This window comes from Allomesorhizobium aridi (genome assembly GCF_043769475.1).
Lineage (GTDB): Bacteria > Pseudomonadota > Alphaproteobacteria > Rhizobiales > Rhizobiaceae > Allomesorhizobium.
On record NZ_CP171729.1, the window covers coordinates 2,501,310 to 2,557,562 of the forward strand.

48 protein-coding genes and 3 pseudogenes (1 of these 51 cut by a window edge) are annotated in these 56,253 nt (G+C 63.6%); 23 read left to right on the top strand and 28 right to left on the bottom strand.

Translation table 11 applies throughout. The features are described 5' to 3' along the window. The 9 genes from ACG873_RS14350 to ACG873_RS14390 form a co-directional block, all read left to right on the top strand. A protein-coding gene (locus ACG873_RS14350) for a formyl transferase (protein WP_394893509.1) crosses the window boundary here: on the top strand, nt 1-719 show its 3' portion. The gene continues 61 nt to the left of window position 1, outside the view; the window shows 719 of its 780 coding nt (coding positions 62-780); its start codon lies off the left edge, out of view; its stop codon occupies nt 717-719. Between the two features lie 60 nt (nt 720-779). Further along, a complete protein-coding gene (locus ACG873_RS14355) occupies nt 780-986 on the top strand; it encodes a DUF6290 family protein (protein ID WP_394892559.1) in 207 nt (68 codons plus the stop codon). 215 nt (nt 987-1,201) lie between these two features. After that, nucleotides 1,202-1,504 (top strand): virulence factor, encoded by a 303-nt coding sequence (locus ACG873_RS14360; protein WP_394892561.1) that lies wholly within the window; start codon nt 1,202-1,204, stop codon nt 1,502-1,504. Then, nucleotides 1,497-2,147, top strand: coding sequence for a methylenetetrahydrofolate reductase C-terminal domain-containing protein (locus ACG873_RS14365; protein WP_394892563.1), 651 nt, complete (start codon nt 1,497-1,499; stop codon nt 2,145-2,147). Before ACG873_RS14360 ends, ACG873_RS14365 begins: the two co-directional genes overlap by 8 nt. Then, nucleotides 2,144-3,235, top strand: a complete 1,092-nt coding sequence (locus tag ACG873_RS14370) for a methylenetetrahydrofolate reductase (protein ID WP_394892565.1) — start codon at nt 2,144-2,146, stop codon at nt 3,233-3,235. The genes ACG873_RS14365 and ACG873_RS14370 overlap by 4 nt, the downstream gene beginning before the upstream one ends. Before the next feature lie 78 nt (nt 3,236-3,313). Beyond that, nucleotides 3,314-4,288, top strand: a complete 975-nt coding sequence (locus ACG873_RS14375; RefSeq protein WP_394892566.1) for a methyltetrahydrofolate cobalamin methyltransferase — start codon at nt 3,314-3,316, stop codon at nt 4,286-4,288. A gap of 66 nt (nt 4,289-4,354) precedes the next feature. Further along, the gene (locus tag ACG873_RS14380) at nt 4,355-6,454 is read left to right on the top strand and encodes an ASKHA domain-containing protein (RefSeq protein ID WP_394892568.1); all 2,100 of its coding nucleotides are present in this window, start codon (nt 4,355-4,357) and stop codon (nt 6,452-6,454) included. A gap of 213 nt (nt 6,455-6,667) precedes the next feature. After that, on the top strand, nt 6,668-6,853 hold the full coding sequence (locus tag ACG873_RS14385) for a hypothetical protein (RefSeq protein WP_394892569.1): 186 nt from the start codon (nt 6,668-6,670) through the stop codon (nt 6,851-6,853). 175 nt (nt 6,854-7,028) lie between these two features. Continuing rightward, nucleotides 7,029-7,214 carry a hypothetical protein gene (locus ACG873_RS14390; protein ID WP_394892570.1) on the top strand — a complete coding sequence of 62 codons (186 nt, stop codon included), beginning with the start codon at nt 7,029-7,031 and terminating at the stop codon, nt 7,212-7,214. 46 nt (nt 7,215-7,260) lie between these two features. Here the strand turns inward: ACG873_RS14390 and ACG873_RS14395 are convergent, their stop codons facing one another. Beyond that, a complete protein-coding gene (locus ACG873_RS14395) occupies nt 7,261-8,160 on the bottom strand; it encodes a LysR substrate-binding domain-containing protein (RefSeq protein WP_394892572.1) in 900 nt (299 codons plus the stop codon). A gap of 136 nt (nt 8,161-8,296) precedes the next feature. On the opposite strand from ACG873_RS14395, the gene ACG873_RS14400 reads away from it, so the two are divergent. The 4 genes from ACG873_RS14400 to ACG873_RS14415 all read left to right on the top strand — a co-directional run bounded on the left by ACG873_RS14400 (nt 8,297) and on the right by ACG873_RS14415 (nt 11,608). Beyond that, entirely contained in the window at nt 8,297-8,482 is a 186-nt protein-coding gene (locus ACG873_RS14400; protein ID WP_394892573.1) for a hypothetical protein, read from the top strand. Nucleotides 8,483-8,831: 349 nt separating this feature from the next. Further along, entirely contained in the window at nt 8,832-8,969 is a 138-nt protein-coding gene (locus ACG873_RS14405) for a hypothetical protein (RefSeq protein WP_394892574.1), read from the top strand. 310 nt (nt 8,970-9,279) lie between these two features. Next, the gene (locus ACG873_RS14410; RefSeq protein WP_394893511.1) at nt 9,280-10,218 is read left to right on the top strand and encodes a GlxA family transcriptional regulator; all 939 of its coding nucleotides are present in this window, start codon (nt 9,280-9,282) and stop codon (nt 10,216-10,218) included. 460 nt (nt 10,219-10,678) lie between these two features. Continuing rightward, the gene (locus ACG873_RS14415; protein ID WP_394886544.1) at nt 10,679-11,608 is read left to right on the top strand and encodes an IS110 family transposase; all 930 of its coding nucleotides are present in this window, start codon (nt 10,679-10,681) and stop codon (nt 11,606-11,608) included. Nucleotides 11,609-11,742: 134 nt separating this feature from the next. Here ACG873_RS14415 and ACG873_RS14420 read toward each other — a convergent pair whose 3' ends face one another. From ACG873_RS14420 to ACG873_RS14440, 5 genes and pseudogenes are all read right to left on the bottom strand, one after another. Further along, nucleotides 11,743-12,528 carry an ABC transporter ATP-binding protein gene (locus tag ACG873_RS14420; protein ID WP_394892575.1) on the bottom strand — a complete coding sequence of 262 codons (786 nt, stop codon included), beginning with the start codon at nt 12,526-12,528 and terminating at the stop codon, nt 11,743-11,745. Beyond that, nucleotides 12,525-13,301: an ABC transporter permease gene (locus tag ACG873_RS14425; RefSeq protein ID WP_394892576.1), complete on the bottom strand. Its 777-nt coding sequence runs from the start codon at nt 13,299-13,301 to the stop codon at nt 12,525-12,527. Before ACG873_RS14425 ends, ACG873_RS14420 begins: the two co-directional genes overlap by 4 nt. Nucleotides 13,302-13,397: 96 nt before the next feature. Further along, nucleotides 13,398-14,350, bottom strand: a pseudogene (locus ACG873_RS14430) (ABC transporter substrate-binding protein). A 107-nt stretch (nt 14,351-14,457) separates the two neighbouring features. After that, complete coding sequence (locus tag ACG873_RS14435; protein WP_394892577.1) at nt 14,458-15,294, bottom strand: DUF1194 domain-containing protein; 837 nt, start codon at nt 15,292-15,294, stop codon at nt 14,458-14,460. Nucleotides 15,295-15,451: 157 nt separating this feature from the next. After that, complete coding sequence (locus ACG873_RS14440; RefSeq protein WP_394892579.1) at nt 15,452-18,013, bottom strand: GcvT family protein; 2,562 nt, start codon at nt 18,011-18,013, stop codon at nt 15,452-15,454. A gap of 208 nt (nt 18,014-18,221) precedes the next feature. Between ACG873_RS14440 and ACG873_RS14445 the strand changes: the two genes are divergently transcribed. Then, nucleotides 18,222-19,958, top strand: coding sequence for a hypothetical protein (locus ACG873_RS14445; RefSeq protein ID WP_394892581.1), 1,737 nt, complete (start codon nt 18,222-18,224; stop codon nt 19,956-19,958). A gap of 10 nt (nt 19,959-19,968) precedes the next feature. Here ACG873_RS14445 and ACG873_RS14450 read toward each other — a convergent pair whose 3' ends face one another. Continuing rightward, nucleotides 19,969-20,349, bottom strand: a complete 381-nt coding sequence (locus tag ACG873_RS14450; RefSeq protein ID WP_394892582.1) for a PIN domain-containing protein — start codon at nt 20,347-20,349, stop codon at nt 19,969-19,971. Between the two features lie 5 nt (nt 20,350-20,354). Next, complete coding sequence (locus tag ACG873_RS14455) at nt 20,355-20,558, bottom strand: type II toxin-antitoxin system VapB family antitoxin (RefSeq protein ID WP_394892585.1); 204 nt, start codon at nt 20,556-20,558, stop codon at nt 20,355-20,357. 91 nt (nt 20,559-20,649) lie between these two features. Between ACG873_RS14455 and ACG873_RS14460 the strand changes: the two genes are divergently transcribed. After that, the gene (locus ACG873_RS14460) at nt 20,650-21,474 is read left to right on the top strand and encodes an IS5 family transposase (RefSeq protein ID WP_394885740.1); all 825 of its coding nucleotides are present in this window, start codon (nt 20,650-20,652) and stop codon (nt 21,472-21,474) included. Nucleotides 21,475-21,657: 183 nt separating this feature from the next. On the opposite strand, the gene ACG873_RS14465 is transcribed toward ACG873_RS14460, so the two are convergent. The 7 genes and pseudogenes from ACG873_RS14465 to ACG873_RS14495 form a co-directional block, all read right to left on the bottom strand. Further along, nucleotides 21,658-23,130 carry an aspartate aminotransferase family protein gene (locus ACG873_RS14465; RefSeq protein WP_394892586.1) on the bottom strand — a complete coding sequence of 491 codons (1,473 nt, stop codon included), beginning with the start codon at nt 23,128-23,130 and terminating at the stop codon, nt 21,658-21,660. 9 nt (nt 23,131-23,139) lie between these two features. Next, nucleotides 23,140-24,147: an NAD-dependent epimerase/dehydratase family protein gene (locus tag ACG873_RS14470; protein ID WP_394892587.1), complete on the bottom strand. Its 1,008-nt coding sequence runs from the start codon at nt 24,145-24,147 to the stop codon at nt 23,140-23,142. Continuing rightward, nucleotides 24,144-24,578: a transporter gene (locus ACG873_RS14475; RefSeq protein ID WP_394892588.1), complete on the bottom strand. Its 435-nt coding sequence runs from the start codon at nt 24,576-24,578 to the stop codon at nt 24,144-24,146. Before ACG873_RS14475 ends, ACG873_RS14470 begins: the two co-directional genes overlap by 4 nt. 62 nt (nt 24,579-24,640) lie before the next feature. After that, nucleotides 24,641-25,995, bottom strand: a pseudogene (locus tag ACG873_RS14480) (FAD-binding oxidoreductase). Further along, nucleotides 25,992-27,428, bottom strand: a complete 1,437-nt coding sequence (locus tag ACG873_RS14485) for a UbiA family prenyltransferase (RefSeq protein ID WP_394892590.1) — start codon at nt 27,426-27,428, stop codon at nt 25,992-25,994. Before ACG873_RS14485 ends, ACG873_RS14480 begins: the two are co-directional and overlap by 4 nt. Before the next feature lie 206 nt (nt 27,429-27,634). Beyond that, a complete protein-coding gene (locus ACG873_RS14490; RefSeq protein WP_394893513.1) occupies nt 27,635-27,898 on the bottom strand; it encodes a hypothetical protein in 264 nt (87 codons plus the stop codon). A 231-nt stretch (nt 27,899-28,129) separates the two neighbouring features. Then, complete coding sequence (locus tag ACG873_RS14495; protein ID WP_394893515.1) at nt 28,130-30,565, bottom strand: mechanosensitive ion channel family protein; 2,436 nt, start codon at nt 30,563-30,565, stop codon at nt 28,130-28,132. Between the two features lie 261 nt (nt 30,566-30,826). Between ACG873_RS14495 and ACG873_RS14500 the strand changes: the two genes are divergently transcribed. Genes ACG873_RS14500 through soxG form a run of 4 tightly spaced genes read left to right on the top strand, consistent with a single transcriptional unit; the run spans nt 30,827 to nt 35,968 of the window. Further along, on the top strand, nt 30,827-32,086 hold the full coding sequence (locus ACG873_RS14500; protein ID WP_394892592.1) for a sarcosine oxidase subunit beta family protein: 1,260 nt from the start codon (nt 30,827-30,829) through the stop codon (nt 32,084-32,086). 12 nt (nt 32,087-32,098) lie between these two features. After that, a complete protein-coding gene (locus ACG873_RS14505) occupies nt 32,099-32,401 on the top strand; it encodes a sarcosine oxidase subunit delta (RefSeq protein WP_394892593.1) in 303 nt (100 codons plus the stop codon). Continuing rightward, the gene (locus ACG873_RS14510) at nt 32,398-35,388 is read left to right on the top strand and encodes a sarcosine oxidase subunit alpha family protein (protein WP_394892594.1); all 2,991 of its coding nucleotides are present in this window, start codon (nt 32,398-32,400) and stop codon (nt 35,386-35,388) included. The genes ACG873_RS14505 and ACG873_RS14510 overlap by 4 nt, the downstream gene beginning before the upstream one ends. Continuing rightward, on the top strand, nt 35,381-35,968 hold the full coding sequence (soxG, locus tag ACG873_RS14515; RefSeq protein ID WP_394892596.1) for a sarcosine oxidase subunit gamma family protein: 588 nt from the start codon (nt 35,381-35,383) through the stop codon (nt 35,966-35,968). The genes ACG873_RS14510 and soxG overlap by 8 nt, the downstream gene beginning before the upstream one ends. A 14-nt stretch (nt 35,969-35,982) precedes the next feature. Here soxG and ACG873_RS14520 read toward each other — a convergent pair whose 3' ends face one another. From ACG873_RS14520 to ACG873_RS14545, 6 genes are all read right to left on the bottom strand, one after another. Further along, nucleotides 35,983-37,041 (bottom strand): c-type cytochrome, encoded by a 1,059-nt coding sequence (locus ACG873_RS14520; RefSeq protein ID WP_394892598.1) that lies wholly within the window; start codon nt 37,039-37,041, stop codon nt 35,983-35,985. Beyond that, nucleotides 37,038-37,688, bottom strand: a complete 651-nt coding sequence (locus tag ACG873_RS14525) for a cytochrome c oxidase assembly protein (protein ID WP_394892600.1) — start codon at nt 37,686-37,688, stop codon at nt 37,038-37,040. The genes ACG873_RS14520 and ACG873_RS14525 overlap by 4 nt, the downstream gene beginning before the upstream one ends. Further along, nucleotides 37,685-38,065 (bottom strand): hypothetical protein, encoded by a 381-nt coding sequence (locus ACG873_RS14530; protein ID WP_394892601.1) that lies wholly within the window; start codon nt 38,063-38,065, stop codon nt 37,685-37,687. The genes ACG873_RS14525 and ACG873_RS14530 overlap by 4 nt, the downstream gene beginning before the upstream one ends. A gap of 7 nt (nt 38,066-38,072) precedes the next feature. After that, entirely contained in the window at nt 38,073-40,586 is a 2,514-nt protein-coding gene (gene ctaD / locus ACG873_RS14535; protein ID WP_394892603.1) for a cytochrome c oxidase subunit I, read from the bottom strand. Next, nucleotides 40,583-41,536: a cytochrome c oxidase subunit II gene (gene coxB, locus ACG873_RS14540; RefSeq protein WP_394892604.1), complete on the bottom strand. Its 954-nt coding sequence runs from the start codon at nt 41,534-41,536 to the stop codon at nt 40,583-40,585. Before coxB ends, ctaD begins: the two co-directional genes overlap by 4 nt. A gap of 306 nt (nt 41,537-41,842) precedes the next feature. Next, complete coding sequence (locus ACG873_RS14545; protein ID WP_394892605.1) at nt 41,843-42,550, bottom strand: nitroreductase; 708 nt, start codon at nt 42,548-42,550, stop codon at nt 41,843-41,845. A gap of 163 nt (nt 42,551-42,713) precedes the next feature. On the opposite strand from ACG873_RS14545, the gene ACG873_RS14550 reads away from it, so the two are divergent. The 4 genes from ACG873_RS14550 to ACG873_RS14565 are packed head-to-tail and all read left to right on the top strand — an operon-like array spanning nt 42,714 to nt 49,414. Next, complete coding sequence (locus tag ACG873_RS14550) at nt 42,714-43,316, top strand: helix-turn-helix domain-containing protein (protein WP_394892607.1); 603 nt, start codon at nt 42,714-42,716, stop codon at nt 43,314-43,316. 18 nt (nt 43,317-43,334) lie between these two features. Next, nucleotides 43,335-45,785: a GcvT family protein gene (locus tag ACG873_RS14555; protein WP_394892608.1), complete on the top strand. Its 2,451-nt coding sequence runs from the start codon at nt 43,335-43,337 to the stop codon at nt 45,783-45,785. Then, nucleotides 45,785-46,966 carry a pyridoxal phosphate-dependent aminotransferase gene (locus ACG873_RS14560; RefSeq protein ID WP_394892609.1) on the top strand — a complete coding sequence of 394 codons (1,182 nt, stop codon included), beginning with the start codon at nt 45,785-45,787 and terminating at the stop codon, nt 46,964-46,966. Before ACG873_RS14555 ends, ACG873_RS14560 begins: the two co-directional genes overlap by 1 nt. A gap of 3 nt (nt 46,967-46,969) precedes the next feature. Continuing rightward, entirely contained in the window at nt 46,970-49,414 is a 2,445-nt protein-coding gene (locus ACG873_RS14565; RefSeq protein WP_394892611.1) for a GcvT family protein, read from the top strand. A 7-nt stretch (nt 49,415-49,421) separates the two neighbouring features. On the opposite strand, the gene ACG873_RS14570 is transcribed toward ACG873_RS14565, so the two are convergent. The 7 genes and pseudogenes from ACG873_RS14570 to ACG873_RS14600 form a co-directional block, all read right to left on the bottom strand. Then, nucleotides 49,422-50,009, bottom strand: coding sequence for an NAD(P)H-dependent oxidoreductase (locus ACG873_RS14570; protein ID WP_394892612.1), 588 nt, complete (start codon nt 50,007-50,009; stop codon nt 49,422-49,424). Next, on the bottom strand, nt 50,009-50,590 hold the full coding sequence (locus tag ACG873_RS14575; protein WP_394893517.1) for an NAD(P)H-dependent oxidoreductase: 582 nt from the start codon (nt 50,588-50,590) through the stop codon (nt 50,009-50,011). The genes ACG873_RS14570 and ACG873_RS14575 overlap by 1 nt, the downstream gene beginning before the upstream one ends. Before the next feature lie 75 nt (nt 50,591-50,665). After that, on the bottom strand, nt 50,666-52,069 hold the full coding sequence (locus tag ACG873_RS14580) for an FAD-binding oxidoreductase (RefSeq protein ID WP_394893519.1): 1,404 nt from the start codon (nt 52,067-52,069) through the stop codon (nt 50,666-50,668). Further along, nucleotides 52,069-53,383, bottom strand: a pseudogene (locus ACG873_RS14585) (cytosine deaminase). Before ACG873_RS14585 ends, ACG873_RS14580 begins: the two are co-directional and overlap by 1 nt. Nucleotides 53,384-53,546: 163 nt before the next feature. Continuing rightward, nucleotides 53,547-54,398: an ABC transporter permease gene (locus tag ACG873_RS14590; protein ID WP_394892613.1), complete on the bottom strand. Its 852-nt coding sequence runs from the start codon at nt 54,396-54,398 to the stop codon at nt 53,547-53,549. Next, nucleotides 54,395-55,180, bottom strand: coding sequence for an ABC transporter ATP-binding protein (locus ACG873_RS14595; protein ID WP_394892615.1), 786 nt, complete (start codon nt 55,178-55,180; stop codon nt 54,395-54,397). The genes ACG873_RS14590 and ACG873_RS14595 overlap by 4 nt, the downstream gene beginning before the upstream one ends. Nucleotides 55,181-55,221: 41 nt before the next feature. Continuing rightward, nucleotides 55,222-56,226: an ABC transporter substrate-binding protein gene (locus ACG873_RS14600; RefSeq protein WP_394893521.1), complete on the bottom strand. Its 1,005-nt coding sequence runs from the start codon at nt 56,224-56,226 to the stop codon at nt 55,222-55,224. Nucleotides 56,227-56,253 lie beyond the last annotated feature (27 nt).

The following is a 56,253-nucleotide window of genomic DNA, read 5'->3' on the forward strand; positions in this document are numbered from 1 at the left end:
GGGCGATCGTCAATGCCGTCACGGATAGGCTCGGGCCGGTGACGGTCATTCTCGAAACGCCGGAATCGAAAGCGCAACTTTTGCGGCGGCGGGCTCGCAGACAGGGATGGCTGCAGGTCTCCGGTCAAATCGGCACGATGCTTTTGACCCGGCTTGGCAAGCGGTTCCTCGTCGGCCGCGCGGAGAAAATCGTCGCTGAAAACGGGCTGGAGACCGCGCCGCGCGCAGGCCAGGCTATCGTCCAGGTGCCTTCGGCCAATTCGCCGGAATTCCTGCAGGCGATCGAGGCGGCCGCGCCGAAAGCCGTGCTGCTTGCCGGCTGCCGGATGTTGTCGCGAAAAACACTCGCCGCCATCCCCTGCCCGGTTCTCAATTACCATGCCGGCATCACCCCGAAATATCGCGGCATGAATGGCGGCTACTGGGCGCTGGCGACCGGCAACGCCGAGAATTTCGGCGCGACGGTGCATCTTGTAGACGCCGGGGTAGACACCGGCGCCGTGCTTTATCAAGCGCGCGGCAGGCCGGAAACGGGCGACAATCTGATGCTCTACCCGCTGCGGCTTGCGGCCCTCTCCCGCGAAATCTGCGTTTCAGCAATCAAGGACGCGCTTGCTGGAAAGATGCGTCCAATCGAAACCGGCCTGCCGTCCAGGCAGTGGTATCACCCGCCGGTCTGGAGCTATCTGTGGACGGGACTGACGAAGGGCGTGTGGTAAGGCGTCTGGCGGCAGGGCATTTTCTATGACACTGTAATCTGCATTGCGAGATCAGGTGATATGAACCAGATGACCCGCCTCAGTGTCCGCTTCACGCCGGCAGAGCGTCAGTTGCTCGAACGCGCGGCCGAACTGGCGCATATCAGCCTCAGCGGGTTCATTCGGAGCAAGGCGGTTGAAGCCGCCGAACTGGAGATCACGGGTCGACGCGTCCCCGTCATCGCCGCCGACCGCTGGGAAGCGTACGAGACGCGAGCCAAGCTCTGATCCGAAACGCAGCATGATCGTCCGCACGGTCGACCTCGATCGGGCCGGTTCTAGCTGTTCCTCTTGCCTCCCCGCCCTGCGTCGCATTTGAATGCCCGCGCGTCGTCCCATAACAAGCAGCGCAAACACGCATGCGGCAATGCTCCAGACAGATGAAGCCTGACCGGGAAGCGACTCTGACTTTTCGGGATCATGCTCTAAATCGAGTGAGTTGAATGGCCGACCTGATCATCGTCTACTGGCGCGATATCCCCGCGCAGGTCATCGTCAAGAAGGGCCGGCAGAACGCCAAGCGCGAACTGCCGCTGCGCTTCACCGAGGCGATCGACATGGCGGCCATGCGGTCTGGCGCGGCCGAAACGGACGCCTATCTGGCGGAATGGCGCAAGGCTGATCCGGTGCCGGTCAGCGACGATCTGGAAGCGGAGGCGACAAAGGCGGCGGCCGACATCGATGCGCAATATGACCGGGAGCGACTGGTCGCTCTCGCCAAGGCAGGCGGCAAGGCAGATGTCTGACACCCAGCCGATTTCCACCACGGCCGCCGGGCCGGCGAACGGCGCGCAAGTCGTGCCGCCCGCAGCTTCCGGCGGCGTGACCCAGGCCACGCTGGTCAAGCAGGCGGCGCCCAAGACGGCCTACAAGCCGGCCGACGTGTCGCCGCAGCGGCGCGTGCAGCGCTCCTATTCGGTGCGGCTGTGGGCGGTGCGCCACAGCAGAGCGCTGGAATGGTTTTATGCGCGCTTCGCCGACATTTTCCTGCTCCTCCATCCGCTCTGGAACAAGATCGGCTACAGCCGCGTCGAGGCGCCGGTCACATTCGTCGAGAAACGCGTAAAAGGTCTTCTGTTCGACTGCCGCATGTGCGGCCAGTGCATCCTGTCATCGACCGGCATGTCATGCCCGATGAACTGCCCCAAGCAATTGCGCAACGGCCCTTGCGGCGGCGTGCGCGCCAACGGCAATTGCGAGGTCGAACCCGACATGCCCTGCGTCTGGGTGAAGGCCTGGGAGGGGTCACGCAACATGGTGCATGGCGACGCGATCCTCAATGTGCAGAAGCCGGTCGACCAGTCGTTGCGCGAAACCTCGGCCTGGTTGCGCGTGACGGCGCAGGCGGCTGCCGCCCGCGAAGCAGCCAAAAAGCAGGTTTCGGCATGATGGGCCGTCAGCGCGACGAGAACCCCGCCGGCATCGACCTGCCGCTCGACCCCCTGCCCGGCCACTCCTCGCGCGGTAGGCTGGAGCGGGTGCTGAGGCGCGGCGAATTTGCCGTCACGACCGAACTCAACCCGCCGGACAGCGCCGATCCCGAAGACGTCTACAACCGCGCCAAGGTCTTCGACGGGTGGGTGGACGCCATCAACGCCGTCGACGCCTCCGGCGCTAACTGCCATATGTCGTCGGTGGGCATCTGCGCGCTGCTGACGCGCATGGGCTATGCGCCGATCATGCAGATCGCCTGCCGCGACAAGAACCGCATCGCCATCCAGGGCGACGTGCTGGGTGGCGCGGCCATGGGCGTCGCCAACATGCTCTGCCTGACCGGCGACGGCGTGCAGGCGGGCGACCAGCCCGGCGCGAAGCCGGTGTTCGATCTCGACTGCATGTCGCTGCTCGAAACCTGCCGCATCATGCGCGACAACGGCAAGTTCCTGTCCGGCCGCAAGCTGACGACGCCGCCGCAGATCTTCCTCGGCGCCGCGATCAATCCCTTCGCGCCGCCCTACGATTTCCGCCCCTACCGGCTGGGCAAGAAGATCGCCGCCGGCGCGCAGTTCGTGCAGAGCCAGTATTGCTTCGACGTGCCGATGTTCCGCACCTACATGAGCCGAGTCCGCGACCTGGGCTACACCGAGCAGTGCTTCATCCTGTGCGGCGTCGGGCCGCTGGCCTCGGCCAAGACCGCCAAATGGATCCGCTCCAACGTACCGGGCATCCACATCCCCGACGCGATCATAAAGCGCCTGGAAGGCGCCCAGGACCAGAAGAAGGAAGGCAAGCAGCTCGCCATCGACATCATCAATGAGGTCAAGGAGATACCGGGCGTTTCGGGCGTGCATGTGATGGCCTACCGGCAGGAAGAGTATGTCGCCGAGATCGTCGATGAATCGGGCGTGCTGAAAGGCCGCCAGCCGTGGAAGCGCGAAATCCGCCGCGACGACCAGATGGTCGCCGAACGCCTCGACCACATCCTGCACGACGACATCACGGAGACGCAGACGGACCTGGTGAAAACCGCGCATTGAGCGCGGACCGGCCACCATTCGCTTGAATCAAAATAGATAACGATATAAAGAAGTCTTTATATCTTTTGGAGAGATCACATGACCCGCACGATCGTCGCCTCGGCAACTAGGGAAATCGTCATCGGCTTTGACCAGCCCTTCTGCGTGATCGGCGAGCGCATCAATCCGACAGGCAGGAAGAAACTCGCGGCGGAAATGATCGCGGGCAATTTCGAGACCGTCATCAAGGACGCGCTGGAGCAGGCCGCGTGCGGCGCGACGATGCTCGACGTGAACGCCGGCGTGACCGCGGTGGACCCGAATGCGACGGAGCCGGGGCTTCTGGTGCAGACGCTGGAGATCGTCCAGAACCTGGTCGACCTGCCGCTCTCGATCGACAGCTCGGTCTCGGCGGCGATCGAGGCGGCGCTGAAGGTCGCCAAAGGCCGTCCGCTGGTCAATTCGGTGACCGGCGAGGAGGAAAAGCTCGAGGCGATCCTGCCGCTGATCAAGAAATACAATGTTCCGGTCGTCGCCATCTCCAACGACGAGACCGGCATTTCCATGGATCCGGACGTGCGCTTCGCGGTGGCGAAGAAGATCGTCGAGCGCTGCGCCGATTTCGGCATTCCGGCGCATGACGTGGTCGTGGACCCGCTTGTCATGCCGATCGGCGCGCTGGGCGACGCCGGCCGCCAGGTGTTCGCGCTGCTCCGGCGGCTTCGGGAAGAACTCAAGGTCAACACCACGTGCGGCCTGTCCAACATTTCGTTCGGCCTGCCTCATCGTCATGGCATCAATGCCGGCTTCATCCCGATGGTGATCGGCGCGGGCATGACCTCGGCCATCATGAACCCGGTGCGGCCGCAGGAAATGGAAGCGGTACGTGCCGCAAACGTGCTGAACGGTACTGACCGCGATTGCACAAACTGGATCAGGACCTACAAGGACTACAAGCCTGGCGATGGCGGCCACGCAGTGGCGGCGCCGACCCAGGTCAATGCGCCGGGCGAAGGCGGAGCCAATGGCGGACGCCGCCGCGGCGGCCGCGAAGCGCGGATGGCGCGGGGGTGATCGGATAGGATTACGCCCTACGTTGCGGAAGAGCGCAGCGTACGAACCCCGGAAAAGCAGCATGCAATGAACCCGCCGCCCAACATAACCGACCCACTGGTCCTGTTCATGCCATCCGGCAAGCGCGGGCGGTTTCCGGTCGGCACGCCTGTCCTCGATGCGGCGCGCTCGCTCGGCGTTTATGTCGAGAGCGTGTGCGGCGGGCGGGCGACGTGCGGGCGCTGTCAGGTCGAGGTGCAGGAAGGCAATTTCGCCAAGCACAAGATCGTCTCGTCCAACGATCACATCTCGCCGAAAGGCGCCAAGGAAGAGCGCTACGAGCGCGTTCGCGGCCTGGCCGATGGCCGCCGCCTTTCCTGCTCTTCCATGGTTCTTGGCGATCTGGTGATCGATGTCCCGCAGGACACCGTCATCAACGCGCAGACCATCCGCAAGGCCGCGACCGATCGTGTCATCGAGCGCAATGCCGCGGTGCAGCTCTGCTATGTCGAGGTCGACGAGCCCGATATGCACAAGCCGCTTGGCGACCTCGATCGCCTGAAGGCGGCGTTGGAGAAAGACTGGGGCTGGAAGGACCTGCTGGTCTCGCCGCACCTGATCCGGCGGATCCAGAAAATCCTGCGAACCAAACTGCCGGACCAGCCTGAGCTGAGCGAAGGCAAATGGGGCGTCACGGCGGTCGTCCACCGCGACATGGATTCGTCACGGCCCTTCATCATCGACCTGTTCCCGGGGTTGAAGAACGAAGCCTACGGCATTGCCTGCGACATCGGCTCGACGACGATCGCCATGCACCTGGTCTCGCTTCTGTCGGGCCGCATCGCCGCTTCCTCCGGCGCATCGAACCCGCAGATCCGCTTCGGCGAGGATCTGATGAGCCGCGTTTCCTATGTGATGATGAACCCGGACGGCCGCGAGGCGATGACGCAGGCGGTGCGCGAGGCGGTCAACGGGCTGATCGGCAAGGTCTGCCAAGAAGGCAATGTCGACCGCCACGACATTTTCGACTGCGTCTTCGTCGGCAACCCGATCATGCACCATCTGTTCCTCGGCATCGATCCGACCGAACTCGGGCAAGCCCCCTTCGCGCTGGCGGTTTCCGGCGCGCTGCAATACTGGGCACACGAGATCGACATCGACGTGAACCGGGGTGCGCGGCTTTATCTGCTGCCCTGCATCGCCGGCCATGTCGGGGCGGACGCCGCGGGCGCTACGCTGTCGGAAGGCCCCTATCGCCAGGACAATATGATGCTTCTGGTCGATGTCGGCACCAATGCCGAGATCGTGCTCGGCAACCGCGACCGCGTGGTAGCCGCCTCCTCCCCGACCGGCCCGGCCTTCGAAGGCGCCGAGATATCCTCCGGCCAGCGTGCGGCCCCCGGCGCGATCGAGCGGGTGCGCATCGATCCGGAAACGCTGGAGCCCAAATACCGCGTCATCGGCTCGGAACTGTGGTCGGACGAGCCAGCCTTCGAGGAAGCCGTTCAGGCGACAGGCGTCACAGGCATCTGCGGCTCGGCGATCATCGAAGTGGTCGCGGAAATGTATCTTTCCGGGATAATTTCCGAGGACGGCGTCATCGACGGCGCTATGGCCGGGAAAAGCCCGCGCATCATCCAGAACGGCCGGACCTTTTCCTATCTGCTGCGCGACGGCGAGCCCCGGCTGACGGTGACCCAGAACGACGTGCGCGCCATCCAGCTAGCCAAGGCCGCGCTCTATGCCGGCGTCAAGCTTCTGATGGAAAAGCAGGGCGTCGACCATGTCGACACGATCCGCTTTGCAGGCGCCTTCGGCTCCTTCATCGATCCGAAATACGCGATGGTGCTGGGGCTGATCCCCGATTGCGACCTGGCCGAGGTCAAGGCTGTCGGCAACGCCGCCGGCACAGGAGCGCTCATGGCGCTGCTGAACCGCAGCCATCGCCGCGAAATCGAACAGGCGGTGAACCGGATCGAAAAGATCGAGACTGCGCTCGAGCCGAATTTCCAGCAGATCTTCATCAACGCGATGGCGCTGCCCAACAAGATCGATCCGTTCCCGAAGCTTGCGAGCCAGGTGAAGCTGCCGCCGAGAAAAACCGTCAGCGAAGACGGCGTCGCCGGCGACGCGACACCGCGCCGGCGATCGCGCGAGGACCGCGACGCGCGGCGCTCGAGGGGATAGCAGGCGTCGGGGGCCGAGAGCCTCGTTCAACTCGTTTGCACATGAATGTGTCCCGCCGCGCATACGCGCTGTGCAGCCAGCGTGAAACGGCTCACATTCAAATTTTTCCCAGTCGGCTACCGAGGGACCTGCTTCGCCCAGCACGCGGAGCAGAGACTGCGGTTTCCCGCGCCCCGGGGGAACCGCGCATCACAAAGCTCATCGGAGGCCAACATGTCGATACTCGACGAGATCGCCCGGTTTGGCGAGGCGTTGAAAAAAGCCCGCCGCTACCGACAGACCATCCGTGAAATCAACGCCTTGCCGCCTGAAATCCAGAAGGATATCGGCTGGCCGGCCAGCCGTGCCGCGCAAAGCGGCAGCCATTTCCGGTCGGCTTTCTGGAAGTCGCTGCGCTGAGAAGCCTGGCGCATCCTGGATCGGCCCGCCGGTGCAACTCATTTGCATGCGAATGTTTCAGCTTTGAAACCAAAAGGGTTTTCGCTGAAATCGTCCTGAAACATTGCTGGTGCATTTGATCCTCCGCCGTCGCGCGGAAAAGGTCAGTGGCGGCGGCATTCGAGGGAGATTTGCCATGTCTATATTCGATGAGATCGGACGCTTCGGCGCAGCGCTCAAGAAAGCGCGCCGCAACAGCCGGGCGATCCGCGAAATGAACGCGCTGCCACCGGAGTTGCAGAAGGATATCGGCTGGCCGGCGGCCCTGGACGCACGAAGCGGCGCACACTTCCGTTCGGCCTACTGGAAATCGCTGCGCTGAGGCTTTTCGGGGCGCGCGCCACACAGCGCGCGCGCCCCGAGAGCGATCAGAACTTGCCGGTCTCGCGGAACACCTCGAAGGCGACGCGGATATGGTCGGCGGCGGCCTTTACCGGCGCTGACGCGTCGGGCGAGATGAACATCGCCAGGCTATAGCTGCCGATCTCGGGCAAGCCGTCCTTCGGTCCGAGTTCGACCATGTCGCAGCCGAGGAAGGACTTCGGCAGCGGCGCGATCGCGAGATCGGCCAGGATGGCGGAGCGCTGGCCGGTCGTGTGGGCGCTCATATAGGCGACGCGGTAGTTGCGCCCTTCCCGCCCCAGCGCCTCGAGCGCGCCGGCCCGCCAGGCACAGCCCTCTTCCCACATGGAAACGGGCAGCGGCTCGCGCATGTGGGCGCATCCGCCCTTGGCGCCGGCCCAGACGATCGGCTCGGTCAGCAGCACCTCGGCCCCGGACATCGAGTTCTTGTAGGAATTGGTGACCAGCGTGATGTCGAGCGCGCGGTCGTCCATGCGGCGGCGCAAATTGACGCTCTGGTCGATGGTGACGTCGACGGCGATCGAGGGATGGGTCTGAGCGAAACGCTTCAGCACGTGCGGCAGGACGCGCTCGCCATAGTCGTCCGGCGAGCCCAGCCGCACGACGCCGGTGATGTCGGGCACGATGAATTTGGAGACGGCCTCGCGGTTGACTGCAAGCAGCCGCCGCGCATAGCCGAGAAGCATTTCGCCGTCCGTGGTGAGCGCCACCGAACGCGCATCGCGCGAAAACATCGAGCGGCCGAGAATGTCCTCGAGCTTCTTGATCTGCATGGAGACGGCCGAGGGCGTGCGGAACACCGCATTGGCGGCGGTGGTGAAGCTGCCGGTCTCGGCGATGGCGACGAATGTGCGCAGCACGTCGAGATCGAGCAGTGGCAGGGGGTGATTGAGCGGGGCGTTCATCGCGTCCGGTCCCTTCAAATTTTCTGATCGAAACCATCATTTCATTTCGTTTGATTGAACATCAGTTCGGGCGGATAGTCAACAGCGTCGAAAGGGTCCTGGACCAAGACCGGGGCCGAAAACCAAGGAGACCGACATGTCCATCCTCTCAACCATCGGCCGCTATGCCGCCGAATACAGCGCCGCCCGCGCCCGCTATCTGACCGAACGGCAGGTTCGCTCCCTGCCTACGGAAATCCAGAAGGATATCGGCTGGCCCGACGTCTATGCGACGCCCCACGCGACGCGCCTTCATTCCGGCTCATGGGCCGGAGACAAGTAAACATGTGCGAGCAAAACAGAACCCGCCGGAATGCTCAAATGCTTCCGGCGGGTTTTTTCTTGCCCGGACTTGAGCCGCAAGACGAGCATCCAGCCATGCGCTGCGCGCATGACGCATCTGAACCAGCCGCATAGCTGGTTAATTTGTCCACCAAGACATTGTTTTTGCTAAACTTTAAGACGAAAGGCATGCCGCGATGTCGCAATCGATGTCGCATTTCATATCAAGCGCTTCGCTTTCGCCGCTTATTTTTACTGCAAATGCCAACTATATCAGCATCGTCAAAACGAGCTGCCCCACTCCATCAAGCGAAGGCACCCCGTGTAACCAGAATGCATGGAGAAGTGTCATGAAATTCCTGTCCCGCATGTTCGGCAAGCGCCGCGAAATGAACCTGACCACCGCGCTGGAGCGCCAGCGCCTCGACCGCACGATGCCCGGCCAGTCCGGCGCGGTCGCCGCGGCCCGTCTCGGCTTTGTCGCCTGACCTGAACACTGCTTCCCGTCGAATAGCGCCGCCGTCTTGACCCCCGCAGGTCAGGGCGGCGGTTTCGTTTTGGCCGGCCGCAGAGGTCCGCATACATGGCCGAAGCCTAATTAGCCGGATTGCGACCCAGTGTCGCAAATAAAGTTGCGCTGTGGCTGCCTAGCCGATTGACAGCACTGGCTTTTCCTGATGACGCTAGCCCGATCGCGACATCCTGTTCGCGCCATCAGGTTTGCGTGAGGGTTCCTTGAACGCCGTAAAGCATCCGATCAAGCGATCGCTGGTCTTCTTCCTCGTTCCCGATTTCACCATGATCGCCTTTGCGACGGCGCTCGATCCGCTGCGGTCGGCCAACCGCATGCTGGGTTACGAGGCCTACCGCTGGCGGCTGGCGAGCTACGACGGCAAGCCGGTGCGCGCCTCGAATTATGTCGAATGCGCGGTCGACACGTCGCTTGAGGAAGAGCGCAGGAAGATGTCCGGCCCCGACCGGCCGTCGATGGTTGTGGTGTGCAGCGGCCTCAATGTCGAAAGATACCAGAACCGCTCGGCCTTTGCCTGGCTGCGCGAGGAATACAATCGCGGCGTTGCGATCGGCGGGCTTTGCACCGGTGCGCACATATTGGCCGCCGCCGGCCTCCTGTCGAACAAGCGCTGCGCCATCCACTGGGAAAACCTGCCGGGCTTTTCGGAAGCCTTCCCCAAGGCCAATGTCTTTGCCGACCTGTTCGAAGTCGACCAGAATATCTACACCTGCGCCGGCGGCACCGCCGCGCTCGACATGATGCTGAAGCTGATCGGCGACGACTTCGACGACAATCTGGTCAACCGCGTCTGCGAGCAGGTGCTGACCGACCGTGTCCGCAGCCCGACCGACCGCCAGCGGCTGCCGCTCAGGGCGCGTCTCGGCGTGCAGAACTCCAAGGTGCTGACCATCATCGAACTGATGGAGGCGCACCTGTCGGAGCCGCTGTCGCTGATCGAGATCGCCGACCATGTCGACCTGTCGCGCCGCCAGATCGAACGCCTGTTCCGCACCGAGATGGGCCGCTCGCCGGCGCGCTACTACCTGGAGATCCGCCTCGACCGCGCGCGGCATCTGCTGGTCCAGTCGTCGCTGCCGGTGGTGGAGGTGGCGGTGGCCTGCGGCTTCGTCTCGGCGTCGCATTTTTCCAAATGCTACCGCGAGCTTTATGCCCGCTCGCCGCAGCAGGAGCGGATTGATCGCAAGCAGCTGCTAGCGGCGTAGAGATCAGCACCGCTCCGTTTGCGACAGGGCGATCGCATTTGGAACCTGTTTGCAGGCGAAGCACGGTCGCCGCGGGTTCTGCATCGCTTTTGACTTCCGACAAGGCGAGGCATGGATTCCCGACACTCTCCGCTTCGCTTCGCTCGCCTCGAGGTCGGGAATGACGGACTTCCTTTACCGCCTCGGCCAGTCGCCAGCGGTTGAGATTGGCGGAGACGAAAGTGAAATCCGTCATTCCCGACCTCATGAGCGAGCGAAGCGAAGCGGAGAGTGTCGGGAATCCTGTGTGTTTGTTTTGGCGTATGGTGAGCGCGGGAAGGAGGCCGTGGGAATCCTGGTCGTCGGGTTTTGCCCGACAGGCCGCGGCATGGCTCGGCTCCCCTCCCGCTTCGAAACCATCAACCTGAACAGTTGCACGAGGCTGCTGCACAGACCTCGCACCACAGGAAGAGGCACGGTGATGATACAGCATAACTACATCGGTTGCGACATCTGCAAGGACATGCTCGACGTGTTCGATCCGTCCAGCCGCAGCTTCCGGCGGCTCGCCAACCGGGCCGGGCCGATCGAGGCTTTCGCGGCCGGACTTGCGCCGGGGCGCGATTTCGTCGTCTTCGAGGCGACCGGCGTCCACGACCGGCTGTTGCGCCACGCCCTGGCCGAGGCCGGCATCGCCAGCACCAGGCGCAACCCCGTCCAGACCCGCCGCTTCGCCGAGGCCGGCGGGCTTCTGGCTAAGACCGACAAGCTCGACGCCCGCATGCTGTCCGACTACGGCCGCCGCTTCACCCCGGCGCCCGACCAGCCGCCGTGCCGCCAGCGCGAGCGCATCGCCGCCTTGGCGCGCCGCCGCGACCAGCTCGTCGAGGCCCGCGCCCGCGAGGCCAGGCATCTCGGCGAAGCCTTCGATCCCGACGTCATCGCCGACATCGAGGCGGCCGTCGCCTGCCTCGCCAAGCGCATCGCGACCATCGAGGCGGTCATCGCAAGCGCCATCGCCGAAGCCGACGCCGCCACCGCCGCCACGTTCGCCATCCTGCGCTCGGCCCCCGGCGTCGGACCCGTCACCGCGCTCACCCTCATCGCCCATTTGCCCGAGCTCGGAGGCCGTTCGCCCAAAACCATCGCCAGCCTGGCCGGGCTGGCGCCGCGCAACAACGATTCGGGAACGCGGCGCGGCCGGCGCCCCATCCGCGGCGGCCGGCCGCGCGTGCGCAAGGCGCTCTATATGGCGGCGCTCGGCGCCATCCGCGCTGCGCCGCGCTTCAAGGCCTTCTACAGCGCCATCGCCGCCCGCTCCGGCTCCAGGAAACTCGCCGTCATCGCCGCAGCCAGAAAGCTCCTCACCATCCTCAACGCCATGCAACGCGACCAGAAAGCATATGCCTGAAACACAGTTGCCATGCCTCAACGCAGAGGCCGCCAGAGTCCTCTCAGGCAAGGACACCCGGCGAACCGTTCGCTCACACCTGATCTGCAGCCATATGCGATTACCTGCCGTAAACAGGGCGAGGGAAGATCAGCTCAATGTGCTTCCACGCTGCGCATCGCCTCGACGCGGATTTCCTCCGTCAGCCGCGCCTTCAGCACCGAAAATTCCGGGCTTGTCTTGATCGTGTAGTGGCGCGGATGCGGCAGGTCGACGGCCACGTCGGACTTGATCCTGCCCGGCCGGGCGCTCATCACCAGAACGCGCGACGCCATGAAGATCGCTTCCTCGATGTCGTGGGTGACAAACACCACGGTTTTGCGCTCGCGCTCCCAGATGCCGAGCAGGAGTTCCTGCATCAGCCCGCGTGTCTGGTTGTCGAGCGCGCCGAAGGGCTCGTCGAGGAGCAGAATTTCCGGATCGTTGGCCAGCGCGCGGGCGATTGCCGTGCGCTGCTGCATGCCGCCGGACAATTGCTTCGGCCAATGGTTTTCGAAGCCTTTCAGCCCGACCTTGTCGATGTAGGAGGCGACGATCTCGTCCTGCTGCCTGCGCGGCAAGCCCTTCTCGCGCAGGCCGAAGGCGATGTTCTGCGCCACCGTCAGCCACGGGAACAACGTATAGGACTGGAAAACCATGCCGCGGTCGCGGCCGGGCCGCGTCACCACCCGCCCGTCGAGCTTGACCTGGCCTGTGCTCGGCTGGTCGAGACCGGCGACGATCCTGAGCAAGGTCGATTTCCCGCACCCTGACGGGCCGAGGATGGTGATGAAATCATTGGCGGCGACCCGGAGATTGGCCGGTTCGAGCGCCCGCACCGGCTCCCCGCCGTGCACTCCCGGAAAGGTCCGGGAGAGGTTTTCAACGACGAGCTTGCTCATGCCAGCCTCCAGGGGAAAAGCCAGCGGTTGAGCGCCTTGAAGGCGAAATCCGAGATCAGGCCGATGATGCCGATGACGATGATGCCGAAAATGATCTGTCCGGTCGCCAGCAGCGCCTGGCTGGCGATTATCATGTAGCCGATGCCTGAGGAGGCGCCGATCAGCTCGGCGACGATGACGTAGGTCCAGGCCCAACCCAGCACCAGGCGCAGGATCTCGGCGATCTCCGGGGCATTGGCCGGCATCATGACCCGCCTGACGATGGCTGAATCGGTGGAGCCCAGAGTATAGGCAGCTTCGACGAGTTCGCGCCTGGTGTTTCCGACTGCGACCGCAACCATCAGGATGATCTGGAACACCGAACCGATGATGATGACGAGCAGTTTTTGCGTCTCGCCGATGCCGGCCCAGAGGATGAGGAGCGGAATGAAGGCGGATGCCGGCAGGTAGCGGGCGAAGGAGACGAACGGTTCGAAGAATGCCTCGACCGGTTTGTAGGCGCCCATCATGATGCCGAGCGGCACGGCGACGATCGTCGCCAGCACGAAGCCGCCCACCACGCGCCAGATCGTCATGCCGATGTCGAACAAAAAGCCCTGCTCGGTGAGCAGGTTCCAGCCGTCGGCGAGCATGGTCAGCGGGTCGGCGAGGAAGGTCGGCGAGACATAGCCGCCGAGCGTCGCCACCGACCATCCGGCGATGAAGAGGACGAAGAAGGAGACGCCGAGCACGAACCGGGCCGCTTGTCCGACGGGCTGCAGGGGACGGAACATCAATAGGCTCGCTTTTAAGCTGAAGTCGCGAATGACCTGAAATCCAAAGGCCGCGCTGCTGGCGCGGCCTTCGAACAGGAGAAGGCGAAAACGGCGTCAGTTTGCTCCGACCACGCTCTTGTCGATGATGCCGTCGATGTCCGGCACTTCCTTGATGACGCCGATCTCCCTCAGGAGAGCCCCGGCTTCCTTGGAAAACGCCTGCAGTTCGCCCGAGAAGAACTTCTTGTTCTCCTCCGGCCCCTGCCAGCGCAGATACTGCGCCGACTTGCCGAACTGCTCGCCCGACTGCTTCACGTCGGCGCCCATGATCCGTAGGCCTCGGCCTGCTCGGCCGCGATGAATTCCAGCGCCTCGAAATAGCTGGCGGCGAGTGCCTTGGCGGCATCCGGATTGGCCTCCAGAAATGCCGGCGCGCAGCCGACCGTGTCCATGATCATCGGATAGTCGAGGGTGGTGGCGATGATCTTGCCGGCTTCGGGTTTTTCGCGCACGCTCGACAGATAGGGCTCGTAGGTCATCGCGGCGTCGGTCTGGCCGGCGAGGAAGGCCTGCGCCGCCGGTCCCGGCTCCAGATTGACGACGTTGACGTCCTTGACCGACAGGCCGTTCTTGTTGAGGAACCAGGCGAGCGTGAAATAGGGCGCGGTGCCGGGCGCCGAAGCGGCGACGGACTTGCCCTTCAAATCCGCGATCGAGTTGATCTCGTTGCGCACCACCATGCCGTCGGCGCCGTAGGATTTGTCCAGCTGGAAAATCTGCTTGGCGGGCACGCCATTGGCGTTCCACACGACCCATGTCTCAACCGTCGTGGCGGCGCACTGAATGTCCCCCGACGCCATGGCGAGGTGGCGGCTGGCCTGCGGGATCTTCTTCAGCGTGACGTCGAGCCCGTGCTTCTCGAAGATTCCGGTTTCCTTCGCCAGCGTCAGCGGCGCGAAGCCGGTCCAGCCGCTGAGGCCCAGGGTCAGCGCCGTATCGGCCATAACAGGCAGCGGCGTGCCGATTGCAAGCGTCATTGCGGCGCCGAAAATTGCGCTCTTCTTCATGGGAGTTCCCTTCTGATTGGTTCGCCTGCGATTTGTCAGGATGGCCGCGCGATTGTCAACGCGCTCGCCAGGCTGCCGTGGCGTCAGCCGGCGACACTAATGCACGCTCACCGGTCCTCCCACATCCACGAGCGGTCGCGCCAGAGCTTTTCGCCGATCATGCAGTCATAGGCTGGGGTGGCCTGCGCCAGTTGCACCGACGGATGTGCGGCTTCGTCGGCAGCCGGGCCGCCGGCCAGTTCCAGCACCAGCTTGCGGCGCACGGCTTCGGGAAATTGCGACCAGTCGTTGACCGGGACCATGAAGGCGCCCGACCCGCCGATCACGCAATCCTTGTAATAAAGGTCGAGATCATCGACGTCGTAGGCGCTGGCGAGGCCGCCATTGGTCATCAGCGGCAGACCGTTGATGGTGATGCCCTGCGCGATCAGCGCGTCGCGCGCGCCGGTCACCGGCGAACCCTGGTTGTTGGGCCCGTCGCCGGAAATGTCGATGACCCGCTTCACGCTTTGAAAGCCGCTTTCAGCGAAGAGATCGCCGCCGAATTCCAGCGCACCGGATATCGAGGTGCGCCGCGCGCTGTTGGGCGGCCTGGCCGAAAGCTGGCGGACAAAGCGCTCGGCGTCGGACCGGGTCGCGATCGCCGTCCACGGCACGACGATATGCTGCGTGGTCGAGCCCGCCCATTCGACATAGGTGACCGCGATCCGGCCGTGCACGCCCTGGGCTATCGCCTCGAGAACGCGGTCATGGGTGAGCGCCGCGGCATAGCCCTGGCGCTGGATCTCCAGCTCGTCGGGGGACATGGACAGGGAGACGTCGACGGCCAGCACAAGCTCGATGTCGACCTGCTCGGCGGCTTGGGCCTGGGGCGCAAGAAGAAGGCCCAGCGCAAAAGCTGCGCTGCCTAGAAGACTCGGCCATTGGGAAACCGGGCGAGACATGCCGGAAGGGTACGCGAAAAACGCAAAATGAAAACCCGCCCGGCGGAATTTGCCGGTGCGGGCTTTCACGATTTTGCGAGCGGGCGCGCGTCCTTCGAGGCTCGCTGCGCTCGCACCTCAGGATGAGGGCGGTCGGCGCATTTACCGATCGCGGCGATCAAGTCCGCGGTTTCAGGTTCTCCGGATCGTAGAGCGGCTTGTAGCCTATCGCCGCCACTTCGACCGGAAAAGTCTCGCCGAAATATTCGACCGTCAGCTTGCGGCCTTGCTGGCAATAGTCCCATGGCAGATAGGCGAGCGCGATGTTCTTGCCGATGGTCGGGCCATAGGCGACCGAGGTCGTGAAGGATCGGCGGCCGAGTTCGTCGACCAGGGTCTCGCCTGTTTCGGGATCCAGCACGGGCATGACGCCGACCGGATAGCGGGCGACACCTTTGGAATCGCGATCGTTCGTCATGACCAGCGTGCACAGCATCGCCGGCTGATGTTCGCGGGCGCGGTATTCCAGATGCTTCGCCTTGCCGCAAAACTCCGCCTCCTTGACCTTCGGGCGGGCGAGATCGGCCTCCAGCAGATTGTACTCGGTCAAAAGGTCCGCATTCTGCAGGCGCAGGCTCTTCTCCATGCGGCGGCTGTTGGCGTAGGTCTCGACGCCGAATGGCATCACGCCGGTCGACCGCAACGCGTCCCAGACGGCAAGGCCGTCCTCGTAGCGCATATGGAGTTCCCAGCCCTGCTCGCCGACATAGGAGATGCGGAAAGCGGTGACGTCCTTGCCGGCGATCCTGACAGATTTGATCGCGGCGAAGGCAAAGTTTTCGGGCGAAAGCCCGTCCGGGTCCTCCACGACTTGTCTCAGCGTCGTGCGCGCGTTCGGACCCCAGATGCCGATAGTGACGTATTTTTCGGTCACGTCGGTGACGGTGACGTCAAAACCTTTGTCTTCGGCCACGCGGCGGATGTAGTGGAAGTCGCGCGGCCCAGCGTCCGCCCCGTCGATGACGCGGCAGCGGTCTGCCATGCGGATCACCGTCAGGTCGGCGCGCACCATGCCCTCATCGTCGAGAAAATGCGTGTAGATGCCCTTGCCGATATTGGCATCGCCGCCGATTTTTGCCGCGCACAGCCACTCCATCAGCGCGACATGATCCGGGCCTTCGACGTCGATCATGGCGAAATGCGACAGGTTCACGATACCGCAATCCTCGCTCATTGCGAGATGTTCGGCATTGGAGACGCGCCAGAAATGGCGGTTGTCCCACTCGTTTCCGCGCACCGGCACGCGGTTGCCGTATTTCTCGAGCAGATGCTCGTTGGCGGCGTAGCCATGGGCGCGCTCCCAGCCGCCGAGTTCCATAAAATAGCCGCCGAGTTCCTTCTCGCGCTCGTAAAAGGGCGAGCGGCGGACGTTGCGGCCCTTGGAAAAAGGCTCGCGCGGATGGACCGCAGGATTGTAGACCTTCATCGCCGTTTCGGTGCAGCGATCGTGGATGAACTGCTCCTGCGTCTGGTGCGGATAGAAGCGCGCATAATCGACACCGTGATTGTCGACCGATGTCCTGCCGTCGGTCATCCAGTCAGCGATGAGCTTTCCGGCGGCCGGTCCGTCCTTGACCCAGATGGCCACGGCATACCACAGGCCCCTCACCTTCTGGCTTTCGCCGATGGAGGATGCGCCGTCCGTGGTCACTTGCAGAAGCCCGTTGAAGGAATGGCTTTCATTGTAGCCGAGTTCGCCGAGAATCGGCGTGAGTTCCATGGCGCGTTCGAGCGGCGCAAGGATCTGCTCCATGTCGAGGTCGCGCTGCGACGGCGACAGCCGGGATTGGTCCTTCTCCAGGATCTCGCGCGGATGCACCAGGCGCGGATTGGTCTCCTCGTAATAGCCCCACTCGATCTGGCCGCCCTCGGCGGTCCTGGGGTCGCCGGTGTCGCGCATGTAGGCGGAATTGCCCTGGTCGCGCAGCAGCGGCCAGCCAATCTCCTTGCCGGTGCCGGCGAATTCATTGTACGGGCCGAAGAAGGTGAGCGGATGGTCGATCGGCATGACCGGCAAATCCTCGCCCGCCATTTCTGCAATGAGCCTGCCCCAGATGCCGGCGCAGACCACCACATAGTCCGCCATGATCGTGCCGCGGTCGGTCACCACGCCCTTGATGCGGCCGTTCTCGATGACGAGCGACCTGGCCGGCGTGTTGGCGAATGCCTTGAGCTTGCCGGCGGCTTCGGCCTGGTCGACCAGCTTTCCGGCGACCGTCTGCGAACGCGGGATGACGAGGCCGGCATCGGGGTCCCACATGCCGCCCTGCACCATGCTCTCCTCGATCAGCGGGAATTTTTCCTTGATCTCGGCGGGATCGATGAGGCGCGCGCTGGTCCCGAACGCCTTTGCCGAGGCCACTTTGCGCTTGATCTCCTCCATGCGGGCGTCGTCACCGACGCGGGCGATCTCGAGGCCGCCGATGCGCGCGTAGTGACCCATCTTCTCATAAAAATCGATGGAGTAGAGCGTCGTCCAGCAGGACAGGAAATCGTGGCTGGTCGTGTAGCAGAAATCGGAAGCGTGCGCCGTCGAGCCGATGTCGGTCGGGATGCCGGATTTGTCGATGCCGACGATATCGTCCCATCCGCGCTCGATCAGGTGATGGGCGACCGATGCGCCCACAATGCCGCCCAGCCCGATGATGACGACTTTCGCCTTTGACGGAAACTCTGCCATTTGCCCGCGACTCCGAGATGTTTTGCGGCCGGACTATAAGGCAGCGGCACGGCGCAATTGAAGCCTGTTTGCGACACGCAGAAAACGGGCCGCGACCATGGGCCCGAGAGTCGCCCAGCGGGTTAATCTTAACGGAACGTCAACGGCTCCGGTTAACTCTTTGCCGGGCTTTCGATGCTAGGAAAGGTTGGGGTGGGGAGGCGAAGACATGAGCATTGCGGCGCAGCAGGGAAAGACTGCCGGACGGGCGGCGTGGAGCGCATCGCCGCTGATCGTCATGGGCCTGATGCTTGCGCTCGTGCCGGTTCTGCTCCTGTTTCCGCTGCGCGTCCCTATCGGGCCGATGTATTGGGACGTCTTCATCTACTACGACGCCGCCAACAGGATCTTCGACGGCCAGGTTCCGGTCAATGATTTCTTCACGCCGGTCGGGCCGCTCGGCTACTATCTTTTCGCTGGCTGGCTCGCTTTGTTCCCGAACGGCGCGCCGACACTCCTGGCGCACTGGTCGCTGCTTGCGGTCACCGCGCCGCTGATGGCGCTGGTCATCTGGCATATCGAAGCTCGATCCCGCACGACAGCCTATGCATTGCTGATCCCGTTCCTGATCTTCGCGCTGCTGCCGTTCAACAGCCGTGAGTTCTACCCGTTTCCGGGCTCGGACGGCTTCGGCATCTACAATCGTCAGATCTGCCAGATGCTCTATGTGCTGGTGGCGGCGCTGATGTTCGTGCGCAGCCCGAGGCTTCTGGCGCTGATAGTCGCAGTGGCGATGACCGTGCTGTTTTTCCTGAAGATCACCGGCTTCGTGTCGGGCGCGATCATTTGCCTGTTCGCCTTCATGGCCGGCCGCGTTCCGCTCCGCTATGCGTTAGCCGCCGCTGGCGCCTTTCTCGCTGTGCTGGCGCTGCTGGAACTCACCTCCGGGCTGGTCAGCCATTACATCAACGACATACTGGCGCTGGTCGCTATCAACAGCGGCAGCCTGGCGCCACGCTTCCTTCAGGCGATGTCGCACACATTCGGCGTACTCCTGCCCAGTGGAGCGCTGATCCTGCTCCTGCTCTGGTCCGGCCGCGAAAAGCTCGCCGTCCGGCTCTCCGCGATCCGCGCCGAGCGCAGCACGGCTTCAGTGGCAAAATTCCTCGACAACGACGCCTTCTGGCTTGCGGTAGTACTTTTCGCCGGCGTCACCTTCGAGACGCAGAACACCGGCAGCCAGGCGATGATCTTCGTCTGGCCGGTTATCCTTTCGATCGTGACGCGGTCCGGTTCGCTGATGGCAAAGCCGAAACTGCTCATCGCGACCTTCGTCCTTGCTGCGGCCGTGGCGCTGCCGCCGGCCATCAACACGATCGAGCGCGCGGCGCGCGCCTATGCCGGGTCGGTCAAGAATTTCCCGCTGGAGCACGCCAATCTGAAGTCGCTGGGCGCGGTCACCATGCGCGGCGATGTTCTGGAGCGTTCTCAAAAGATGATCGATTTCTATCCGGCCCACCGACCCGTCTATGAAAAAATCGTGCAGATGGGCGAACTGCCGAGCTTCGTCCTTTATTCCGATTTCGATTTCCAGATCACGCATCTTATGGCGATAGACCGCGCGATCGACAGCATCAAGGCACTGGAAGCAAAGAACGGCGTGCGCTTCGAGACGATCATGGCGCTGAACTTCGTCAATCCTTTCCCGTGGCTGATGGACAGGAGCGCGCCGGAGCATGTCGCCATCGGCGCCGACCCGATGCGCGCAGTGCCGCCGCCCGGACCACTGGTTGCCGATTCCATTCGCGAAACGGATCTGATCCTGCACCCGAAATGCCCGCCGACCACGGCGAACGCAGCGCTTCTGGAGCTCTATGCGCCAATGATTGCCGATCATCGCAAGATCGCGCTCGACGCCTGCTACGACGCCTATGTGCATCCGAAGTTTGCGGGAATGCTGGATTAGGCTTCTTGTTTCAAGTCGGCGCGGGAAAAATCGTTGCCCTTGTAAAGAAGCGGAACGCCGCGGCTCTTGGCGAGGCGTAGGAGAGGCAGTCGGCGAGGTTGAGTTGCGCGGGATGGCCGCGGCCCTTGCCGAATTCTGCAACTGCAGCAACTGCGATCGGCCCGTGTTCCGCTTCGATGGGAATGATCGCAACCCTCGATTCGTTAAGAAGCGTTTCGATTTCTCTCAGGGCCGTCCCCGGATCGGTCCGGAGCTTGGTTGTAAGGCGCATTGCGGCTTCCAGCACAACCAAAGCCGACGTGATCGGGAAAGACGCGTTCTCAATACTTTTCAGGAATTCGCCGGCATCCTCCTCGTCAGAAAGTATCGCGACAATGGCCGAAGTATCCACGAACACTATTCGTGTCCCCACATCGCGTCGATCTCGTCCTTGGTCATGTCGCGACCGCCGGGTTTGCTTGCGGCCCGGAGCCGTTCGACTATTGGCCGGACGCGCTCAGCAAGCGGCCGTTCATCCTTCCGTCCGAGTTCTGCCTGGAGTGCGCCGATCACTGCGTCATCCAGGGAAAGCTTACGCTCCTCTGCAAGCCGTTTGGCCAATTCGTAAGCCTTAGTGTCCGTTCCAAAAAGAGTTGAGTGATTTCAGCAGGTTGTGATTCCGTCGGATTTGCGAGATTCGATGGAGATCACGATGGCCTGGACTGAAATCACCCGTGCGCATTATGAGCGGCGTTGCGCCCGTTACGCAAGCGATCTGACCGATGCGGAGTGGGCGCTGATTGCGCCGATGATGCCGTCGGCGAACCGCATCGGCCGGCCGCGCAAGACGGACCTGCGCGAGGTCGTGAACGCACTTCTTTACCTCGCCTCGTCGGGCGGCGCGTGGCGATTGCTGCCGAAAGACTTCCCACCCTTTTCAACGGTGCAGAAGTACTTCTATCGCTGGCGTGAGGAGGGCCTGTTGCGGACCATCAGCAACAGCCTCGTCATGGCGGCGCGCGAGGCCGAGGGTCGGGAAGCGAGTCCGACGGCGGGCGTGATCGACAGCCAATCGGTCAAGACCACGGAAAGCGGCGGAATTCGGGGCTTCGACGCAGGAAAGAAGATCAACGGGCGCAAGCGTCACATCGTTGTCGACACCATCGGGCTGATGGTCGGTCTCGTCGTCCATGCCGCCGATATCCAGGACCGGGACGGCGCACCGGCTGCCCTCAAGACCATTCTCGAACGCTGGCCGTGGCTGCGACACGTCTTCGCCGACGGCGGCTATGCCGGGCCGAAGCTTAAGGGCGCGATGCAAAAGATCGGCACGTTCACCCTGGAGATCGTCAAGCGGACGGACAAAGCCAAAGGCTTCGAGGTCCTGCCGCGCCGCTGGGTCGTGGAGCGCACATTCGCATGGCTGGGGCGATGCCGCAGGCTGGCTAAGGACTGGGAGAAATCCATCGCCTCCGCAGAAGCCTGGTTATACGTCGCCCACATTCGCCTGCTCACACGCAGGCTCGCAAGAGCTTGATATCAAAACATCGCTTTTTGATTCAGGCTCTTAGGATTTTCAATGTGGAGATTCATGGCGTTAGTTACCTCATCTGCCACAAAGATAGCGCTTTCGTCCTCGCGCGTCCACGATAGGGGTCTGCCCAAACGCAAACGGCCGGAGCATGCTCCGGCCGTTCTTCGCAACAGGTGAAATCCCGCCCTATTTCACCTGGCTTTTGACGAAATCCTTCACGATCGAGACGATGCCGCGCGACAAGAGGCTGTCCAGCGCGTCGACGAAGCGGTCGACATGTTCCGGCTGGCAGATCAGCGGCGGCTCCAGCCGGATGACGTTGCGGTTATATTCGGTGAAGGCGACGAGGACGTCGTAGTCGCGCAACAGCAGAGCGCCGACGAAGCCCGACAGCGAGCCCTTCAACTTGTCGTCGAGCACACTGACGATCGGCCGCAGCACCATGGGCAGGGTCTGCGAGAAATCGTGGAATTCGAGCCCGATCATGAAGCCCTTGCCGCGCACATCCTTGATGATCTTGGGATGTTTTGTCTGCAGCGCCTGCAGCCTTTCGAGCAGATAGGTGCCGGTCGCCGCCGCATTGTCGATCAGCCCCTCGTCGTAAAGCACGTTGAGCGCCTCGATTGCGGTGATCGAGGCTTCGCCGATGCCGCCAAAGGTTGCGGCAGCATGGATCATGGCGGTCTTCGGCGTGCCATAGGCCTTCATATAGACCTCGCGGCTGGCGATCATGGCGCCGACGGCCGACTTGCCGCCGCCGAGCGATTTTGCCAGCGCGGTGACGTCCGGCACGACGCCGTAATGCTCGAAGGCATAGAAGCGGCCGGAGCGGCCGAGGCCGCACTGCACTTCATCCGCGACCCAGAGCACGCCGTACTGGTCGCATAGCGCGCGCAGCTTCTGCCAGTACTCGGCCGGCGCCTGGACGATGCCGCCGCCGCCCTGGATGGTCTCAAGCACGATGACGCCGATCGCCGGATCGGATTTGAACGCCGCCTCGACCGCGTCGATGTCGGCGAAGGGCACGCGCACCGTGTTGTCGGTTAGCTTGAATTCGCCGCGGTAGAGCTGGCCATCGGTGATCGACAGCACGCCTTTGGTCTTGCCGTGGAAAGAATTCTCCGCATAGACGATTTTCGGCCGCTTCGGGCCGGCTGCGCGCTCGGCGACCTTGATCGCCGCCTCCATCGCTTCCGAGCCGGAGGAGCCGAGGAACACCATGTCGAGGTTGCCCGGCGAGCACTTTGCGAGATTGTGCGCAAGGGCCGCCGCATATTGCGACATGAAGGCGATGGCGATCTCGTGGCGCTTCTCGTCCTGGAACTTCTTGCGCGCATCGAGAATGCGGGGATGGTTGTGCCCGAAGGCAAGCGAGCCGAAGCCGCCGAAAAAGTCGAGGATCTTGCGACCGTTCTGGTCGACATAGAACATGCCTTCGGCGCTCTCGACCTTCACCTTGTGGAAGCCGAGCAACTTCATGAAATGCAGCTGTCCCGGATTGAGATGCGCCTTGAACAGGTCGGTCATCGTGGCGAGGTTCATCGCCTTGGCGGCCTCGACGCTGATCAAGTCCGGCTTGGCGATCGCATCGGGCGAGAGCGAAGGCGCGTTCACCACCGCGCGGGTATGGGTCGTCTCTGGCTTGGTCATGATGTTCATCAGGCTCTCCTATTCGGCCGGAACTTGGGATGCGACCACTTCTTGGCCGTCTTTCTTGGCGCGGTATTCCTTGTAGGCGGCGATCAGCATGTCCTCGTCGCGGTACTGCGGCGCCCAGCCGAGATCGCGCTTGCCCTTCGACACGTCGAGCACGCATTCCTCATCAGCGATGAGGTACTGCTCCGGATCCATGAGCGGCATGTTCATCAGGTCAAGCAGGTCGAGCGTGCGCTTGACCGCCCAGCCCGGCGTCGGGATGAGGAGCGACTTCGAGCCGGCATGCTTGACCAAATCGCCGAGCAGCTTTTTCACCGGCGGCGGGTTGAGCGAGCCGAGATTGTAGGCCTCGTTCGGCACCCCGGCTTTCCACGCCAGTCGCGCGGCCTCGGCGCAGTCGAAGACGGAGATGAACTGGTAGGGGTTGCGGCCCGAGCCGATCATCGGCACCGGAAGGTTCCAGTCGATCAGCTTGAACAGCTTTTCCAGTATGCCGAGACGGCCGGGGCCGATGATCAGGCGGGGGCGGAACAGCGATATATTCATGCCCTTCTCGCGCCATTCGGCGGCGAGTTCCTCGGTCTTCAGCTTCGACAGGCCGTATTCGCCCAGCGGCGCAACCGGATGATCCTCGGTCATCGGATAGGTGACCGTATGGCCGTAGATCATGTCGGTCGTGAAGTGGACGAGGCGTTTTGCGCCCGCCTTGTCCATGGCACGCATGATGTTTTCGGTGCCGTGGTAATTCACCGGGAAGAAAAAATCGTGGCGCTTGGCGCGGACCTGGATCGGCGACAACATCTTGGCCGAAAGGTTATAGACCATGTCGTCGGCGCGGATCGCGACGTTGGCCACCGAGCCGGGATCGGTCACGTCGCAGGTGGCGAAGCGGGCATGGCGGTAATGCCCCAGATCGCTCTTGACGATGTCGGCGACTATAACCTCCTGGCCGTCGGCCAGGAGTTTCGGCGCCAGATGACGGCCGACAAAGCCGTCTCCTCCAAAGATGATGTGTCTCATTGCGCAAGCTCACTGGTTTGAAGGGGAGTTGAAGGGGCAGCGGCGGCCAGTTCGTCATGGCCGCGCCCGCTTTGGGCGATCAGCACGGTGCCGACGCAGATGAAGCCGATGCCGGCGATGCGCCACGCGTTGAGATCCTCGCGGAAGACGAAATAGGCGAAGACCGCAACCGCCACATAGGCGAGGCTGAGGAAGGGATAGGCGAAGGATAGCTCGACCTTCGACAGCACATAGAGATGCGACGCCATCGAGATCACGAAGGTCGACAGGCCGAGGAACACCCAGGGGCTGAAGACGATCTGCAGGAGTTTGATCACCGGATTGACCCCGGCGAACGAAATCGGGCCGAGCGTCATCATGCCGTGCTTCAGCATCAGCTGTGCGGCGGCATTGGTCATCACCGTGAAAAGTATGAACGCGATGTACTTCATGTCTTCATCAACCCTCGCCCTTGAGTTTAGAACAACGCCCGACTGGAATGATCCAAAACGGGTCACTCGGCCGCATGCGCGAGCGCCTCACCCCTATTCAGCAAAACCTGTGCCGTACGCGCCCAGAAGTCGGACATGAACGCCGGGTCGCGAACCGCCTCGAGTTGGCGCCAATCTGGAAACGATGCGGCGAACACCTCTGCGCCCATGCGCGCATCCTTGTAGGGATTGACTGCCCCGCCGGCGTCGATCGTGATGGCGTCGAGTTTGTCCAGCAGGGCGAGGGTCGCGGCGCCGCGATTGGGGAAATCGAGCGTCAGCGTGTATCCCGGACGCGCGAACGAGAGCAGGCCGGGCGAACGCAGCGCGCCGAACCGCTTCAGCACGGTAAGGAACGAGCCTTGCCCGGCGCCGCGGGCCGCGGCTAGCAGCTCTGAAATGGCTTTGCGCGCGGCCTCGTCAGGCACGACGCTCTGGTGCTGGAACAGCCCGCGCGGACCGTAGAGCCTGTTCCAGTTCGAGACGCCGTCGAGCGGAAAGAAGAAGCCCTGATAGCCGGTCTGCCGGACGCCGCTGGCGCTGCCCTTGCGCCAGCGATAGGCGGTATTGAACGCTCTCAGGAACGGGCGGTTGAGCACGGTGAAGGGCGGCTGAAACGGCACAGACAGCCGAGCCTGCGCAGCCCTCGCGGCGCGCGCGCCGTACCTGGCGTGGTTGCCGGTGATCATCAGCCCCCTGCCCGCCCCGGCCCCCCTGCGAGCTGGTCGATCCAGGCGACGGCGTATTCATTGTCGCGGTCGGCCGCCTCGGCGAGATCGAAATATTCGGCGAGGCAGGCGAATGGTTTTATCTCTTCCATCACGTCGAGCGACGGAACCGGCATCAGCCGCAGCCTTGCCGAAAGGATGATGCCGGTCAGGCCCATTCCGCCGATCGTGGCGGCGAACAGTCGCGGATTGGCGGCGGCCGAGCACTCATAGGTCCTGCCGTCCGAGCGCAGCAGCGTGAACGAGACGACATGGCAGCCGAAACTGCCGCGACGGTGATGGTTCTTGCCATGCACGTCGTTGGCGATGGCCCCGCCCAGGGTCACGAACTGCGTGCCAGGCACGACTGCGGGAAAATAGCCGTGCGGCGCGGCGTGGGCGATGATGTCGCTGAGCAGCGTGCCGGCTTCCGCCTCGATCACGCCGGTCTGCGGGTCGAAGCCCAGAACCCGGTTCAGCGAACGCATGTCGACGATGCTGCCGCCGTCGTTCTGGCAGGAATCGCCGTAGGAGCGGCCATTGCCGTAAGGCAGGATCGCGCCCTCGCCCGCGCCGCCGCTTCTCAGAAGCGCGATGGCGTCAGCAGCCGACACGGCGCGCCGCGCCAGCGGGGTCGCCCGGCCGAAGCTCTGATAGGACGCGGCGCTCATGCCCAGCCTGCGATCAGGAGCATCGCCCCGCCTGCAAGAGCGACAAGCTGGCTGCGCCAGTCGCTGATGATGAAGACGACAGGATCGTCATGCATCTCGTCGCGCCGCGCCAGGATCCAGACGCGCATAGTGAGATAGAGCACGATCGGCGCCAGCGGCCACACCATCCACGGATGCGGGTAGAGTTCGCGCACGGCGTCGCTGTCGATGTAGAGCGCCAGAACCAGCGCCGACGAGAATGCCGAAGCCATGCCGGCCTGGGCGATGACGTCCTGGTCCTCGGCGCGATAGCCGCGCCCGGCTATGCGTTCGCCGCGCACCAGATCCGACGCGCGAAGCTCGACGAAGCGCTTCACCAGCGCCAGCGACAGGAAGAAGAAGGTGGAGAAGGCGAGCAGCCAGAACGAGACGTCGACGCCGGTGGCGGCCGCGCCGGCAAGCAGCCGCATCGTGTAGAGGAATGCCAGCATCAGCACGTCGAGCAGAAGCATGCGCTTGACCGACAGCGAATAGGCGGTGGTCGCGACGAGATAGGCGGCGAGCACCGCCATGAACAGCGACGGCAGGAACGCCGCTGTGGCGAAGCTTATCGCCAGGAGTACGGCAGCCGACCCCATCCCGAACGGCATCGACAGGACGCCGCTGGCGAAGGGCCTGTTGCGCTTGGTCGGGTGCTGGCGGTCGAGCGCCAGGTCGAAGAAGTCGTTGACAATGTAAATCGCCGAGGCGGCGGTGCTGAACGATACGAAGGCCAGCGCGCAGGCGACCAGCATGTGGATGTTGAAATACTCGTGCGACAGCACCATCGGCACCGCGATCAGCGAATTCTTCAGCCATTGGTGGACGCGAAGCATCTTCAGGATGGTCTTGAAGGTCGGCTTCTGGACCTCGATCTTCTCCGATCCGTGGGCCGCCTGCCAGCGCGCGGCGTGCCGGTCGGGCGCAACCACGATCGCCGCTCGGGCGGCGTCGAAGACCTTGAGATCGTGGCGGCTGTTGCCCGCATAATCGAAGCCGCCGTCGCCATAGGCCTCGACCAGCGCCGCGCGCTTGCGGCCGGCCGTCAGATTGTGCAGCCCGTCAGTCGCCAGCACTGCGTCGAAGAGGCCGAGGTGCGCAGCGATCGCGTCGGCGAATTTGCGCGGGGTGCCGGTGGCGAGGATTATCTTGCGGCCGGCGGCGCGTTCGTCGCGAAGCCTTGAAAGCACGGCGGCGCGATAGGGCAGTGAGGCGGGATCAATGTCGACGCGGGCGGCGATCGCCTGTTTCAGCGCCGCCGGCCCCCGCGCCGCCCAGAACGGCACCAGGAACAGAAAGAGCGGGTTCTTCCTGATGAGCAGGAACAGCCCTTCCCAGAGCAGGTCGCCGGCAATAAGCGTCCCGTCCAGGTCGACCGCAAGCGGCGCCGCATTCTTGTCCGACCGCGCATCCATGTCCGAAAGCCCTGTTGTTTCCCGCCGCGCCGTTTTTCCGGCGTCTTCGTGCGGGTATAGCGGGAACAGGGCTATGGATTGTTAAACCGGCGGCGGTAAACCATTGGGCGGGCGGGTATTTCGGGTGTCGTGCTTAAGGCTGCGTTATCGGAAACGATAAAAGGCCGGACAAAATTGTCCGGCCCCGTTTCCGTGACGGCAAGGCGTTACTTGATGCGGGCGACGCCGCCCGAAATCTCGATCGTCTCCGTGCCGGTCAGCGCCTCGCGGTCGCCATTGGGCATGGTGACGAAGCAGCCGCCTTCGCAAAATTCCACTGTTTCGCCGCTGCCGAGGGCAAGTTCGGTCTTGCTGCCGCCTTCGGTCACAATCAGCGTACGCGGTTCGGCGTCCAGGTTGATCGCGCTGGCGCTAAAGGCCGTGCTGCCCAAGGCAAGAAGGGCAGCAGCGGCGATCACGGACTTCATCATTTCATTGTCGGTGTTGCCACCGCCTCTGGTTGCGTTGAGCAAGGCATTTCCGCTCTTGCCGCGACCTTATAGGAGTTCGAAGCTGAACCGCAACTGAATGCCGCATTCATGCCATGATTGGGAATGCCCGCTAGAGCAAGCCGCCCGATTTCGGATCGGGCATCTCGCTCTAACCTTTTGTTTTCGCATCGTTTTTGCCGAAAACCGGCATCCACTTTTCGGCACGATGCTCTAGTCAGGGTCCGGCTTGCGGCCTTTGCGCCGCTGTGCCGGCGGCTGCCTTGCCTTCTCTTCGCTCGCCTTGGCCTGCTCGAAATGCTCGGCTTCCAGCTTGTCGTCGTCCGTCGGCCAATTCTCCTCCGGCGGAGGTGGGATAAAGCGCGCCGTGGACGGTATGGCGATGTTCTCGCGTTCGAACGCTTCGAGTATGGCGAAGCGGATATCGTTCTGGACCGTGTTGCCGTTCAGGATATCGGCGATGAACACGCGAATTTCGAACTCCAGCGCGGCCGGACCGAAATTGACGAACAGCACGAAGGGCTCAGGATTCTTCAGAACCAGCGGGTGTTCGCGCGCGATCCCCAGCATCAGATCGTGGGCGCGCTTGGAGTCGCTGTCATATGCGACATTGACCTTGATATCGACGCGGCCGAGCTTGTTGCGGTGCGTCCAGTTGCCGACCGCGCTGTTGATCAGTTCAGAATTGGGCAGGATGACGGTCTGGCGCTGGAACGTCTCGATCTCGGTAGCGCGGACGCTGATCTTCTTGACCGTGCCGGAAACGGCGCCTGCTACGATCCAGTCGCCCGCCTTGAACGGGCGCTCGGCCAGCAGGATCAGTCCCGAAACGAAGTTGGAGACGACGTTCTGCAGTCCGAAGCCGATGCCGAGCGACAGGCCGCCAGCAATCAGGGCAAAGTTGGAAAGATCGATGCCGGCTGCCGAGACGGCGATCAGTGCGGCGATCGCCAGGCCGGCATAGCCGATCACCGTTCTTATCGAATTGCGTACCCCGGCATCGACCTTGCCGCGCGCCATGACCGAACCGTCGAGCCATCCCTGGAACCAGCGCGTCAGGAAAAAGCCCAGGATGAAGACAAGGACGCCCGACAAGATGCCTGTGAACGATATGGTGAAGGAGCCGATCGTGATCCCGGTGGCGGCCTTGTAGACCCAAGCCTGGATGTCGGCGGGCTGGAACCCCCACAGGAACAGGATGAGCGGCACGCCGACCACGACGATCAGGATATTGATGGCGGTGCTGACCACCAGGGCAAGCTGGTCCAGCGTGGCGGGGTCGAGACTGAACCTGCCTTCGATGCGTCGGCCGAGCGCGGTGTTGGCGAAGGCGCCCTCCTCGGCCACCGCCCTGGCGGACAGGAAGCCAATATACATTGTGGCAAGTACCGCGCCGGTGACCACGATCTGCGTCGAAAGGAACCGCGCTAAGCCGATATAGCCGAACAGGGCGGCAGCGATGGTGACCCCGCCGAGCAGGAACAATGTGCTGCGCAGGAGCGGATGCCACTGCCTCGGCCCGCCGTCTTCGCCGGTGGAAGGCCGCACCAATCCGATCAGCACGACCAGAATGCCGGTCAGCACCGTGGCGATCAGGCTTTCGCCGACGGTGAGCGACAACGGCGAATCCAGAACGCCGTAGACGGTGCTCAGGAACACGTCGATACCGGTGAAGATGGCGGTCGCCGAGACCAGCCACAGCAGAAGCCTGGCGGCGCGCGTATCCACGGCGATAAGTCGCCAGTTGGGCAGGCGCGGCGAAAGCACCGAACTGCCGAGCCTGTGGACGAAGAACACCAGCCCGATGACGATGAAGAGCCACGTCATCATCGTGCCGATGTCGTCCCTCAGCACCCCGAAATAGTCATAAAGCAGGTAGGTCGTCGCGAGAAATACGGCGATGGCGGCGGTCGGCACCAGTGTCGACCAGAACGCCACCGACAGCCGGCTGAGATAGGACGGGTTCTCGACATCGCCGTCGGCTTCGAACAGGCGGCCGAACAGCCGCCTGCCGCCTATCAGGAGGACCGCCGCCGCCAGCAGGGCGAAGAAGGTGGCGAAAAGAACCGAGCGCAGCTTGAACTGGACGACGAAGCGGAGCCAAGAAGAAACGGTGCGATAAAACTCTCCGATCTCTATCTGCGCGGCTTCGGCAACCTCGCCCGCCAGCGCGCTGCCGATATCGTAGCGCCGGGTCAGTAGGCGGGAGAAGAGGTCGCGCCGCATCTCGGTGATGCGGGTGATCAGCCCATTGATGCGGATCGACTGATCTTCGGCGACGCCGAGCGCGGCGTTGATTTCCGCCTTTTCAGCCAGGAGCGCCTGGCGTTCGCTGGTGATGAGTTCCGGTTCGGGCGGCTGACCCTCGGCAGGCGGCGCCCCCAACTGCTCGAGACGGCCGTTGATCTCGGCCAGACGCGGCCTGAACGCGACACTGGTCCTGATCAGCTCCCGTTCGGCCTCCTCCAATTGCAGGCGCGTATCGACCAGACCCGCGTCGACCTCGGCGTTGGCGGCGATGTTCTTCTCGAGTTCGTCGGTGGCCAGCCGCAGGCGGTCCATCGCCACGCGCTGCTCATCGACGATCGTCGAACCGTTCTGGCCGACGTTCTGTGCACCGGCAGGAAAAACCGAGAAGGCGAGCCCCATAATGAAAAGCGCGATCAACGATCAAATCTTGGAAGCTGGCATGATCTCCAAACGACTCAGTGAGTGACAGGTCGGCGAAGTTCGACAGTGATAGAGACGGCGCGGCAGCCGGGCAAGCCGCGGCGACCTCGCGACCGTGCGGAACGGTGGCGGCGGAACGAAAAGGAGTCGGCCATATGAAAAGCCATGGCGCAATATTGGCTTTGGGGCGCACACCGTGCCACTAGTGTGCGCCATCGCCCCAATCGGAAAACATGATCCATGGCGGAATATTCGGCCTTTTCGCTGCTCAAGAACGCGTTGACGGGAAATCGCGACTGGAAGCCTGCCTGGCGCAAGCCGGACCCGAAGCCGTCCTACGACGTCATCGTCATCGGTGGCGGAGGGCATGGGCTTTCGACCGCCTATTATCTCGCCAAGGAGCACGGCATCACCAATGTCGCCGTCCTGGAAAAAGGCTGGCTGGGGTCCGGCAATGTCGGCCGCAACACCACGATCGTGCGCTCCAACTACCTGTATCCGCAGAGCATCCGCTTCTACGAGCATTCGATGCGGCTGTGGGAGAACCTGTCGCACGATCTCAACTACAACGTCATGTTTTCGCAGCGCGGCGTCCTCAATCTTGCCCACACACCGGCGCAACTCGACGATTATGCACGTCGCGGCAACGCCATGCGCCATGCCGGCGGCGACGCCGAACTGCTCTATCCCGACCAGATCGCCCGGCTCTACCCCGGCCTGGACGTCTCGGGCTCGGCCAGATTCCCGGTGATCGGAGGCCTGCTGCAGCCCAAGGCCGGCACGGCCCGCCACGACGCCGTCGCCTGGGGCTATGCGCGTGGCGCCGATCGGCGCGGCGTCGACATACTGGAGAATTGCGAGGTCACCGGCTTCCTGCGCGACGGAGACCGCATCATCGGGGTGACCACCACGCGCGGCGAAATCCGCGCCGCCAAGGTTGCGGTAGCGGTGGCCGGCAGCACAGGCCAGGTGATGAAGCTCGCCGGGATCGACAAGCTGCCGATCGAAAGCCACGTGCTGCAGGCCTTCGTGTCCGAATCGCTGAAGCCTATCCTCCCGGGCGTAGTGACGTTCGGCGGCGGGCATCTCTACGTTTCACAGTCCGACAAGGGCGGGCTGGTCTTCGGCGGCGGCCTCGACGAGTACAATACATATGCGCAGCGCGGAAACCTGCCGCTGGTCGAGGAGGTGATGAGCGAGTTGCTCGCCATGTTCCCCGCCTTCGCGCGGGTGCGGCTGCTGCGCTCCTGGGGCGGCGTCATGGACATGTCGATGGACGGCTCACCGATCATTACCACCGGTCCCCTACCCGGCATGTATCTGAATTGCGGCTGGTGCTACGGCGGTTTCAAGGCGACGCCGGCTTCGGGCTGGTGTTTTGCCCACACGATCGCCCGCGACGAGCCTCACGAGATCAACGCGCCGTTCACGCTCGACCGTTTTCACCGCGGCATCCTCATCGACGAAAAAGGCCAGGGCTCCACGCCCAAACTTCATTAGGCGCTTCAAGAAATGCTGATAACCTGTCCTTATTGCGGCCCGCGCGACCTCTCCGAATTCAGCTACCAGGGCGACGGCAACCGCACGCGCCCCGATCCGGCCTCTACCGACCAGGCGGAATGGAACGATTATGTTTATGATCGCGTCAACGTCGCCGGCGATCACAACGAGATCTGGCAGCATGCCGGCGGCTGCCGCGCGCATCTGGCCGTTGTGCGCAATACGCTGACGCACAAGATTACCAGCGTCGGCTTCTCCCGCGATGCCGGCCACAAAAAATCCGATGGCCACCGCCGGACGGGAGCGCATTCATGAGCCCTCGCCGCAGCCAGTCCGGCGGTCGGGTCGACCGGACGCGCACGATCCGCTTCACCTTCGACGGACGGCCCTTCACCGGGCATGCGGGCGATACGCTGGCGTCCGCGTTGCTCGCCAACGGCGTGACGCTGTTTGCGCGATCTTTCAAGTATCACCGCCCGCGCGGCGTGCTGACTGCCGGCATCGACGAGCCGAACGCGCTGGTGACGGTGCTTCACGGCGAAGTGCGCGAGCCCAACACGCCCGCGACGATGCTGGAGATATACGACGGGCTGACCGTGGTCAGCCAGAACCGTTTCCCGACGCTCGCCTTCGACTTCGGCGCGGCAAACCAGCTCGGCGGCAAGATCCTCGGCGCCGGCTTCTACTACAAGACCTTCATGGGGCCGGTGGTCGGGCCCTTGAAAGGCACCCGCTTCTGGATGTTCTGCGAATACTTCATCCGCCGAGCAGCTGGTCTTGGTCGCGCCGGCATCGCCAGCGACCCGGCGCGTTACGAGCGCATGAACGCGTTCTGCGACGTGCTGGTGGTCGGCTCCGGCCCCGCGGGCCTGATGGCCGCCAAGGCTGCGGTCGATAGTGGCGCGCGCGTCATCCTGGCCGAACTGGAGCCGAAATTCGGCGGTACGGCCAACTGGTCGGGCGAGACGATGGACGGCGTTGCCGCGGCGGAATGGGCCTCGACTATGGTGCGCGACCTGAAGGCGCGCGACAACGTTCGGCTCCTGCCGCGCACCACCGTCTGGGGCTATTACGACGACAATTCCATCGCCGCGCTGGAGCGCGTCACCGATCACAAGAGCGCGCCCGCCAAGGGCGAGCCGCGCCACCGCCACTGGTCGATCCGCGCCGGATCGGTGGTGGCGACCGGCGCGTTCGAGCGGCCGCTGGTCTTTCCGGGCAACGACCGCCCCGGCGTCATGCTTGCGGGCGCCGCCGAACGCTACGCCAACGAGTTCGGCATATTGCCCGGCCAGAAGGTTGCGCTGTTCGTCAACAATGACGGCGCTTATCGCGCCGCCGCCGCCATGAGGAAGGCCGGCGCTGAGATCGCCGCGATCGTCGACGTGCGCGGCGAAATCTCGGAGGCGGCGCGGGAAATCGCCGAAGAAGCCGGCGGCGAGCTGCTGCGCGGCCATGCCGTGGTGGCGACGGAAGGCGGCAGGCACGTCTCGGGCATCAAGGTGCAGAAATTCGACGTTGCGAACGGCGCATTGTCGGGCGAGGCGCGGCATCTCGATGCCGAGTGCCTGCTGGTCTCGGGCGGCTGGTCGCCGGTCATCCATCTGGCGAGCCAGGCCGGCATGAAGCCGGAGTGGAACGAGGCACTGCAGGCCTTCCTGCCGCCGAAGCCGACGCAGAACTGGGTCGGCGCCGGCGCATTCAACGGGAGGTTCACGACGACCGAGGCGCTGGCCGAAGGCCATGCCGCCGGCCTGTCGGCCGCCGGCTCGCCCGGCGGGCCGGTGTCCATCCCCGAGGTCGAACCTGTGGCGCTCGACGCGCATCCGGCTCCGGTGTTCGAGATCAGGGCCAAGGGCAAGGCCTTCGTCGACTACCAGCATGACGTGACCGCCGACGATGTCCGTCTCGCGTACAAGGAAGGTTTCGTCTCCGTCGAGCATTTGAAGCGCTACACCACGCTCGGCATGGCGACCGACCAGGGCAAGACATCCAACGTGCCAGGCATAGCCATCATGGCCGAGGCGTTGGGCAAGCCCATCGCCGACGTCGGCACGACGCGGTTCCGTCCGCCCTTTTCGCCGGTGTCGCTCGGGGCGCTGGCCGCCGAACGCTACGGCGAACTCAAGCCCGAACGGCTGACTCCCATGCACGACTGGCATCTCGAGAACGGCGCGGCCATGTATGCCGCCGGGCTCTGGTATCGGCCGATGATCTATGGCCTTGCCGGCGAAACGGTCGAGCAGGCCTATATCCGCGAGGCGAAGACAACACGTGAAGCCGCAGGCATCGTCGACGTCTCGACGCTGGGCAAGATCGCCGTGCAGGGGCCGGACGCCGCCGATTTCCTCGACCGCGTCTACACCAACGTCTTCTCCACCCTTGCCGTCGGCAAGGCACGCTACGGCCTGATGCTGCGCGAGGACGGCATCGCACTCGATGACGGCACCACCTGGCGGCTCGGCAACGACGACTTCCTGATGACCACCACCACCGCCAACGCCGGCAAGGTTATGCAGCATCTCGAATATCTGCTGGACGTCGTTTGGCCTGACCTCAAAGTGCAACTCACCTCCGTCACCGACCAATGGGCGGGGGCTGCGATCGGCGGGCCAAAGGCGCGGGAAATCCTGGCGTCATGCGTGACCGGGACGGCAGTCGACAACGAGACGCTGCCCTTCATGGGCATCGTCCACGGCGAGATCGCCGGCGCGCCGGTGATGATCTGCCGCCTTTCCTTCTCGGGCGAAATGGCGTTCGAGGTCTATTCCGGCGCCGGTCACGGCATGCATGTCTGGGAAGCGCTGATCGAGGCCGGCAAGCCCTTCGGCATGGTTCCCTACGGGCTGGAAGCGCTGGGCACCATGCGTATCGAGAAGGGTCACGTCACCGGCGCGGAAATCGACGGCCGCACCACCGGCCGCGATCTTGGTCTCGATTGGATGCTGTCGAAGAAAAAGCCGTTCGTCGGCTCGATGATGATGGACCGCGAAGGCCTGATCGCCGAGGACCGGGTGCGGCTGGTCGGCGTGATCTCCCTCGACAACCGCCCGCTGAAGGGCGGCGCGCATATTGTCGAGGAGGTGAACGAGAAAGAGCCGAAAAACTCGATCGGCCACATCACCGCGGTCTGCTATTCGCCCGCACTCGGCAAATATATCGGCCTGGCGCTGGTCAAGGGCGGAAAGGCTCGGATCGGCACCCGCGCGTTCATCTCCGATCCGCTGCGCGACCGCTTCGGCCCGGTCGAGATCGTCAGCAACCACTTCTTCGATCCCGAAGGGAAACGCATGCATGGTTGACCAGCTTTCGCCGCTTGGCCCTGTCTGGCGACCGGGCTCGCACGGCAATTTCGTCGAGGGCACCGGCGTGGTGCTCAGCGAGACCCAGCCGGGCTCGATCGTCCACGCCACAGCCTGGCCGGGCGAGGAAAAGAATCTGATGGCCGCGATCCGGACTGTTGCCGGCCTTACCTTGCCCGACGGCGCGGGCGGCGGCATCTTGACCGAGGAGAAGGCGGCGTTCGGCATCGCGCCCGGCAAATTCCTGGTCGTCGACCAGGCGGAAGGACTTTTCGCGATGCTCAGCGCCGCGATCACCAGCGAAATGGGCACCGTTACCGACCTCTCACATGGCCGCACGGCAATCCGGGTTGCCGGGCCGAAGGCCGAATGGGTGCTGGCGAAATTCTTCGCCATCGATTTTTCGCTGACTGCATTCCCGGTGGGCGCGGGCCGCTCGACCGTCCATCACGACATTTTCGCTCAAATTCAAAGAACCGGCGCGAGCCAGTTCGACCTCTATGTCTTCCGCTCGTTCGCGCGGGCGTTCTGGAACGCGCTCTGCCACGCGAGCGAGGAAGTAGGGTACGAGGTGCGGTAGTCGATCCGCACAGGTCACTTGATCGACGAAAAATAGGCGGCGAGATCTTCGATCTCTTTTTCTTCGAGGGCCTTCGCAGTCCTTTCCATGAGATGGGCAAAGGGCGTTCCGCCGCGCCGGCCGGCGGCGAACAGGCGTAGCTGGGTTTTAAGATATTCCGCATGCTGGCCGGCGAGCGTCGGGTAGATCGGGTTGCGCCGGCTGCCACCGTGGCAGCTCAGGCAGGCGGGCACCTTGCGCTCCGGAATGCCGAACTCGGCGATCTGCCGGCCGCGAGCAGCGTCTCCTGAAGCAGCAGCCGAAGTGGAAACGCGCGGCTGCGATGCAAAATGGCGGGCGAGATCGGCCCACAAACGCCGGTCGGCCTCGACTGCCGCCAGTTCCATGACGCCGCTCGGGCGCTTTCCTTCGGCGAACGCCTCGAGGCTCGCCCGCAGATACTCTTCCCGCTGTCCTGAAATGATCGGGACGAGCGCGCTGCGCCCTCGCCCGTCGCGGGCGTGGCATCGCGCGCAATCGGCCACCGTTGCCTCGAAATCGTTCGCGTGCATCGCAGGACTTTCTTCGCCGCCCATTGCCAATTCGCCATAGGTTCGCGCGTCCATCCTCGGCAACACGCGCAGGAACGCCACCATCGCCCAAACCTCATCGTCGCGCTGCTGCGTGGGCCAGGCCGGCATGCCGGTGAAGCGTACCCCGTATTTGACGATGCGGAAGAGTTCGGCGTCGGTCCAGGTGCCGATCACCGGCGCGAGGTCGGGCGGGCGCGGAAGCATCTTCTGGACCGCGGGCGATTGCGGGACGCCTGGCGCGCCGTGACAGATCGCACAACCGCGCTCAAAATGTCCCGCCGACGGCTGGATGCCTTCGGCGGGCAGTCGCTCGGGAGGTTCGACGGCGAGCGAGTAGGTACGCACCGCCGAGCGCATCGCGAAATGCAGGAACCAGTCGGTAATCTGCCAGTGGCCAGTCGAGGCGGCAATGTTGAAGAAGCCGATCCAGGCCCCGAACACCGCCGCGAAGGGCAGGATCGCCAGCGCGATGGCGATGTGTTTCCAGTGGAACCGGATCATCGCGCGAGCCTCCGATCGGTTCGGCCGCGCTCGTCCTGGGCGGCCAGAAGCCGCGCCAGCAGCGCCAGCCCGCCCGCGAGATAAACTGCAGCGCCGACGAAAAGCATGACGACGCCGCCGAGCGCCTGGTCCTGGCCGGCGCTGAGCGTCATACCCAGGCAAGTCACCTCGCCAGCGCCGTAGAGCGGGCGCGGCGTCAGCGCCAGCAATGCGCCGAGAAGCGTCATGTGCACCGAAGTGAACAGGAGCCCGAACGCGCCGGCCGCACTTCTTTCGTTTCTGTCGTGGCCGCTGTGCCCGATGCAGGACAGCCAAAGGATCAGCCCGGCCACAAGGAAGTTCGCCTGTTCGGCAGCGGCGGCAGCCGGAGACGTTTCGGCCATCAGGCGAAGCGCAGGCGCGTGCCAGGCCCAGATCACGACCAGTTCGAGGAGAGACGCAGGCAAGGGCGAGAAAAGCCGTGAGCGCCGTGAGAAATCCCAATCCGTTCCGGCAAGCCCAAACGCGATCAGCGGCGCGGCGATGGCGACTACGCCCATATGCGCCATCATGTGGGCGGTGAAGGAGGTCTCGCCGGCGGCAAAGAGCGGTCCGCCCCAGATGATCGCGAGCATCAGCAGGCCGATGATGAGCGCCGCACGTTTCATCGGAAGCACCCGGAGATCATCAGCGCGGCGATCGCCGTGTAGATCACGGCGATGAAGCTCAGGCCCGACAGCAACAGCGTTGCAAAACCCTGGAAGCGCCTGCGGTCGTGCGGGGTCGGATCGTCATGCGGCGGCTCGTAGGTCCCGAATCCCCATTGCCGCCAGGCGAGAAAAGCCGAGAGCACAATCATCGCCAACGCCGCGGCGGTGACCGCGCCGATGCCGAGGCGGAGGACGTCGAAGCCGAAAGCCACGGCATCTTCCTTGGCGCAGTAGATGGCAGCCCCGACATAGCAGACGAGAAAATGCAGCGCCCAGACAACGGGCGCGGTGAACAGCGTCCAGAGCGTTTCGATTTCCTTGGGGAGGAACCGCATCGCCGCCTCACAACGCCAGCGGAAACAGGCCGATGACGGCGAACGTGGTCACCGCCGTTGCGGTCAGGAAGTGCCAGAAGAGAACGACATTGTGGATGTCGATGTCGTAGGTGGGCATCAATCTGCCGGCAAAGCTGCGCGCCAGGCAGTAAAGCTGCATGATTATGCCCACGGCTCCGTGCACCGCCGTCCACCCTGCAAGCACCCAGACGATCGCGGGGTAGACATGCGTCGTCGGCTCCATCCGATACGTCCAGGGGCCGTAGAGGCCGGCCAGACTTCCCGCGGCCGTCAGCACCAGGGCGGCTCCGACCGCGAGCCGCATCCCGACGACGAAGCCGCGCACGGTCGCGCCTCGCGCGCCAAGCATCAGCGCCCATGCCGCCAGGAAACACGCCAGGGCGACCATCGGCCAGAACACGCCGGGGCCAGCTATCCCCGCGGTGAAATCCTGATGGATCGTCCAGTAGAAAAAATAGCCGAAGACGAGGCTGCCGAACGCCGTTCCGTCGCCGACCATGGTGATGAACATCGCCCACCAGCCGACCGATTCCGGCCCCGACCGATAGAGCGGCAGGGTCAGGCCGAGGCCGACATCCTTCTCCGGCTTTTCGGGGATCTCGGCCGTGCCGGTCCAGGCCCAGAAAAGGATCGCGCCGAGCGTGACGACGGCACTCGCCGCCGTGGCGAGCCACCATTCGAAGGTCAGCGCGATGAACACGGCGCCGAGCGCGAAGGCGGCGACGATCGGCGAGACCGCGTTGCCGCCCACGCGCATGCAGTAAATCGGCTCGGCGTCGAGCACGGAGGTCACCAGCGTCTCGCGCCGCCCCTCCTCCGCGTCCGGAAGGTAGAAGCGGCCTTCGTCGGTGTGCCGGATCAGATTTGGCTGGTCCCAGATGGGGTAGCGGCCTTCGATCAGTGGAACCGACCGCACGCCCCAATTCTCGTCCGGCTCGTTGATCCATTCGAGCGTACCGGCGTTCCATGGGTTTCGTTCCAGCTTCGGCTGGCGCCCTTTCGGCCGCACGGCATCGAACACCACCACCAGAAAGCCTGCCGCAAAGACGAATGCGCCCATCGTGGAAACGAGGTTGAACCAGTCCCAGCCCAGCCCTTCGGGATAGGTGAAGACGCGGCGCGGCATGCCGCGCAGGCCCGAGAGGTGCATCGGGAAGAAGGCGACGTTGAAACCCACGAACATCAGCCAGAAAGCGATCTTGCCGAGCCGGTCGGACAGTTTCTTCCCGTCGAGGAGCGGATAGAAATAGTAGAGGCCGGCGACGACTGGAAACAGCATGCCACCGATCAGCACGTAATGCAGGTGGGCGACGATGAAATAGGTGTCGTGCGCCTGCCAGTCGAAGGGCGCGAGCGCCACCATCACCCCTGTGAGCCCGCCGATGACGAATACGGCCAGTCCGCCCGTCCCGAACAGCATGGGCACGGCGAAGATGACGCGTCCGGCAAGCAGCGTGGCGATGAAGACGAAGATCTGCACGCCGGTCGGGATCACCACCGCCTCCGACGCCGCGGAGAAGAAGGCCAGCGAAATCTGCGGCAGGCCGGTCGCGAACATGTGGTGCACCCACAGCCCGAAGGAGAGGAAGCCGGTGCCAACGGCCGCGAGCACGATCCAGGAATAGCCGACGATCGGGCGCTGCGCGAAGGTAGGCACGATCATCGCCATCAGCGCGATCGCCGGCAGGAAGATGATGTAGACCTCCGGATGGCCGAAGATCCAGAACAGGTGCTGCCACAGGATGGGATCGCCGCCGCGCGTCGCGTCGAAGAACGGCCAGCCGAACATGCGCTCCAGTTCGAACAGCAGGTCGCCGGCGATCAGCGGCGGGAAGGCAAACAGGATCATGCCGGCGACGATCAGCAAGTACCAGGCGAAGAGCGGCATCATGTTGACGCGCATGCCGGGCGCGCGGCACTTCATCGTGCCGACTATGAGCTCGACCGCGGCAGCGATCGAAGCGACCTCAATGAAGGAGAGGCCAAGCAGCCAGATGTCGGCGCCGATGCCCGAATAATCCTTGTTGGTGGCGAGTGGCGGATACATGAACCAGCCGGCATTGGGCGCTGCGTCGAAGAAGATCGAGCCGCAGACGAAGACGCCGCCGATCAGAAAACTCCAGAAGCCGAAGGCGGAGAGCCGCGGGAACGGCAGGTCGCGCGCGCCGAGCATCGGCGGCAGGAGATAGATCGCGACCGCCTCGAACATTGGCACGGCGAACAGGAACATCATCACTGTGCCGTGCAGTGTAAACGCCTGGTTGAAGAAATCCGCTGAGACGAAGTCATTGTCCGGGACGGCGAGCTGCGTGCGCATCAAAAGCGCCAGAACGCCGGCAAACAGCATGAAGGCGAAGGCGGTGCTGGTGTACCAGACGCCTACCTGGGTGTTGTTGACCGAGGTCCAGTAGCGCCAGCCGGTGGGCGTTTCCCAGACGGCGCGCAGCCGTTTTTCCTGGGCGCGGCGGACTTCCTCGGAGGCGATCGGAGGCGGCTTCATTCGAGCCCCTCCAGATAGGCGGCGATCGCTGCGATATCGGCCTCGGGCAGCATTCGGAAGGCCGGCATCTGCGAGCCAGGCTTGATCACGTCCGGATCTCTGATGAAGCTGGCGATGGTCTCGGTGCTGACAGGCAGGATGCCCGCGCCGAGCGTTTCACGCGAGCCGACATGCGACAGGTCCGGGCCGACCGCGCCGCGCGCTTCCGTTCCCTTGACGACGTGACAGGCGGCACAGCCATGGGCGATGAAGAGGTCATGCCCCGGAGCGCGGGCGCTTTGCGAGGTTCCGGCTTGATCCGCCAGCCAGGCACGGAAATTATCGGGCTCCATGACGACGACGGAGAACGCCATCAGCGCGTGCGACGTGCCGCAGAATTCGGTACAGGGGCCACGATAGGTGCCGGCCTTTGCCGCCTGGAGCGTCAAGCGGTTGGTGCGGCCGGGGATCATGTCCATCTTGCCGCCGAGCACCGGTATCCAGAACGAGTGGATCACATCGCTCGAAGTCAGGGCGAATTCGACGCGCTCGCCGACGGGAAGCCTGATCTCGTTGGCGGCGTCGACCGGCGGGCCGTTCGGGGGATGATAGCGCACCCGCCACCAGAACTGCTCGCCCTCGACCTCGATGCGAAGCCCCGCCGGCTCGGCCTGCGCGATCCACGGTCGGACGTTGGGCATCAGCCAGAGCGCGTAACCCAAGAGCAGTGCCAGAAGCAGCGCGGGAAATAGCGCACCGCCCCACAGGATCAGCAGCCCAGCCGCATGCTCGCCGTAGACCCGCCGCCTCTGCCGGGTGGCGTAGACCAGAGTGCCGATCACCGCGCACCAGATCAGCCCTCCGGCAACGACCATGACCCAGAACAGCCGGGCGACGGCTTCCGCTTCGGCGCCCGCGGGTTCGAGCGCCGACTGGATGCCTGAACAGCCGCTGGCAGCCAAAACGGACATCGCGAAGCCGCAGCGCTTCGCGTTCCGATATCGCCGGCCGCGGGGTTTCGGCTTTCCCGTTATGTCGGCTCTCCCTCTCCAGACTGTCGACCGGACTGGGGCGTCGGTTAGCCGGGTCGTTCAAACAACCAGGCCGGGCATCGCAACGCTACCCGGCGACAACGGTAACCGCACGTTATTGTTCCTGGCGGGACGGAGCCGGCGCGTGCCTGAGGATTATTTGGCGGCCGACATCGAGCGTCGCTTCGATGCGACGCGAGTGCGGCGGTCTTCAGCGGAGTCGAAGTGCTGTCTCGTGAAGTCGCGTTAGCTGAACTTCACCCACTCGTCCTGCGGGGCGCGCTCGGTGCGCAGATCGTTCTCGGGCTTGGTCACATCTTCGTAGCCCAGCGCCATGCCGCAGACGACTATTTCCTCGTCGGGGATGTCGAGCACCGGCCGGATCTGCCGGTGATAGGGCGCGAAGGCGGCCTGCGGACAAGTGTGCAGGCCCCTGCCCCGTGCAGCGACCATGATGTTCTGCAGGAACATGCCGTAGTCGATCCACGATCCCTGGTTAAGGCGGCGGTCGATGGTGAAGATCATGCCGACCGGCGCGTCGAAGAAGGTGAAATTGCGGTCGTGCTGGGCGCGCATCTGGTCGACGTCGCGCTTGCCGATGCCGAGATGGCCGTAGAGCGCAAAGCCGACCGCCCGGCGGCGGCCGTAATAGGGTTCGAAGAACTGCTCGGGATAATATTTGTATTCGTCCCACTTCGCCTTTTCGGCGCGAATGCCGGAATTCAGGATCGCGTCGGCGATGCGTGCCTTCGTCTCGCCGGTCGTCACATACACACGCCAAGGCTGCATGTTTGTGCCGGACGGCGCCCGCGCGGCAACTTCCAGAATGGCGCGGATCGTCGCCTCGTCGACAGGATCGGGCAGGAAGGCGCGCACCGACCGGCGCGAGGTTATCGCCTCGTCGACGATCGCCGTCTCGTCCAGGTCCAGAGTTCTGTTTTCCGGCGCCAGCATGGATTGTCCCTTCACGATGCGGCTTGCAACTGACGCTACATAGTCGCTTTCGGGGGATTTGCACCAGCCTCATGAATGTCGCAAGCAATACATTTTATAGCGTGAAATTCTGCTTGAAATTTTCATCGACGTAGGCTTTGGTGAAATTTCAAGGAGAATTTTCATGAGTGTTTTGCAGGCAAAGCAGGCGGTCGATGTCGAGCAGCGGCAAAATGCCGGCTCGATGCTTGCGGGCGACATTCGCGCCCTGCGCAAGGCGCGCGGCCTGACCTTGAACGAAATCGGACTGAAGCTCGGCAGATCGGTCGGCTGGCTAAGCCAGGTGGAGCGGGGTCTATCCGTGCCGTCGCTTGCCGATCTGCGCGCCTTCGCCGAACTGTTCGGTATTCCCGTCAGTTTTTTCTTCGCCCATGACACGCCCGACGAGAGCGAACGCGGCGTGATCGTGCGCGCCGGCCGCCGCCGCTCGCTTGGCACAGCCGAATCCGGACTGGTGGAGGAACTTCTGTCGCCCGATCTCGGCGGTAGTTTCGAGGTGTTGCGCTCGGAGTTCGCGCCGGGTGCGGAACTGAAGGCCGCCGCCAACCGGCCGACCGAAGAAGCGGGCTACGTGGTTGCGGGCACGTTCGACCTGGAGATCGCCGGAATTTGGCACCGGCTCGGTGAAGGCGACAGCTTCCGCTTCGCCAACAAGCCGTTCCGCTGGCGCAATCCGGGCGCCGAGCCGGCAGTGGTCATCTGGGTGGTTTCGCCGCCGGTCTATTGATTGAAGTGGGAGAGAGAAATGGCTGAAATTCCGTCGACTGCGCGCGTGGTGATCATCGGCGGCGGCGCGGTCGGCGTTTCGTCGCTCTACCATCTCGCCAAGGCCGGCTGGACCGACTGCGTCCTTCTGGAGAAGAACGAGCTGACCTCCGGCTCGACCTGGCATGCCGCCGGCAACGTTCCGACCTTCTCGTCGTCCTGGTCGCTGATGAACATGCAGCGCTATTCGGCCGGGCTCTATCGCGGGCTGGCAGCGGAAGTCGACTACCCGATGAACTACCACGTCACCGGCTCGCTGCGGCTGGCGCATACGAAGGAGCGCATGCGCGAATTCCAGCGCGTGAAGGGCATGGGCCGCTATCAGGGCATGGATATCGACGTTGTGGGCGTCAACGACATCAAGGGCCGCTATCCCTTCATCGAGACGCATGAGCTCCAGGGCGCGCTCTACGACCCGAGTGACGGTGATATCGATCCGGCGCAATTGACCCAGGCGCTCGCCAAGGGTGCACGCGACATGGGCGCTAAGATCGTCCGCTTCTGCCCGGTCAGCGGCGTGCGGCGCGAGAACGGCGAATGGGTCATCGAGACGCCGAAGGGTGAAATACGTTGCGAATATGTCGTCAATGCCGCCGGCTATCGCGCACGCGAGGTGGGAAAAATGTTCGGCCGCGACGTGCCGATGATGGTGATGAGCCATCAGTATATTCTCTTCGATGAAATCCCGGAGCTTGCCGCATGGTCGAAGGAGCACGGCAAAAAGCTGCCGCTGCTGCGCGATGTCGACACCTCTTATTATCTGCGCCAAGAAAAAAACGGGATGAATCTCGGGCCTTACGAGAAGAATTGCCGCGCGCATTGGGCGAGCGACAACGATCCGATGCCCGATGATTTTTCGTTCCAGCTTTTCCCCGATGATCTGGAGCGGCTGGAATGGTATCTCGACGACGCGGTTCGCCGCGTGCCGATCCTCGGCACGGCGGGCCTCTCCAAGGTGATCAACGGGCCGATCCCCTACGCGCCGGACGGCAATCCGCTGATCGGGCCAATGCCGGGCGTGCCCAACGCCTTCGAGGCCTGCGTCTTCACCTTCGGCATCGCCCAGGCCGGCGGCGCCGGCAAGGTGCTGGCTGAGTGGGTGACGGAAGGCCAGACCGAATGGGACATGTGGTCTTGCGACCCGCGCCGCTTCACCGCCTTCGCCTCCGAGCCTGACTATTGCGTCGCCAAGGGCATGGAAGTCTATGGCCATGAGTACGCAATCCACTTCCCGCGCCATGCGTGGCCGGCGGGACGGGGCCGGAAAAAATCGCCGATCCATGACCGCATCGCCGCGCTCGGCGCGCAGTTCAATGCCTATAATGGCTGGGAGCGCGCGACGTGGTTTGCGCAACCTGGCGACGATATATCCGAAGAATCCACCCAGACATTCACCCGCGACGGGCCTTGGCAGAAGCGCATTCGCGAGGAATGCCTGGCGGTGCGCGATGCCGCCGGCATTCTGGACCTGCCCGGCTTCTCGCGCTACCGGCTGCAAGGCCCAGGCGCGCGCGAATGGCTGTCGTCGCTGATCACCGGCGTCGTGCCGAAGCCGGGCCGCATCGGCCTCGGCTATTTCGCCGACGACAAAGGCCGCATCGTCACCGAAATGTCGATCATGGCGCTCGACGAGGATTTCTTCTTCCTCATCACCGCCTCGGTTGCGGAGCTGCACGATCTCGAGTGGCTTCAGAAGCATTTGCCGCAAGAGACTCAAATCACGCTGCAAAATTCGACCGAAGCCTTCGCCTGCCAGATCCTCTCCGGGCCGAACGCGCGAAAGATATTGGCAGAAGTGACGAATGCCGATCTGTCGCTGCCATGGCTGTCGCACCAGTCCTGCCAGATAGAAGGCCGTTGGCTTCAGCTCGTCCGCGTCTCGTTCGCAGGCGAACTGGGTTGGGAGTTCCACACCAAGATCGACGACACGGCGACGGTCTTTGACGCGGTCTGGGCGGCAGGCCAGAAGCACGGCCTGAAACTGTTCGGCATGTTCGCGCTGGATTCGCTCCGGCTGGAGAAAGGCTACCGCGCTTGGAAGCAGGACCTTTCGACCGACTACACCATCCTGCAGGGCTGGCTGGAACGCTTCGTCAAATGGGACAAGCCCGATTTCAAGGGCAAGGCGGCGTTGCAGAATGAGGAGCAGCAGGGCGTAACGAAACGCTTCGTGACGCTGGTGGTGGAAGCTGGCGATTGCGACGCGCCCTACATGTCGACGCTCTGGCACGACGGCAAAATCGTTGGCGAGACGACGTCAGGAGGCTTCGGCCACAGGGTGGACAAATCGATCGCGCTCGGCATGATCCGCGCCGACTTGGCTGCGCCGGGGACGAAGATCGAAGTGGAGATTTTCGGCGAGAATTTCCCTGCGGTCGTTCAGAAGGACGAGCCGCTGTGGGATCCGAGAAACGAAAGGCTGAGAGCATAATGACAACACCATCGAAACGCCTCGAGGGCATTATTCCCTGCGGGAAAGACGGCTGGGAGGTCCATTTCGCAGCCTGGAAGCGCAAGGAAGTCGGCGAACCGATCATCATTCTGTCGGTCGGCGATCATGACTTCGATACGCCGGGCGAGACGGTCGAGGCCTGTGTGGCGGCTCTCAGGTCCGGTCATCATCACTACACGCAGCTTCCCGGCATACCGCGACTGCGCGAGGCGATGGCGCGCGCCTCGACGCGCTGCACCGGCGTCGAAACGAGTGCGGCCGAAGTGCTCGTCACGCCAGGCGGGCAGCTTGCGCTTTACGCCGCCGTGCAGGGCACGCTCGATCGCGGCGACCATGCCGTTGCGGTAGCACCCTACTACGCAACCTATCCCGGCACCTTCCGCGCGGCGGAAGCGGACTTCACCGTCGTCGAGGCGGAAGCGGCGGACGGCTTCCAGCCACGCGCCGAGGCGATCGAAGCGGCGCTGAAGCCGAATACGCGTGCGATCCTCATCAACACGCCGAACAACCCGACCGGCGCCATCTATTCGCGCAAGAGCCTCGAAGCCATCGCAGATCTCTGCATCAGGCACGACCTCTGGCTGCTCTCCGACGAGGTCTACTGGACGCTCGGCGGCGGTCATCACATCTCGCCGCGCGCCCTGCCCGGCATGGCGGAGCGGACGCTGGTCGTAAACTCGATGTCGAAGAGCCACGGCATGACCGGCTGGCGCATGGGCTGGCTGACAGGCCCCGAAAGCATGATCGCGCTGCTCGTAAGCCTGAACCTCGTGACGACCTACGGCCTCACCGGTTTCATCCAGCAGGCCGCGGCCGAGGCGCTGGAGAACGACTATGGCGTGAAACAGATCGCCGACACCTATAACGGGCGACGCAAGGTCTTTCTCGACGCGATCAGGGGTCTGAACGACATCACCGTGCGCGGCTCGGAGGGCGGCATGTATGTCATGCTCGATGTCAGCGCCATCGAGCGCGACGACGAGAAATTCGCCTGGGCTTTTCTCGACGCCGAGAAGGTCGGCGTGATGCCCGGATCGAGCTTCGGCGACGCGGCGGCGGGACATATCCGCGTCAGCCTCTGTCAGCCCGACGACATGCTGCTGGAAGCCGCGACACGCCTGCGGCGCTTCGCTTCCTCCTACCGCAGCAAGGCAGCCTGACGCATGGCCGCCCTGCCCGGCAAAGCTCGCGCGGTCATCATCGGCGGCGGCGTCTCCGGCTGCTCGGTCGCCTACCATCTGGCCAAACTCGGCTGGACGGACATCGTACTTCTGGAGCGCAAGCAGCTCACCTGCGGCACGACCTGGCATGCGGCGGGTCTGATCGGCCAGTTGCGCGGCTCGCAGAACATGACGCGGCTGGCAAAGTATTCGGCCGACCTCTACGTCAAGCTCGAAGCCGAGACCGGCGTCGCCACCGGCATGCGCCAGGTCGGCTCGATCACCGTCGCGCTGACCGAAGAGCGCAAGCACGAAATCTACCGCCAGGCATCGCTGGCCCGCGCTTTCGATGTCGATGTGCGCGAGACTTCGCCGAGCGAAATCAAGGCGATGTACCCGCATCTTAACATTTCGGATGTGGTTGGCGCGGTGCACCTGCCGCTCGACGGCCAGTGCGACCCGGCCAATATCGCCATGGCTCTGGCCAAAGGCGCACGCCAGCGTGGCGCGACGATCGTTGAGGGTGTGAAGGTCACCGCCGTCCACCAGAAGGACGGCCGCGTCACCGGCGTTTCCTGGGCCAGAGGCGAGGAGCAGGGCACGATCGAAGCCGATGTCGTGGTCAACTGCGCCGGCATGTGGGCGCGCGAACTCGGCCAGATGTCGGGCGTGACCATCCCGCTGCACGCCTGCGAACATTTCTACCTCGTCACCGAGGCGATCCCCGGCCTTTCACGGCTGCCGGTGCTGCGGGTGCCGGACGAGTGTGCCTACTATAAGGAAGACGCCGGCAAGATGATGCTGGGCGCTTTCGAGCCGGTGGCGAAACCCTGGGGCATGGACGGCATCCGCGAAGATTTCTGCTTCGACCAGTTGCCGGAAGATATGGATCATTTCGAGCCGATCCTGGAGATGGGTGTGAACCGCATGCCGATGCTGGCGAGCGCCGGCATACACACCTTCTTCAACGGCCCGGAGAGCTTTACGCCGGACGACCGTTATTATCTCGGCGAAGCGCCGGAGCTTTCCGGCTACTGGGTTGCGGCGGGTTATAATTCGATCGGCATCGTCTCGTCAGGCGGCGCCGGCATGGCGCTGGCGCAGTGGATCCACGATGGCGAAGCGCCGTTCGATCTCTGGGAGGTCGATATCCGCCGCGCCCAGCCGTTCCAGAAGAACCGTCGCTATCTGAAGGAGCGCGTCTCCGAAACGCTCGGCCTGCTCTATGCCGACCATTTTCCATATCGCCAATTTGCAACGTCGCGCGGGGTGCGCCGTTCGCCGCTGCACGAGCATTTGAAGGCGCGCAGTGCGGTTTTCGGCGAAGTCGCGGGCTGTGAGCGCGCCAACTGGTTCGCCCGCGAAGGCCAAGAGCGCGAGTATCGCTATTCTTGGAAACGGCAGAACTGGTTCGACAACCAGCGCGAAGAGCATCTGGCGGTGCGCAACGGCGTCGGCCTGTTCGACATGACTTCGTTCGGCAAGATCAGAATCGAGGGCCGCGACGCATTGGCCTTCCTGCAAAGGCTTTGCGCCAACGATCTCGGCGTCGAGCCGGGCAGGATTGTCTACACGCAGATGCTGAATACGCGGGGCGGCATCGAGAGCGACCTGACCGTCTCGCGTTTGTCCGAAACGGCTTTCCTTGCCGTCGTTCCCGGCGCGACGCTGCAGCGCGATCTGGCGTGGCTTAGAAAACATCTGGGCGACGAATTCGTCGTCATTACCGATATGACTGCGGCTGATTCGGTGCTCTGTCTGATGGGGCCGCGTTCGCGCGATCTCATTCAGAGGGTAAGTCCGAACGATTTTTCCAATGAAAAAAATCCGTTCGGGACATTTCAGGAAATCGAGATCGGCATGGGGCTCGCCCGCGCTCACCGCGTCACCTATGTCGGCGAGCTTGGCTGGGAACTCTATGTCTCGACCGACCAGGCCGCCCATGTCTTCGAGGCAATCGAGGAGGCCGGTGCGGAATTCGGACTGAAGCTCTGCGGCTTGCATGCGCTGGATTCCTGCCGCATCGAAAAGGCGTTCCGGCATTTCGGCCACGACATCACCGACGAGGACCATGTGCTGGAGGCGGGACTTGGCTTTGCGGTGAAGACCGGCAAGGGCGATTTTCTCGGCCGCGACGCGGTGCTACGGAAGAAGGAAGCCGGCCTGTCGCGCCGGCTGGTGCAGTTTCGGCTGGCCGACCCGCAGCCGCTGCTTTTCCACAACGAGGCGATCGTGAGGGACCGAAAAATCGTCGGCACGATCACGTCGGGCAATTACGGGCATCATCTCGGCGGCGCCATTGGGCTTGGCTATGTGCCGTGCAAGGATGAGACGGAAGCCGATGTTCTCGGTTCCTCCTACGAAATCGAGATCGCCGGCGAGCGGTTCGCTGCGGAGGCATCGCTGAAGCCGATGTACGACCCGAAGGCGGAACGGGTGCGGGTGTAGCTTACCTTCAAAATTTCTCCAGCCTGCGCCGCACCTTCTCCAGATACGCCGCGCGGCTTGCCGCCGTCGAGCGGTCCATGTCGTAGTGCGCGACGTAGAGCGTGCGACTGCGCGGGGCGCAGAGCGCGCGCATGCCGCGCAGGATGGTCTTGCGGCCCGGCTGACCCATGAGGAAGGAGATCAGCCATGTCGCACCGCAGGTGGTGACAACTCCGATGCGCGTGATATGCGGCACGAGCGAGATGATGCGTCCGCCGTCAGCCGGCAGCTTGAACGCGACATCGGTCGCCCAGACGCGATCGAGCCAACCTTTCAGCATCGCCGGCAGCCCGTACCACCACGTCGGGTAGACGAACAGGACGGCTTCCGCCCATTTAAGGTTCTCGATATGCGGCGCGAGCGCCGGATCGGTTGGCGCGCGGTCGTGATAATGCCGGCGTTCGTCGCTGCCCAGCACCGGGTCGAACCCTTCCGCATAAAGATCGACCAGCCTCACATCCCAGCCGCGCGCGGTCAGCGTCCCGACCGCAGCGTCACGCACGGCAGCGCAAAAACTGTCCGGCACCGGATGGCAATAAACCACAAGAACCCGCATCAGAAGCGGTCCATCCTCTCGGCGACCTTCATCATGAATGCCTCCCGCGATCGGTCGGTGGAGCGGTTCATCGAGTAGTGCGCGAGATAGGAAACGGGCGCGAAGGGTTTGACCGTCGAACGCAGGAGTCGGGTCACCGTCTTTCGCGGCGGATCACCCACCAGCAATGCGCGGAACCGGCTGCCGCCATAGGTGGTTATGGCAGCGACTTTCCTGATGTTGTGCAGCGAAGGGATGGCCTCGCCGTCGATCATCCTGAAAGAAACGCCGGGCAGAAAGACTCGATCGAAAAAGCCCTTCAAGATTGCCGGGTAGCCGAAATTCCAGACCGGGAACGAAAGCACCAGCGCATCGGCGCGGCGCAGTCGATCGACGTAGCGCCTGACGCCCTCTCCGACCGTGTGTTCGCCATGGTAGGCCAGTCGCTCGGCGCGCGTCATGCGCGGGTCGAAATCCTCTGCGTAGAGATCGCAATCATCGACGCTGTGACCGGCCGCCGTCAGTCGTTCCACAATGGTGCGATGCAGCGCGGCATTGAAGCTGGTCTCGACCGGGTGCGCATAGAGCACAAGGATGTTCATGGGGCGGACCACCATGAACGGTATTCCGATTGGGAGCGGGGCGTGAAGGAACTCTGCTTTCTCATGCGAAATGCCTCACGAAGCCCGCTGCAGACCCTTGAACAAAAACGTCTTCTCCGAACGGTAGTCGTAGTCCGGATTTTCCCAGGCGATCATCTTGCCAGGATTGAGCAAACCTTGCGGATCGGCCTCGCGCTTGAAGGCGAGCTGAACCGCATCGGTCTGCTTCATGCCGCCCTCCTCCAGCGTGTAGCGGTGCGGATTGAAGATCGGGCAGCCATTGTCCTCGTGCAACCGGATGATCTCGTCGAGCCGCTCTTCCGTGGTGAATTTCACCAGCGGCAGGCCGAAACAGGTGATGTTGCCGTCGAAGCGCACGAATTCGAGATGCGAGAACACTTCGCCCGGAAACATTTTTTCCATTTTCTCGACGAGCGCGAGCTGGTTCGGAAAGGGATAGAGCGACTGCAGATAGGTCATCGCCGGGTCGACGCGCAGCGCGCGCAGCGTCGTGTGGTTCCAGGCAAGCTCATAGGCCGGCGGCAGTCCCTTCTTGTCTTCCGGTGTCGCGGTCGCGGCGCTGTAGAAGACCTCGCCGCCCTCGCGCCGGGTGAACGCCAGGAAAGCGTCTAGCGCATGCGGCGCGACCATCACCACGCAAATGCTCTGGCCCTCGCGGAGGAATTTCTGGTGGCGCTTGAAGTAGAGCCATGGCACCGGCGCCGCGATCGGCGTGATCAGCTTGGTCAGTACTCCGTCCTGGCAGGCGAGCGCATTGCCATAGCGGGCCGACGCCATGAAGCTGTCGAAGCCGACGATGACATCGACCCAGTCGTAGGAGGCAGTCAGCGGCATCTCGACTTCGGTGATGATGCCGTTGGTACCGTAGGCGTGGGTGACCTTGTGCAGGTCCTCGCCGGCTAGCTCCAGCACGCGCGGCTCGGCCTCCATGGTGACGACGCGCAGGCTGAGCACATTGCCGAAATCGCGCAGGCCGCCGAAATTGATCGAACCGACGCCGCCCGAGCCACCGGCGATGAAGCCGCCAATGGAGGCCGTGTTGTAGGTCGAGGGATGAAGGCGCAGTTCCTGGCCGGAGTGCTCTCGCGTCGCGCGGTCGATATCGGCGATGATCGCACCCGGCCCGCAGACGACGCGGCCAGGCGCGATCGACTTCACCTCGGTCATCTCCGCAAGCGACAGCACGACCCCGCCGGACAGCGGCATCGCCTGCCCGTAATTGCCGGTTCCCGCGCCGCGCGGCGTCACCGGAATGTCGAGCCGGTGGCAGGCTGCCAGCACGCGGATCACTTCCGCCTCGCTTTTCGGTGAGACGATCAGGTCGCCGCTCACATGCTCCAGTTCGCGCTTCAGCACCGGACTGTACCAGTAGAAATCGCGGCTCTTCTGCTGCACGATTTTTTCATTGTCCTCGATCTTCAACCCATCGAGTTCGCGCTTCAGCGCCGCAATATCCATCATTCCACCATCAGGTCGTCGAGTTCGGCATAGTCCGGCATGTCGCGCGCAATCTCCTTGCCGTCGCGGAGCACTATGCGGTCCGATTCGGGCCGCGACAGCAGTTCCGTCCAGCTTCGGCCCCGGAAGATCACAAAATCCGCAGGGCCGCCCACAGCGAGAATTCCGGCCCCGTGTAACCGCATGATGTCGGCGGGCGTCGACGCAACGGCGCGCGGCCAGTCGCCGACGGGATGGTCGAGGTGGAGGATACGCGTCGCCATGCGATAGACTTCGAGCATGTCGAGATCGCCATAGGCGTAGAACGGGTCGCGGGTGTTGTCGGAGGCTACCGCGACCGGAATGCCGCGCGCGCGCATTTCGTGCAGCAGAGTCACGCCGCGCCAGCGCGGCGTCGATGCCGTCGCGGCGGCGGTCCTGCAGGTAGAGGTTGCACATGGGCAGGGACACGACGGCGATCCCGGCGCGGGCGACCTTGTCCAGCGTGTCCAGCACATTGGCGTCAGGCTGACGCGCCAAGGAACAGCAATGGCCGACAAGAATCTTGCCCTCGAAGCGATGGCGAAGGGCAGCTTCGGCGATCTTCTTCAGCGAGATAGCGGAGACGTCAGCGGTCTCGTCGGCATGGAAATCGAGGTCGAGGCCGTGTTCGATCGCGGTCGCGAAAACGCGGTCGAGCAATTCCTCGAGATCGGGAACCATGTAAGTGACCGTGCCGAGTACGCCTCCGGCCACGGCGACCCTTTTTGCGAGGCTCGCGAACCATTTTGCGTCGCGCGCAGCCTCTATGCCGAACAGGCAGACGCCCTGCAGCTCGATCCGCCCCCGCCAGCGCTCGCGCATCTCCTCAAAGACCGGCCAGGATATTTCTTCCTGGGGCGGCACGCTGTCGATATGCGTGCGCAGCGCCTTGGTGCCGTGGGCGTAGGCGGTGCGCAGCGAGAAATCCATGCGCCGTGCGACATCGCTGGCGCTCCAGCGCGCCACTCGGTCCTCGCCGGTCGCGTTCAGTGCGCCAAGGAAAGAACCGTCGGGATTGGGCTTGCGCGGCCAGATATGGCCCTTGTCGATGTGAGTGTGGCAGTCGACGAAGCAGGGCAAGACGATACGGCCGGCTAGGTCGATGGCGTCGGGTACCGTCGCGGAATCATGATGCGGTGAGATGGCGGCGATATTCCCGTCGGAGACGGCGATGTTGGCGAGGATGAAGCCGTCAGAATCCATTGGCACAGCGAGGCTGGCCGTCAGCGACGCATGCAGGCGGGCGTTGGAGAGCGTGAAGGAACCTGACGCAGGAATCTCTATAATCGACATTGCCGCCTCTCACCTGCCTGCCGGCATCCTCTCCCCGTGATCCTTCGACAAGCTCAGGACGGGGAGAGGAGAGCAGCTTCGACGTCGGCGATCCCCCTCTCCCCGTCCTTCACGGGGAAAGGGTAAGGGTGAGGGGCAGCGCAAGCGCTTCTCTAAAGCCACCTTACCGCTCCTGCTTCAGCGCGCTTTCGTGCCAGCGCCGCAGGATGAGATGCGAAACGAGCGAAAGCACCAGGAAAATCAGGATGCCGGTGAGCGAAATCAGGATCAGCGCCGCAAACAGCCGCGGCGCGTTGAGCCGGTAGCCGGCTTCGATGATGCGTGAGGCAAGACCGGACGACTGCCCGGACGAGCCGGCGACGAATTCGGCGACGACGGCGCCGATCAGCGACAGGCCGCCGGCGATCTTCAGGCCGCCGAGGAAATAGGGCATCGCCGCCGGCAGGCGCAGATGCCGCAGCTCCTGCCAGCGCGTCGCGCCATTGAGCCGGAACAGGTCGCGCAGATTGCGGTCGACAGAATTCAGCCCGAGCGTGGTGTTGGACAGGATCGGGAAGAAGGCGACGATCCACGAACAGAGCAGGAGTTTTGTAGTCTGGTTGTCGACATAGATGTTGATGAGCGGGAAGATCGCCACGATCGGCGTGACCTGCAATACGATGGCGAAGGGAAAGAACGACATCTCCACCCATTTCGACTGGGTGAACAGCACCGCGAGCCCGACGCCGCCGAGCACGGCAAGCAGCAGGCTGAGGAAGGTGATTTTCAGCGTCACCAGCAGCGATCCGAACAGCAGCGCGGCGTCCGTGTAGAGCGTCTGCGCCACCACATGTGGCCGCGGCAGGATGTATTGCGGGATCTCGTTCCAGACGCAGATGCGGTCCCAAAGCCAGATGGCCAGAAGCATGATGAGCAGCGGCAGGAGCCAGCTGCCTATGCGCTCCAGCCTTTCCTGGCGCACGCGCTTCGCTTCTTCCGGGTCGAGCCCCGCAGGCGCGGTTTCAATGGCTGTCATTGGGGCTCACTTGCCGAGTTCATCGCCGAATTGAGGGCCTCCGAAGCGTGCAGGCAGAACGCGGCGTACTCAGGCGATATGCGGAACTTCTCGTCCCGCGGATAGGCCGCGTCGACCGTCATTTCGCCGGACACACGGCCCGGGCGGGCGGCCATGATGACGATGCGGTTCGACAGGAAGACGCTTTCAAACACGCTGTGGGTGACGAAAACGACGGTGAAGCGCTGGTTCTGCCACAGTTCAAGAAGATCGTTGTTGAGCTTGAAGCGGGTGATTTCGTCTAGCGCCGCGAAAGGCTCATCCATCAGGAGCAGGCGCGGCTGTGTGACGAGCGCGCGCGCGATCGATACGCGCATCTTCATGCCGCCGGAAAGCTCGCGCGGCACCGCGTTTTCAAATCCGGTGAGATGAACCCGTTCGAGCAATTCGGAGACCGCCGGCGCGGCCTTGTCCCGCGAAACGCCCCTCAGCCTGAGCGGCAGCCAGACATTGTCGAAGACGCTGGCCCAAGGCAGCAATGTCGGCTCCTGAAAGACGAAGCCGGTGCAATCGTCGCCCAGCGCCTTGTGCCAGTCGAGCGCGCCGGTGGTCGGCGTCGCCAAGCCTGCAATCAACCTCAATGCGGTCGACTTGCCGCAACCGGAAGGGCCGAGAAGGCTGAGGAAATCGCCTTCCCGGATGGTCAGATCGACGTCGCGGAGCGCCGCGACGCCGTTGGAAAACGTCTTGCCCACAGCCCGCAAATCCAGAAGCGGCGAACCGCTTCCGTTCAGATTCCGCATTTGCGCGCCTGCGTTTTGAAGCATCATACGGTAGGCCGGGATCACTTCTTGAGATCGAGGCCGACGCCCTTGTTGACGAAATCCAGCGTGTAGGCCTTTTTGATGTCGATGCCTTCAGGCACGACCTTCGCCTTGACCATCTTGGCATAGAAGCTGGCGATACGCTCGTCCGTCATGGCGCCGATGCCCATCTTTTCGGTGTCGCCGGAATCGACGATGCCGAACTTCTTCATCTGGGCGATCGAGAAGGCGATCTGCTCGTCGTTAATGTCCGGATTGTCCTTCTTGATCATTTCGTTGGCGGCCTTGTTGTCGCCGTAGAGGTAGTTGTACCAGCCCTTGGCGGAGCCATCTACGAAGCACTGGACGACTTCCGGACGCTTGTCGATCGTGTCCTGCATCGCTTCGATCGTTGTCGCATAGGTGTCGTAGCCATAGTCGGCGAGCAGGAACTGGTTTGGCACGAAGCCGCCTTCCTTCTCGATCGCATAAGGCTCCGAGGTCACATAGCCCTGCTGGATCGACTTCTTGTTTGCGATGAACGGAGCCGGGTTGAAGGTGTAGGGCACGCGCTTCGAAACATCGAAGCCGTATTCCTCCGCCATCCACAGGAGGAAGCTCTGCGCACCCTCGTCGGCGATAATGTACTGCTCGGCCTTGGGCAGGTCCTCCCATTTGTCGAGCCCCTGGCCCGGATGGGACATCACGACCTGCGGCTCCTTCTGGAAGGAGGCGGCGACGACGCGGAGCGGAATGTTCTGCGCAACCGCGTCGAACGCTTGCTGCATGTTGCCGCCCATGTAGAAATCGATCTTGCCGGCGAGCAGAAGCGGTCGCCCGGCGACCTGCGGGCCGCCCTGCTGGATCGTGACATCAAGCCCGCAGGCGGCATAAGTGCCGTCGGCGACGGCCTGGTAATAGCCGCCATGCTCCGCCTGGGCGAGCCAGTTGGTGCCGAAGGTGACGGCCTCGGCCGCGAAGACCGCCGGCGTGCCGGCTAAAAGAAGCGCGGCTGCGGCTGCGGAACGTGTGAAATATCTCGTCATGAACACCACCCCTATGTTTGCCCATGG

Excerpts from the sequence above, each read along its gene's own strand:
- ACG873_RS14355 (WP_394892559.1), top strand. The coding sequence starts at position 780 with ATGAACCAGATGACCCGCCTCAGTGTCCGCTTCACGCCGGCAGAGCGT.
- ACG873_RS14360 (WP_394892561.1), top strand. The coding sequence starts at position 1,202 with ATGGCCGACCTGATCATCGTCTACTGGCGCGATATCCCCGCGCAGGTC.
- ACG873_RS14365 (WP_394892563.1), top strand. The coding sequence starts at position 1,497 with ATGTCTGACACCCAGCCGATTTCCACCACGGCCGCCGGGCCGGCGAAC.
- ACG873_RS14370 (WP_394892565.1), top strand. The coding sequence starts at position 2,144 with ATGATGGGCCGTCAGCGCGACGAGAACCCCGCCGGCATCGACCTGCCG.
- ACG873_RS14375 (WP_394892566.1), top strand. The coding sequence starts at position 3,314 with ATGACCCGCACGATCGTCGCCTCGGCAACTAGGGAAATCGTCATCGGC.
- ACG873_RS14380 (WP_394892568.1), top strand. The coding sequence starts at position 4,355 with ATGAACCCGCCGCCCAACATAACCGACCCACTGGTCCTGTTCATGCCA.
- ACG873_RS14385 (WP_394892569.1), top strand. The coding sequence starts at position 6,668 with ATGTCGATACTCGACGAGATCGCCCGGTTTGGCGAGGCGTTGAAAAAA.
- ACG873_RS14390 (WP_394892570.1), top strand. The coding sequence starts at position 7,029 with ATGTCTATATTCGATGAGATCGGACGCTTCGGCGCAGCGCTCAAGAAA.
- ACG873_RS14395 (WP_394892572.1), bottom strand. The coding sequence starts at position 8,160 with ATGAACGCCCCGCTCAATCACCCCCTGCCACTGCTCGATCTCGACGTG.
- ACG873_RS14400 (WP_394892573.1), top strand. The coding sequence starts at position 8,297 with ATGTCCATCCTCTCAACCATCGGCCGCTATGCCGCCGAATACAGCGCC.
- ACG873_RS14405 (WP_394892574.1), top strand. The coding sequence starts at position 8,832 with ATGAAATTCCTGTCCCGCATGTTCGGCAAGCGCCGCGAAATGAACCTG.
- ACG873_RS14410 (WP_394893511.1), top strand. The coding sequence starts at position 9,280 with ATGATCGCCTTTGCGACGGCGCTCGATCCGCTGCGGTCGGCCAACCGC.
- ACG873_RS14415 (WP_394886544.1), top strand. The coding sequence starts at position 10,679 with ATGATACAGCATAACTACATCGGTTGCGACATCTGCAAGGACATGCTC.
- ACG873_RS14420 (WP_394892575.1), bottom strand. The coding sequence starts at position 12,528 with ATGAGCAAGCTCGTCGTTGAAAACCTCTCCCGGACCTTTCCGGGAGTG.
- ACG873_RS14425 (WP_394892576.1), bottom strand. The coding sequence starts at position 13,301 with ATGTTCCGTCCCCTGCAGCCCGTCGGACAAGCGGCCCGGTTCGTGCTC.
- ACG873_RS14435 (WP_394892577.1), bottom strand. The coding sequence starts at position 15,294 with ATGTCTCGCCCGGTTTCCCAATGGCCGAGTCTTCTAGGCAGCGCAGCT.
- ACG873_RS14440 (WP_394892579.1), bottom strand. The coding sequence starts at position 18,013 with ATGGCAGAGTTTCCGTCAAAGGCGAAAGTCGTCATCATCGGGCTGGGC.
- ACG873_RS14445 (WP_394892581.1), top strand. The coding sequence starts at position 18,222 with ATGAGCATTGCGGCGCAGCAGGGAAAGACTGCCGGACGGGCGGCGTGG.
- ACG873_RS14460 (WP_394885740.1), top strand. The coding sequence starts at position 20,650 with ATGGCCTGGACTGAAATCACCCGTGCGCATTATGAGCGGCGTTGCGCC.
- ACG873_RS14465 (WP_394892586.1), bottom strand. The coding sequence starts at position 23,130 with ATGAACATCATGACCAAGCCAGAGACGACCCATACCCGCGCGGTGGTG.
- ACG873_RS14470 (WP_394892587.1), bottom strand. The coding sequence starts at position 24,147 with ATGAGACACATCATCTTTGGAGGAGACGGCTTTGTCGGCCGTCATCTG.
- ACG873_RS14475 (WP_394892588.1), bottom strand. The coding sequence starts at position 24,578 with ATGAAGTACATCGCGTTCATACTTTTCACGGTGATGACCAATGCCGCC.
- ACG873_RS14485 (WP_394892590.1), bottom strand. The coding sequence starts at position 27,428 with ATGGATGCGCGGTCGGACAAGAATGCGGCGCCGCTTGCGGTCGACCTG.
- ACG873_RS14490 (WP_394893513.1), bottom strand. The coding sequence starts at position 27,898 with ATGATGAAGTCCGTGATCGCCGCTGCTGCCCTTCTTGCCTTGGGCAGC.
- ACG873_RS14495 (WP_394893515.1), bottom strand. The coding sequence starts at position 30,565 with ATGGGGCTCGCCTTCTCGGTTTTTCCTGCCGGTGCACAGAACGTCGGC.
- ACG873_RS14500 (WP_394892592.1), top strand. The coding sequence starts at position 30,827 with ATGGCGGAATATTCGGCCTTTTCGCTGCTCAAGAACGCGTTGACGGGA.
- ACG873_RS14505 (WP_394892593.1), top strand. The coding sequence starts at position 32,099 with ATGCTGATAACCTGTCCTTATTGCGGCCCGCGCGACCTCTCCGAATTC.
- ACG873_RS14510 (WP_394892594.1), top strand. The coding sequence starts at position 32,398 with ATGAGCCCTCGCCGCAGCCAGTCCGGCGGTCGGGTCGACCGGACGCGC.
- soxG (WP_394892596.1), top strand. The coding sequence starts at position 35,381 with ATGGTTGACCAGCTTTCGCCGCTTGGCCCTGTCTGGCGACCGGGCTCG.
- ACG873_RS14520 (WP_394892598.1), bottom strand. The coding sequence starts at position 37,041 with ATGATCCGGTTCCACTGGAAACACATCGCCATCGCGCTGGCGATCCTG.
- ACG873_RS14525 (WP_394892600.1), bottom strand. The coding sequence starts at position 37,688 with ATGAAACGTGCGGCGCTCATCATCGGCCTGCTGATGCTCGCGATCATC.
- ACG873_RS14530 (WP_394892601.1), bottom strand. The coding sequence starts at position 38,065 with ATGCGGTTCCTCCCCAAGGAAATCGAAACGCTCTGGACGCTGTTCACC.
- ctaD (WP_394892603.1), bottom strand. The coding sequence starts at position 40,586 with ATGAAGCCGCCTCCGATCGCCTCCGAGGAAGTCCGCCGCGCCCAGGAA.
- coxB (WP_394892604.1), bottom strand. The coding sequence starts at position 41,536 with ATGTCCGTTTTGGCTGCCAGCGGCTGTTCAGGCATCCAGTCGGCGCTC.
- ACG873_RS14545 (WP_394892605.1), bottom strand. The coding sequence starts at position 42,550 with ATGCTGGCGCCGGAAAACAGAACTCTGGACCTGGACGAGACGGCGATC.
- ACG873_RS14550 (WP_394892607.1), top strand. The coding sequence starts at position 42,714 with ATGAGTGTTTTGCAGGCAAAGCAGGCGGTCGATGTCGAGCAGCGGCAA.
- ACG873_RS14555 (WP_394892608.1), top strand. The coding sequence starts at position 43,335 with ATGGCTGAAATTCCGTCGACTGCGCGCGTGGTGATCATCGGCGGCGGC.
- ACG873_RS14560 (WP_394892609.1), top strand. The coding sequence starts at position 45,785 with ATGACAACACCATCGAAACGCCTCGAGGGCATTATTCCCTGCGGGAAA.
- ACG873_RS14565 (WP_394892611.1), top strand. The coding sequence starts at position 46,970 with ATGGCCGCCCTGCCCGGCAAAGCTCGCGCGGTCATCATCGGCGGCGGC.
- ACG873_RS14570 (WP_394892612.1), bottom strand. The coding sequence starts at position 50,009 with ATGCGGGTTCTTGTGGTTTATTGCCATCCGGTGCCGGACAGTTTTTGC.
- ACG873_RS14575 (WP_394893517.1), bottom strand. The coding sequence starts at position 50,590 with ATGAACATCCTTGTGCTCTATGCGCACCCGGTCGAGACCAGCTTCAAT.
- ACG873_RS14580 (WP_394893519.1), bottom strand. The coding sequence starts at position 52,069 with ATGGATATTGCGGCGCTGAAGCGCGAACTCGATGGGTTGAAGATCGAG.
- ACG873_RS14590 (WP_394892613.1), bottom strand. The coding sequence starts at position 54,398 with ATGACAGCCATTGAAACCGCGCCTGCGGGGCTCGACCCGGAAGAAGCG.
- ACG873_RS14595 (WP_394892615.1), bottom strand. The coding sequence starts at position 55,180 with ATGCGGAATCTGAACGGAAGCGGTTCGCCGCTTCTGGATTTGCGGGCT.
- ACG873_RS14600 (WP_394893521.1), bottom strand. The coding sequence starts at position 56,226 with ATGACGAGATATTTCACACGTTCCGCAGCCGCAGCCGCGCTTCTTTTA.